Raw genomic sequence first — 56,192 nt, 5'->3', positions numbered from 1 at the left:
CGCCCGCCAGGCGACCAGCGGAAGCCGGTGATGATCTCGTCAAAGATCAGCACCGCACCCGCGGTGCGGGCCACGTCATGCAAGGCGCGCAGGGTAGCAGAGGGCAGCGGCACGGAGCCGTAGTTGGCCCCGGATGCCTCGATAATCACGGTTCCGATGCTCTCGTCCCGCAGGGCTTCCTTCATTGCCTGCGCGTCGGCGGCACAGACCTCGATCAAATCGTTCACCACACCGGGAACACCCAGCGATGCTGTGCGCTTGCTGCCGGCTTTGGCGCCCTTGAGTGCGTGATCGTGCCAGCCGTGATAGTGGCCGTCGATCCTGAGCACCTTGTCCTTGCCGGCCCAGGCGCGGCCCAGGCGCATTGCCAGCATCGTCGCCTCGCTGCCGGAAGCTGTGAAGCGGGTGCGCTCAGCGCAGGGCAACAGCCGGTTGACCCATTCCGCCCATTCGATCTCGGCCTCGTGGCAGTCGGCGCTGAATACCGCGCGCTCAGCCTGCTTTTTCAGCGCCTCGACAACCGCGGGGTGGCCGTGGCCCAGCATCTGGCTGGCCGAGCCCATCTTGAAGTCGATGTAGCGGCGTCCCTCCACATCCCATTTCTCGGCGCCTGCGGCGCGTTCGATGCAGATTGGGTGCGGGTCGCGGTAGCGCAGCTCGTGGCTTACGCCGCCGGGCAGCGCCGCACGGGCGCGAATGCTTAGTTCCATGTTGCACATGCGGGCCTGCCGATCTGTTCGCGGGTGAGCCGGATGTCGAATGCCGCGCGCAGCGCGCGGTCCGTTTCATCGCTGATATGCTGCGGAAAGTGTGCTGCCAGAATCTCACGGGCCTTATCCTGCGCCGTCGCGCCGACCGGCCGGGCGCCATCTTCCTGCCATTCGCGCGGGGATCGGCGGTCGCCGATGTGCGGGTAGAAGTAATCGGATTTCATCCGCTCAAAGGTGTGCTGCTCGCCCAGATAGTGGCCTTCGCCTCGGCACACCTGGGCAATGACATCGGCGGCGATGTTGTCCGGCGTGGCTTCGACCCCGCGGATCGTGCGCAGGATGTTGCCCAGCAGGTCATTGTCGCTGACGTAGGCCGCATGGCTGACGCCCAGCAGGCTCGCCTGCATGCCGGCCGCCTGGGTGACGATGTTGGACCCAGCATGGGCGACCATCGCCACGGCCAGCGATTTCTCGGCGCCATATTGCGCGTCCAGGCATTTGGAATCGGTGATCCCCGCAATGGAGGAAACCGGCAGGCCGAAGTGCCGCCCCATCTGCGCCGCGCCCGCCATCAGGATTGCCTGCTCGCCGCCGCCGCCGCACATCGACCCGGTGCGCAGATCGGCCACCAGCGGCTTGGGGGCAAAGATCGCCTTGGCCTCCGGGTCCGCCAGCCGGGCAAAAACCAGCCCGGCCAGCGTTTCGGCGACCGCCTGCACCAGGGATCCGGCGATTGTGGCCGGGCTGGTCGCCCCGGCCTGGCCTGCGCTGATCAGCTGCACCGGGAAGCCCGCCTTGATCGCGGCCTCCAGCACCTCGCAGGCCTCCTCGGCAAAGCGCATCGGCGGCACTACGTGGCAGACCATCACCGTCAGGAAGGGCCGCGCGCGGAACGCTGCCTCGCTGCCAGCGATGCGGTAGCAGAGATCCGCGATTGCAGGCACGTTTTCCGGGGCGCTGATCGAGATCGAGACATGCTTGGACGTACCCATCAGGCAGGCATAGGCGGTGTTCAGATCCATCGCCGCATTGTCCTCGACATCGCGGGCCACAACCGAGCGGCTGAAGTGGTGGATATTCTCCATCCTGTCGACAATCCGCGCTGCATCGTACAGGTCCGCCAGCGTCGAGTCGCGATAGGCGCCCGTATCGAGATCGAACACTCCCGGTGCCGCCCCGCCGGTCGACATATGCACCCGCGCGCCGGAGATCAGCAGATCGTGTTCAGGCTGCTGGCCGCACAGCATAAAATCCCGCTGTGCGCCCTCCACGGCCCATCGCACCAGCGCCCGCGGGAACAACAGCCTTTGGTCCGTGGTCAGCTGCCCGCCTGCGGTGCAGACCTTTTCGATCATGGATGGAATGGCCTGGCTCAGCCCCAGCGTTTCCAGAAGCGACAGCGCGGTCTCCTCGACCAGCGTAACCTCCTCAGGCGCAAGCGGTTTCAGCCGTCCGCCTTCGACCCCGGGCCACACCGGCCTGACGCTGCCAGCCTCGCTGTCCGCACTAAGCCGCTCCCTGCGCCCGCGCCTTCGGTTTCCGGATGCCGCCATCTCATGAGTCCAGCTAAGTTTTCCTGAACGATGATGCTGGAATTTCCTATTTACAAATGGTCATTGCTCAGTAACTGATGAGTTCAGTTCATCTATGGAAGCAGCATGCTGCCGTCTCTCTCCGCTTTACGTGCCTTCGAAGCCGCTGCCAGAACGGGCAGCTTCCGCGCTGCGGCTGAGAATCTGTCCGTGACCCCCACCGCCATCAGCCACCATATCCGCGGCCTGGAGGAGCAACTCGGCGTCGAGCTGTTCAAACGGTCCGGGCGCGAGGTGGTGCTGACGGAAGACGGGCAGCGGCTGGCGGAAACGGCGCTGCAGGCCTTTGGTATGCTGGAAGATGCCGTCCGCGCCCTGAAGCGCACCTCCCGCAAAACTGTGCGTCTTGCCGCCGGCCCGATTTTCACGGCCCGCTGGCTGATGCCGCGGATCAGCGATTTCTGGGAACAGCACCCGGGACTCGAACTGGAGGTGGTGCCAACTTATCAGCCGGGCGCGCAAAACCGAGAAAACCTGGATATCGTGATCCGCTGGGAACGCTTGTCCGGAATGCCCGAAGGGGCAGTCAAACTGCTTGAGCTGAGCCCGGTGGCGATTGCTTCAAAAGAATTCCTCAACCGGTTCGGTCCTGTGAAAACGCCTGCAGATCTACTGCAGCTACCGCTGCTGCATCAGAGGAACCACTGGGGCTGGCTGGACTGGTTTTCGGCAATGAATGTTCGGGTTCCGGGCACCTTGCGCGGCCCCGTGTTTGAGGATGCCAATGTTCTGTTGCGCGGCGCTGCAGAAGGCCAGGGCTTGATCGTCGGATGGCTGCCGTTGATTGACCAGGATCTGGCCGAAGGCAGAGTGGTGCGCCTTTTCGACGAAGATATCACCCCGACCCATGGGTATTTCATAGAAGTGCGCAATAGCAGCCACACGCGCCGCCAAACACGGCTCGCCATTGAATGGCTAACAGCCCAAAACACCCAAATTGACGTTGGTCGCTACTGAAAACAGTCCGGGCTCCTTTGTCTCGGCCTAATTCGCTTTTCTGGAACGAATTGGCGAACGCCCGAAGCCTGTCTCTCCCCAAAAACATAAACCAAAATAAGTCGTACGGCGGACTTCAATCGCTATCGGACGATGGCTGTTTGGTCCCGCTGTGCCGGCCTTGCCGAGGCCTCTGCTTACGCAAATGCAGCGAATGTCTCCTTCGACGGGTCACGGTACAGCATCTCATATTCAATGCAGCGGGCCGGCTAGGGGCGACCGGTGCATTCAGTCCGGAGACCCGGCCTGCAAGTTCCAATCCGCGCGATCTGCATAAAGTTGCCGTTACCTGTGCGCTTTCGTACGATTACACAATTGCGGAGAGGACAGGTAGGAAGCGGCGGCTGCCTGCTCTCGCAGCCAAAACTAACTCCTCAAAAATATAAAGGGCTTCAGGAGGCGCGCTTGGGGTCTTTCCTGCGTTTTGGGCCTATCACTCCCGCCGCTAGACGCAGCAGCCCGGCCAGATCGCCAAATAGCCCAATGGTTAGAAAACCATCCTCCGGGATCAGGCCTATCTCGGACAGGATGCTGCGGATGATCGTGACAGTTTCGCTCTTGGTGGCAGGGTCGTTCAGCGCGGTGGAAAGATCGGCGACCTGCTCCCGGTAACTCAGCTCAAAAATTATTTCCTCTTGCGGGAAGCTAGAACTCCAGACTCCTGTATAATTTCAGAGACTTGGTGTTCCTTCCGGTAAGCCATGACATGGACGCCGGAAACACCGGCAATGTCACGCATCTGCTGGATGAGCTCCACACAGATTTTCTTGCCTTCTTGCCCGGGTTTTTCGGCTTTCTCCATACGGTCTATAACCGCATCCGGAATATGGATCCCCGGTACATTCGAGCGCATCCACCGTGCCGCTCGCGCTGAAGCCAGCGGGCCGACACCGGCAAGGATGTAGACCTTCTTGTCCAATCCCAGGTCCCGCACCCGTGCCATGAACTTCTCGAACAGGGGCACGTCGTAAATGTAGTTGGTCTGGATGTATTCAGCCCCGGCTTCTACCTTCTTGGCCAGCCGCTCCGGGCGCCAGTCATAGGGCGGAATGCAGGGGTTCTCAGCCGCTCCAAGAAACAGCTGCGGCGGATTGGTGATGGTGCGCCCGGACAGGAACTTACGCTCGTCCCGCATGGTCCTGATGGTGCGCAGCAGCGACAGTGAATCAAAATCAAAAACTGGCTTTGCTCCCGGCTGGTCCCCCACTCCGACACCATCACCCGTCAGGCACAGAACATTACTGACCCCCATGGCTGCCGCACCCAGCACATCCCCCTGAATGGCGATACGGTTCCGGTCCCGGCAGGAGATCTGATAAACCGGGGAATAACCCGCCCGAGTCAGCAGCGCGCTGATCCCGATGGAGGACATATGGCAATTCGCACCCGAGGCATCCGTGGCATTGATGGCGTCGGCAACCTCCCCGAGCGGGCGTGCGGCATCATAGACGTCCGCAGGGTCAGCGCTGTCGGGCGGGTTCAGCTCTGCGGTAATTGCGAAGCGGCCGGAGCGCAGCACCCGTTCCAGCCGGCTGTGCGAAACGTGGCCCTCGGGAGGAGCTGAATAGGACTGAGGCAAAGTGTGGTCCATCATTTCATCCCTTTCTGAGCCTTGGCTGGCTCCTCCGCGAGCGGCGCAGCAGAGGGCTCGTTCCTGCGGGCATCAGGAAAGGCGTCCGCAATCGCCGTGCGGCGTTTTTCCCGGGCTTCACGCAGATGAGCGGCTTTCTCGCGGCTCACCCGCAACCAGGACGATGAGCCTTCAAGGTTGCGCTCCACCGGCGGCAGCACAGTTGAAATCTGCGCCCCTCCCTTCATCCGCGACGCACCGTCCCAGGCCAGCGCCCAAACGCATTTCATTTCCGGTTTGACTTCGCAAAATCCGCCTGGCCTCACGCCGCCGCAGGGGCCATTGCGCAGCTGTTTGGGGCAATTCATCGGGCAGGACATGCCGGTTGACGACAACACGCACTGCCCGCACATCTTGCAATCGAACAGTACGGTCTTGACGCATTTCTCCACAAAGGCGATGGGGCGCTCGACCCGGTCATACCCGATTTTTCTCAGGATCGGGTCCAGAGCAATCATGACCTGCTCCACGCGCTTGTAAATCCACTCAAAGCTGCGCGAATGACGAATAGCAAACAGGCGAATCCGGTACATCGGGCTTCCCTTTCTCCAGGCACTTAGAAGATCTTATTCATTTCCTGCGGCTGAATAGAACTTGAAATAGTCTCCGCGCCCGCAGTCTCCATGTTCTTTCCTGTCTCTGGACGGCCCGCACCCGGCGGACATTCGGGTTGCGTCCTGATCAGCGCCGTTGTTTCTGACGGATCCGACCAGTAGGCGCTTCGGCTTGGCGTTCTCGTCCTCCAGCGCCCTTAGCCGCGCGGCCTCCGACACCTCCATGCCGCCATACTTGGACTTCAGCTTGTAGAATGTTGCTGGGCTGAGCCCGTGCCTGCGGCACACCTCCGCCGTTAGTATGCCTGCCTCTTGCTCCTTGATCATCCCGATGATCTGCGCCTCGGTAAAACGGCTCTTCCGCATTCGTCTGCTCCTTAAGGGTTAGGCAGACTCTACATCATGGTGAGGGATTTCGCGGGGGGCAGGTCACAGGCAAAAGACGCTGAACGCCAGCCTGCTGTATCGGGGCGGCACCGGACCGCTCAACCTCCTGAGGGATAGCACTGGGCATCAGATCCGAAGGTGAAGGAGACTGGAACGCGCGCAAGCATGGCGGCCCCAAACGCCGCATCTGGCGCAAAATGGACATCAGGGCCTGTGAAAACGCTGGAGGTTCGGGCTGTGGAGGCCACCAGCCGCAGTGCCGGGGATGCGCTCATGCTGCCTGGACTTCCCGGCCGGATCCCGACCGGCCAGGAGATCGGCCCGGTCACCGCCGACGGGATAACGGCGCGCAAGAGTGCCAACCCCTGGAAATCCGCAAGCGCCGGAGCCCCTCTCGGCAGAATTCTTTCAGAAATCACCTGCCGGGCAATGATTGCCGAAACGAGGCCGTACGGGGCTCACGGCACCTGGGGCGTTCACCGTGGCGGCGACTGACCGGATACCATCGCCGGAGCCGCGCCGGGACCGGGATGAACTGCCTGAAACAATTGGGCCAGGCGTTGATGGCGCGGGATTTCGAACGCCCGGCCGCGGAAATCCAAATCCGCGCCGCCGCGCTCAATCGCTGCACCGCTCTGGGCATCCCTGTTACAGAAACCACAGGATAAACCCGTCCGGGGAAAGGGGGAGTTCGACACTCAACCGATTTGTGCAACAAGGCCCGTCAGAGGCAGATCGGCGCCGCTCACACATTGCAAGGAGCGCGAAATGCTAGCTGCCTAGAGCCGTTGCAAACTTGGCGCATTGCGACGCCGGTAATGCAGGAGCCACCCACTCCGTCCGCTCTGCGAGGAGGTGCATCTGAAACTGGACTGCCGTTGTTTCTGCCGTCTCGACCTGACCGACCCGGTGCTGGATCATTCGGCCTTTTCCAAGAACCTTCATGGCTGGAGCCTCAATCCGCCCCGCAGGAGCAAGATGTTGCTTCCCGGTTTTTGTTGATGATTGTATTGGGACGCCAACCCCTTGTAGCGAAAGGCTCTGATGCATGGGCAAGTTCAGCCTTGATGCGACTGATATCCGCATCCTCAGCGCAGTCCAGAAGCACGGCCAGCTGAGCAAAACCAAGCTGGCGGAGATCGTCAACTTGTCGCCGACGCCCTGCTGGGCCCGCCTTACCAGGTTGAAAGCGGCCGGCTTTATCCGCGGTTATCACGCGGACATCGCGCTTGACCGCGTGTGCGATTTCACCCAGGTCGTCGTGACCGTCTCTCTCACACATCACCGCAAGTCCGATTTCGATCGCTTTGAGGCGCATATCCAGAAGCTGGACGAGGTCACGGAATGCATCGCCACAGGCGGCGGCATGGACTACGTCCTGAAATTCTTCACCCCAAGCCTGGCAGCCTTTCAGGAGCTGATGGAAACCCTGCTGGCGGCCGAACTGGGGATTGACCGCTACATGACCTACATCGTGACGCGCAATGTCAAATCAGCCCAGCCGAATATTGCCGGGCTGGCTGCCAGAACCGGCAAATGACCCAGGCCGACTGAACGGGCTGCAAGGCGCCCGACAACAGTCCGTTTGGTCTGCCCGGGGCTTGTTTTCAGTCCGCTCTCAGCCTGCATGCAGGGCTAATCCTTCACCCAGTTCAAACAGTCCGCGGCTGATCGGGCCGGCGGCGCAAAGGGTGAAAGACATGATGCAATCAGACGGCTTCGGGTTCGGCACACAGATCCGCAAATCCCCGTATTTCGACGCCACTGTCCGCTGGGGCGCCAAGGGGTTCTCGGTGTACAACCACATGTACATCCCGCGTGACTTCGGGGATCCGGAGCAGAACTTCTGGAACCTCGTGAATGACGCGATCCTGTGCGACGTGGCGGTCGAGCGCCAGGTGGAAATCACCGGCCCGGATGCGGCGAAATTCGTGCAGATGCTGACCCCGCGCGACCTGTCGAAAATGGCCGTTGGCCAGTGCAAATACATCCTGATTACCAATGCCGACGGCGGCATCCTGAACGACCCGATCCTGCTGCGGCTGGCGGAAAACCACTTCTGGATCTCGCTGGCAGACAGCGACATCCTGCTGTGGGCGCAGGGCGTGGCGGTGCATTCGGGTATGGATGTCACCATCGGCGAGCCCGATGTTTCTCCGCTGCAGCTGCAGGGGCCGAAATCGGGCGAGATCATGAAAGCCATGTTCGGCGACAGCATCCTGGACCTGAAATACTACTGGCTGCGCGAAGTCGAGCTGGACGGCATCCCGCTGATCGTGTCGCGCACCGGCTGGTCCAGCGAGCTGGGCTATGAGCTGTACCTGCAGGACGGGTCGCGCGGCGATGAGCTGTGGGAAAAAATCATGGCGGCGGGCAAACCCTTTGGCCTGCAGCCGGGCCACACCTCCTCGATCCGGCGGATCGAAGGCGGCATGCTGTCCTATCACGCCGATGCCGATATCCACACCAATCCGTTCGAGGTGGGGCTCGGCCGCCTGATCGGCCTGGATATGGAAGCTGACTTCATCGGCAAGGAAGCTCTGCGCCGTATCAAGGAAGTAGGGATCAGCCGCAAGCAGGTCGGCCTGGTCATCGATTGCCCCCCGCTCAAAGGCCCCAACACCACTTTCTGGGCGATCACTAAAAATGGCGGCACCGTCGGCAAGGTGACTTCGGCCGTCTACTCGCCGCGGCTTGAGAAAAACATCGCGCTGGCGATGGTCTCGGTAGGGAGTTCGGAACTGGGCACCGAAGTCGAAGTGATGACCGCGAGCGGCCCTGCACAGGCCACGATTGTCGAAATCCCCTTCTACGATCCTAAGAAATCGCTTGCAGCAAGCTAATAGCCAGAACGAGGACTTACGGAAATGTCGGATATTTCGATCGATCTCCACTGGCACCGCATTGAGCCCGAGCTCAGGCCGGGCGCCTACACGGCCGAGCACACCGTTCAGCTCAACAACGGCTACGACGTGCAAGTGGACGCCGCTCCCGATTATGGCGGCGATCCCAGCTGCACCAACCCCGAGCAGGCGCTCGCCTCGGCGCTGTCGAGCTGCCACATGCTGACCTTTCTTGCTCTGGCCGCCAAGGCCGGCTGGCCGGTGGCCAGCTACCATGATCACGTGGTGGCGCATCTGGGCAAGAACCCGAAGGGCAAAATGTCGGTGAACCGCTTGGATATGCACCCGGTGGTGCGTTTCGACACCGGCTTTCAGGTCAATGATGCGGATCTGGCACAGATGCAGGACCGGGCGCACCGGTACTGTTTCATCGCCAATACGCTGGCTGACTTCGTCGAGATCAACATTCACTGACCCTCAAAACAGGAGAGAGGCCCGTGCAAGACACCGATAACCTGCTGCGTGACCTGGATGACGATGGCATCCTGCGTCTGACCCTGAACGATGCCAAGCGGCGCAATGCCCTGTCCGAGGCAATGCTGGCGGCGCTGGCCCAAGCCTTTGCCGAAGCGGGAGAAGACCCGCAGGTGCGCGTTGTCGTCCTGGCTGCAGACGGGCCTGCCTATTGCGCAGGGCATGATCTGAAGGAGATGACCGCCGGGCGCGCGGCTGCGGACGGCGGGCGCGCTTATTTTGCCAAGGTGATGGAAATGTGCTCCGCCACCATGCAGGCCATCGTGAACTGCCCCAAGCCGGTGATTGCCGAGGTCACCGGGATCGCCACCGCGGCGGGCTGCCAGCTGGTGGCAAGCTGCGATCTTGCCATCGCCGCGGACACCGCGCAATTCAGCACGCCGGGGGTCCATATCGGGTTGTTCTGCTCCACGCCGATGGTCGCCCTGTCGCGCAACGTTTCCAGCAAGCATGCGATGGAGATGCTGCTGACCGGCGACATGACTTCGGCCCGGCGGGCAGAAGAGATCGGCCTGATCAACCGCGCGGTCCCGCCTGCTGGGCTGCGGCAGGCTACGATGGATATGGCCCGCAAGATCGCGTCCAAGTCGGTGATGACCTTGGCCACCGGCAAACGCGCCTTCTATGCGCAGCGGGAGATGCCCCTTTCGGAGGCCTATGGCTATGCCTCCAGTGTGATGGTCGAAAACATGCTGGCCCGCGACGCCGAAGAGGGCATCGGCGCCTTTCTCGAAAAACGCAGCCCCCAATGGCAGGATGAATAAGACCATGACGGAAAACCCGTACAACACCGGTCTGGACCGCACCCCCGCAAACTATCAGCCGCTGACGCCGCTGACCTTCCTTGAACGCGCCGCCAGCGTCTTTCCGGACCGCACAGCGATCGTGCATGGGTCCCTGCGGCGCAGCTATGCGGAGTTTTATGCGCGGTCGCGACGGCTGGCCTCGGCTTTGGCCAAGAACGGCATCACCCGTGGCGACACCGTGTCGGCGCTGCTGCCCAATACGCCCGCCATGCTAGAATGCCATTACGGCGTGCCGATGTGCGGCGCGGTGCTGCATTCGATCAACACAAGGCTGGATGCGGCGGTGATCGCGCTCCAGCTCGACCACGCGATGTCGAAACTGGTGATCGTCGACCGGGAATTCATGTCGCTGATGCAGGAGGCGCTGGCGCTTGCCGCGGTGTCGCCGGTTCTGATCCAGTATGATGACCCAGAGTATGACGGTGCACCGGCAGATGCGGAGGCCGCCGACTACGAGGTGTTTCTGACCCGCGGCAACCCGGATTTCGCCTGGCTGATGCCGGATGACGAATGGGATGCGATCTCGATCAACTACACCTCCGGCACCACTGGCGACCCCAAGGGCGTGGTCTCGCACCACCGGGGCGCCTATCTGCTGGCGCAGGGCAATGCGCTGACCACCTCGATGCAGAAACACGCGGTCTATCTCTGGACCCTGCCGATGTTCCACTGCAACGGCTGGTGTTTCCCCTGGACCCTGTCCGCCATCGCAGGCACCCATGTGTGCTTGCGGCAGGTGCGGGCAGAACCCATCTGGAACGCCCTGGCGGATGAAGGCGTGACCCACCTGTGCGGCGCCCCCATTGTGATGTCGCTGCTGATCTCGGCGCCGGAAGAGGCCAAGCGCGATCTCGACCAGCAAGTGCAGTTTTTTACTGCCGCCGCGCCGCCGCCGGAAAGCCTGCTGGCGGACATGAAGGCCGCAGGCTTTGAGGTGACCCACCTATATGGGCTGACGGAAACCTACGGGCCCGCGGTGGTCAATGACTGGCACAGCTGCTGGTCCGACCTGCCGTCTGCCGAACAGGCCGCACTGAAGGCGCGCCAGGGCGTGCGCTACCTGCCGCTGGAACAGCTGGATGTGCTGGACCCGGAGACGATGCGGCCGGTGCCGCGCGACGGCCAGACCATGGGCGAGGTCATGTTCCGCGGGAACGTCGTGATGAAGGGCTATTTCCGCAACCCAAAGGCCACCGAGGAAGCCTTTGCCGGCGGCTGGTTCCACTCCGGCGACCTGGGAGTCATGCACCCCGACGGCTATATCCAGCTCAAGGACCGGTCCAAAGACATCATCATCTCGGGTGGTGAGAACATCTCCTCGATCGAGGTCGAAGAGGCGCTTTACCGCCACCCGGCGGTTGCGGTTGCTGCCGTTGTGGCAATGCCGCATGAAAAATGGGGCGAAACCCCCTGCGCCTTTGTCGAGCTTGCCAAGGGGAAAGAGGTGGATGCCGCAGGGCTGCGCAGCTGGTGCCGTGACCGTCTGGCGCCCTACAAGGTTCCGGGCAGGTTCGTGTTCACGGTGATACCGAGAACCTCGACCGGCAAGATCCAGAAATTTACCCTGCGCGAGCAAGCAAGGGAAATCGCGTCCTAACCAGGGGAGCAGCACACCAGCCGATGGAGTATACTGCATTGGCGTTCAACAAGCGGGGTGCTGCTCCTGGTATCCTCATGAGAACTGTCGGTGTCTTGCAAGTACAGCGGACGTCCACAATGACGGTCCGCGCCGCAGCGGGCCGATAGAAGCATAAGAGGCAGCTAGGGACCGACTGGACCGTTTTGCGGCTCTTGTTGGCAAAAACTGGCAACTCCGGGTTCTGTATCGGGCAGGGTAATGATCCGGTGCTGTAATGGCAGATCTTCCTGTTGGTGAGGAAATCGGCTCCTCCGTCGCGCTACGGAAGCCTGATAAATGGTGCCCCGGATCGCAAGAGCCGCGCTCTCGGCGCTGAAACCGGCGTGGCCTCAAGATGCGAAGCCGTGTGAGGGAATTGAGCAAATCCTTCCCTCAGCCGGTGCTTTTTGGTGCCACTTTGCTGGTCAGCGAGCTTTCGAGAGAGATCTCAAAAAAGTTCGTTTTTCGCCTTGTAAGCCCTGAGCTTATGCGGATATACGGGTCAGCGGAGACGTGGCCGAGTGGTCGAAGGCGCTCCCCTGCTAAGGGAGTAGGCGGGAAACCGTCTCGTGGGTTCGAATCCCATCGTCTCCGCCACTTGCCCCCGCGAAAGCGCTCTCCCGATCCGGCGGCAGCCGGATTTTTCCGTTGTTTTCGAGGGTTGTGCCGGAGGGGCTGAGTACTGGCCCCGGGGCCAGGAGCCTTGCGGTAGATGAACTTCTTGTCCATCGGGTTGCCTTTTGGGGTCAGGATTCTCTTCGCAGCGATTTCGCGGGCCAGTTCGGTGCCGGAGCCAATCTTGATGAACCTCTCAAAAGACCAGCGGACACGCGCCTCCGGTGATTATTGAGGCCGAAGAACACCCAGCCGTTCCAGCGCGTCCCGGTAATGGCGCGGGCAATGGCAGAGAGCGACTTGTAGGGACGGCCCTGCCATTCGAATCCGACAGCGGTGACCGTGACGACGTGCTCAACGCCCTGCCATTGTCGAATTAGCCGAGTAACGACGATGGGGGTGAGGTCGGCGCGGATGCGGCTCTTCTTGCGATCACCGCCGTCCAGTTGGCTGCGCTGGCTGGAAAGGGATGATGCCCGGATCGTCTGGCTGCGAGCCGAACGCATGGCGTGGACGCCGATTTGCTGGGAGATGGGGGTCAGCCGGACGGCCGCGACCAGACGATGGCAGTTCGGTCTCGCGGTGATCACCTGGCGGCTGAATGGGCTCGTGCCTCCCGCGCGGCGCTCGCAGCAGTTCGTCATTGAAAACGCCAACTGCTTGTCAAGAAAAATCGTCCTGTGAGGAAATTTTCCGGTGTACATCGCAAGGCCTTACACATTCCAGGAATGACGCTAGAAATTGGATTTACTCGGGAGAGGCACGTGCGGGACGACCTGTGGTGCTGGCTTCCGGGGGCCACCAAAGGGTCCAGCTGGGGCCCAGGCGGCTAAACCATGGAATTCGCGGGTCCTTCCCGGCACCAAACGTATACGGGCGGGCGAAGCGCGCAATATCGCCAGCGACAGGGCAGGTTTTTTGGGAAGCAACTCCCGCAGGCATCCACCCTCGATCCGCTGAAAACCACAACAAAACAAACCTTTGGAACCAGACACGCCCGTTGACCGCTGGACCCCTCGCGGAGTCTAGGCTGGCTGCTGGTGTCCGGAGTCCACCTGATTGAGGTGAGCCTATCCGCATGACCCTGAGCTTTGCCCCGGACGCGATCGAGACCTGGCCGCTGTCGAAGCTCCGGCCGTACGCGAAGAACGCGAAGGCGCATGGTCCGGACCAGGTCGCGAAGATCGCTGCCAGCATGGCGGAGTTCGGCTGGACCGTTCCTTGTCTGGTCACCGACGATGGCGAGTTGATCGCGGGCCATGGCCGTGTGTTGGCCGCCACGCAGCTGGGGCTGACCGAAGCCCCGGTGATCTTGCTGGGGCATCTGACCGAGGCGCAGCGGCGGGCCTACCGGATTGCTGACAACAAGCTGACCGAACTCGGGACTTGGGACGAGACGCTGCTGTCGGCCGAGCTGAACGATCTGCTGGCCGAGCACTACGACCTGTCACTCATCGGTTTTGATGACGCGGAGCTTGAGACGCTTCTGGCGGGTGAGGTAGACCCCGAGGCCGCGTCCCGAGTGGGCGAGGACGATGTTCCTGAAACGTGCAGGCAAACGGGAGGTGGAACGCGATGCGATGGAGTAGCCCCAAGGGTCGGTCCGCAGCAAGTGCGCCAAGGGCAGGAGCCTATCCCGAAGGCCGACGTCTCCGCGGCAGACGGTCAGAAGGCGTGCGGCTAGGCGGTCGTCGGCCTGTCGATCATGCGCGTTGCGAACGGCGGACTCGGATCGTTCGCTCCGCTCCTTCAGAAGTTCGATAAGCCGCCCAGTACCGTTGAGGCGCGCTGACTCTACTTCACCCAGCGCGACACGAGGGTTCTTCGCCTTGCTGCTGCTTTCGAGTTCCATCGTGACATCATCCACCCGCTTGACGGTGCGTTCGAGCAAGCCTTCGTAAACATGCCCGATCTGTTCGACATCCAAGGCGCGATAGGACAGTGTGCGCCCCTGGAAAGTCTGGATCGCCTCAAGAAGAAGCAACACGGTCCGATCGTCGATCGGCAGGGGCTCCGCAGGATCGGTGCGCCAGTTCGTTCTCTTCTTGCGGCCCTCGAGGAAAGGATAGCGGTCGGGATCAAACAAAGAGCCGCCCAAGGCAGGTAGCCCCAGAGTCGGGTGATCGATGCCGCCATAAACACCCCGGAAGAGCGCAAGTAGACGTGACCAAGCGGAACGGCGTCGCTCGAGGATCTCTTCCGAGTCCGTGCGCAGCTGTCTCCTCGGTTGGAGAACAGGCTAACCTCAAAGCAAGGGCATTTCAGGGTAGCACATCACCGGCACTGTCCACTGGTTTGAGAAACTGACACTTACCACCGCTCCTCGGGAAGTCCGGTTCTACAATTGGGACCCTTCTTAAAGGGCTGTGTCCGCGTGAGAGGCGAGTAGAGGAAATGACTGGCCTCGCCACAGGCTACTTTGCTGCCAGCACTTCCACTTCGACCTTGAACTCTTCGCGTGTGAACCCGGAAACGATCAGCAGGGTCGAACTTGGGACCCGCCCGGTTCCGGCGAGGAATTCATCCCGCGCGCGCATGTAGCCCGCCATATGTTCGCGGTTGGTCACATAAGCCGAGATATGGGCGATGTCGGAGGGCCCCATATTCCCCTCGCGCAGGATTTCCCGGATGTTTTCGAAGCAGATCAGGGCCTGTTCATAGCAGCTTTCGGGAATCGAATCATCCATCCGGATACCAAGCTGGCCAGAGGTCACAACGACCCGTTTCCCAGCCGGAATCTCGGTGCCATGTGCGTAGGCGGCGAAAGGAGGCCGAATGGCGCCTGGGTTTAAAGCTTTCATTTCATTCCCCTTTTTCTGATCGCTCAAAAGGCTTGCAAGAGGCCAAAGAGTTTGCAAGCCTAAAGACACTCTCTGGCACAGATCAACATCAGGGCCACGCAACACCAATTCTCTGAAGGAGGGGAATATGGCACCGCGTGTCCTTTTGGTGCGCCATGGCGACGAGCCGGCCGACGACCGTGTGGTTACTTGGCTGGCCGCAAACGGCTATGAAGCCGTGACCCGCAAACCCTTTTCCGGGGACCGTCTGGATGATGCGGGCGAGGTCGCTGCATCGGTGATCTACGGCGGTCTGTTTGATGTCTTTGAGACGGAAAAATACCCCTTTCTGCTGGAGGAGGACCGCTGGATCGGGCAGTGCCTGGAGCGGGGTATTCCGCTGCTCGGCATCTGCCAGGGATGCCAGCAGATCGCTTATCACCTCGGCGCCTGGGCCGGGGCGCCGGAGCGGGAATTCTTCGAGTTCGGTTATTACCCGATTGAGCCCTCGGAAGAGGCTGCCGGGTTCCTCGAGGTACCGCTGGTTGTCACCCAGGCGCATTACCACACCTTTGATTTGCCCGAAGGCGCGGTCCGGCTGGCCGGCAATGAACAGTACCTGAACCAGGCTTTCCGTTATGGCGAAAAGGTCTATGGCTTCCAATTCCACGCCGAAGTGACACCGCCCGGCTTCCGCCGCTGGCAGGACAGCAAGGCGCATGTTTACGGGCGGCCCGGGGTGCAGGACGTGCAGACGCAGAACCGGCTTATGGCAGCCCATGATGCGGCGCAGGCGCGCTGGTTCACCAGATTCCTCGACACATTCCTGGGAGAGGCGGCATGAGCATTCAAGGATATTGGGCAGAGCTGAAGGCGCCGGATTTCCAGTCCTTACCAGGGGATTGCGTGGCGGTGCTGCCGCTGGGGGCAACCGAACAGCATGGGCCGCATCTGCCACTGTCGGTCGATACGGACCTGACGCAGGAGGCGGTTGCGCGGATGCTCGCGGAACTCAGCCCGGAGCAAACGGTGCTGGTGCTGCCCGCGCTGACCATTACCAAAAGCAACGAGCACAACGGCTTCCCCGGGACTCTAAGCTTGTCGCCCGAAACGCTGCTGGCGGTACTGCGCGGCATCGGGGCATCGGTGGCGCGGGCAGGGGTTGAGCGCCTGGTGCTGTTCAACGGACATGGCGGCAATACCGCGCTGCTGCAGGTGGCGGCACGTGAATTGCGCATCAGCTATAATCTGATCGCGGCGGTTTGTTCGTGGTCCGGGTTTGCCGAAACGGAGGGGCTGTTCGAGCCCGGCGCCTATGCGGTGGACCTGCACGCAGGCGACAGCGAAACCTCGGCCATGCTGGCCGCCAGGCCGGATCTGGTGGACATGGGCAAGGCCAAGACCTTCCGCACCGCGATGGAGGACTGGGCGGGGAATTTCCGCTTCATCGGGCTGACCGGCGAACCCGCCGCGCCTGGCTGGACTGCAGACGATTTGAACCCCGCAGGGGTCTGCGGGGATGCCTCCGCGGCGACCGCGGCGAAAGGGGAAGCAATGCTGGCCTCCACGGGCCGCAACTTCGCGCTATTCCTTGCCGAATTTTCCCGCTTCGATCACAGAACCAGCCGATGAAGGATGCTCATTCACCCCTTGCCCGCCTGCCCGGCGTCCTGGTTCCGGCGGCGCTGGTCGTCTCGGCGGAGCGGTTTGGCGGCCAGTTGCGGGGCGATTGCTTGGCGGGCGACCTCGTCTTGCGGGACGGGCACGCCGTGGCGCTCGAACCGGCCACGGTACCGTCTGAGCGTCTAGTGCTGCCCAAGTTTACTGAGCCGCATGTGCATCTCGATAAATGCCACACAATTGACCGGATGAAAGGGATCGGCGGCGGCCTGGATGATGCAATCTCGGCACAGGCGCTGGACCGCGGGATGTGGACGCCCGAGGACATCCGCCAGCGTGCAAGACGCGGGCTGCAGGAACTGGTGGCGGCTGGGTGTTCGACCGTGCGTTCGCATGTCGACTGGGGAACCAGCCCGGACCCGGCAGCGGCTCCATTGGCGTGGGAGATCCTGCGGGAACTGACGGAAGAGGCCCCGGCGGGTGTGATCCTGCAACGGGCGGCGCTGACCGGTGCCGACAGGATGGCCGACATCAGCTACGCCCGTGACTGTGCCCGCCAAGTGGCCCGGGGCGGCGGCGTGCTGGGGGCTTTCGTATTGGGCCAGCCCGAGCGGCAAGACGGCATTCTCAACACCTTTCGCGCCGCGGAGGAAGCGGGGCTTGCGCTGGATTTTCATGTCGACGAGGGGTTGGCGCCCGGTCTCGACGGGTTGGAGATGATCGCCGATGCGGCGCTTGAAACCGGTTTTCAGGGGCCGGTTCTGTGCGGCCATGCTTGCAGCTTGATGAACCGCAATGATGCAGAGGTGCAGCGTATTTCGGACAAGCTGGCCCGTGCCGGGATATCCGTAGCGGTGCTGCCTGCCACTAACCTGTATCTGCAAGGGCGAAGCGCCGGCACACCTGACCGCCGCGGGCTGACCCGCATTCATGAATTGCAGGCCGCCGGAGTCAATGTGGTGCTGGGCGCTGACAACGTGCGCGACGCCTTTTGCCCGCTGGGCAGCCATGATCCGCTGGCGACCCTTTCGCTTGCGGCACTGGCCGCGCACCTCGACCCGCCATTTGGCCGCCATCTTCCGATGATCACCACCGGCGCCCGCAAGGCGCTTGGCCTTGCGCCCGTAACCGTCGACGGGGCTGCAATCGGGGATCTGCAGCTGTTCGACGCTCTCTCGGTCACGGACATCCTGGGTTGCCGTAGCACACCACGCCCCTTGGCCGAGGCCCTGCAAGGAGAACAACAATGACAGAGTCGCCGCTGGAACACGCGCGCACTGACTGGGCAGATTTTGCCGCCAGCCTGTCGCCGGTAGAGGTGATTGACGAGCCGGTGCTGGTCAAGAAACGCTCGCGCGACTTTTTCTGGTACAGCCCGGTTCTGAATGCGCAGCTGAAAAAACGCTTTGGCGATCTGGTCGCGGTGCCCGAGTCCGCTGCCGAACTGCGCCACTGCCTGCGGCGCGCCTATGCTGCGGATGTGCCGGTCACTCTGCGCGGCGGCGGCACCGGCAATTACGGGCAGGCGGTGCCGCTGAAGGGCGGGCTGATTATCGAGACCACGAAGATGAACCGCATCCTTGAGATCGGCGAGGGCTATGTGCGCGCCGAGGCCGGGGCGCTGATGGCCGATGTGAACGCCGCTCTGATCGAGCAGGGCTGGGAAATGGCGATGTTCCCGTCGACGCAGGACATTGCTACCATCGGCGGCTTCGTGGCTGGCGGCTCGGCCGGGATCGGCTCGATCGCCAACGGTGCTTTGCGGGAAAAGGGCAATATCATCCAGCTGAAGGCGCTGTCGCTGGAGGCGGAACCGCAGGAGCACGTCTTTGACGCCGGGGAGGCACTGCAAATCCACCATGCCTGGGGGCTGAACGGGGTGATCACCGAGGTGACCTTGCGCACAGTGCCGCACCGCAACTGGATCGGCTGCATGGCCACCTTCGACAGCTACCGCGACTGCTATGCCGCGGGCTATGCGCTGGCCGCTGCCCAGAACATCGGCCGCAAGCTGGCCAGCACGGTTGAGGCGCGCATCGTTGGATACTTCCCGCGCCTCAAGGGGCATCTGCGGGAGGGCAAGCACCTGCTGGTTTCGCTGGTCCCGGCAGAGGACATGGAGGCCTTCCGCGCGCTGATCGCTGCGCAGGGCGGCCATCTGGATCTGGCGATGAACGATGCGGAGCGGCAGGCGGCAAAGCTGCCGCACGTCTTTGAATTCGCTTACAACCACACGACGCTTCAGGTGCTGAAGGCTGACCGCTCGGCCACCTATCAGCAGATCGGGGTGCCGGACCCGTCGGACGCGGGTGCCGTGGCCGCCGCGGGCGCGGCCCTGGGTGATGACGTCTGGCAGCACCATGAGTTTGCACGGCTGGACGGCAGGATCGTCGCCTTTGACCTGCCGATCATCTGGTTCTCGGACGAGGCACGCCTGCGGGAGATCAACAGCATCTACGAGCAGCACGGCCACAGCGTTGCCGACGCGCATACCTATTTCGTCGAGGGCGGCGGGCTGAAGAATGCCGACTACCGGCATCTGGCCTGGAAAAAGCGTATGGACCCCAAGGGACTGCTGAACCCTGGCAAGTCACGGGCCTGGGAGGATGTGAAACATCTCTCCGCTGAGGAAATCGAAGCAAAGGCAATGGGCTGAGGAGACCCGAGATGACCACAATTCAGACCAAACCGCTGACGCCGCAATTCGGGGTCGAAGTCAGCGGGCTGAACCTGTCCGATGTGCGGGCGGACCACCTGTACCCGCAGCTGCGCGCGCTGTTCGAGGAGCATTCGGCGCTGCTGCTGCGCAATCAGGAGATCAGCAACACGCAGCATATGGCGCTGGCGCAGCTTTTCGGCCCGATCGAGGACCGCAAGGCGGATGAACGCAAGCCCGGCGAGAAATTCGAGGTTCCCGAGGTCTCCAATGTGCAGAAGGATGGCTCCACGTCGGGCGAGATGGATCTGCACACTCTGAACCTAAAGTCCAACTTCCTGTGGCATTCGGACAGCACCTTCCTGCCCACGCCGGCGCTGACCAACATCCTGATCGGCCGTATTGTCACTACCGAAGGCGGCGCTACGGAACTGGCCAGCACCCGGGCAGCCTGGGCGGCGATGCCGGAGGCGCTGAAGGCAAAGATCCGCGGCCGCGGCATCTGGCACCGGTACAGCCATTCCCGGCGAAAGATCTCTCCTGAGCTGGCGGAATTGCCGATGTTCAACAAATGGCCCGACCAGCATTGGAACGCAGTCTGGCCGAACCCGGTGAACGGGCGGGAGGCGCTGTATATCGCCAGCCATGCTTTCAAGATCGACGGCTATGACGAGGCCGAAAGCCAGGAGGTTCTGGACGAGCTGATGGCGTTCTGCACGCAGCCGGAGTTCACCTATTCGCACCATTGGGAGGTCGGCGACGTCCTGATCTGGGATCAGCGCGCGGTGCTGCACCGCGGCACGCCCTGGCCTTACGAACAGCCCCGCACCCTGTCCAGTATCTGCGTCTCGGTGACAGAGGACGACGGGATCGGCAGCATCCGCATGCCTGCATGAGCCACGCTTTGGCCGGGCGTGTGTCCGGCCTGCACACTACTGCGCCGCAAAACGCAAACGGCGGCCCGCCTCACGGCCCAACAGAGAGGGAAACGATGACCTATTTAACCAGTACCGGAAAACCGCTGCCGGACTCGCTGACGCAGCAGGCCCGCCAAATGGGCGCGGATCCAGTCAGCCGCCGGGAGTTCCTGGCAACGGCCTGCTCCTTTGGAGCAACTGCGGCAACCGCCTATGCGATGATGGGCCTGACAGCGCCCGCACAGGCCGCGGTTAACGCACAGATGGGCGGTACCGTCCGCATTCAGCAGCAGCTGATCACGATGCGGGATCCGCGCAAGTTCGACTTCAACTCCCTTGCGACCTTCACCCGCGGCTGGCTGGAATACCTGGTCCAGTACAATTCGGACGGTACATTCACCCCAGTCCTGCTGGAAAGCTGGGAGATCAGCGAGGATGCCACCGAATACGTGCTGCATGTGCGCGAGGGCGTGACCTGGAACAACGGCGATCCCTTCACCGCCGAGGATGTCGCCGCCAACATCGCACGCTTCTGCGACGGCACCGTCGAGGGCAACGCCATGGCCGGCAAGCTGCAGGTGATCATCGACCCGGAAACAAATCAGCTGATGCCAGGTGTGGTCGAAGTGACCGGCAGCCACACCGTGCGGCTGAAGCTGCCGCAACCGGATATTTCGCTGATCGCTGGCTTTGCCGACTACCCGGCCGCCATCGTGCATCCTTCGTTCGATGAGGCCACGATGCTGGACAACCCGATCGGCACCGGCCCCTACCTGCCGGAGTTTTACAGTGTCGGCGACAGCGCCGCACTGGTGCGGAACCCGGACCACACATGGTGGAACGCAGGCAATGGCGCCTACATGGACCGGGTCGAATTCATCGACTTTGGCGCCGACCCGGCGGCCTTCTTCGCCGGTGCCGACGCCGATGAATACGACGTCAACTACGACACCGAAGGCGACTATATGGCGTCCTACGACTCGCTGGACGGCTGGACCAAGCACGAGGCCACCACCGCGGCCACGGTTCTGGCCCGCTGCAACCAGACCACCGAGGTGGATGGCACGGCCATTTATGCCGATGCGCGGGTGCGCCGGGCGCTGGCAATGGCGGTGGACAACGCGGTGGTGCTGGAAATCGCCTATGGCGGCCAAGGCCGCGCCGCGGAGAACCACCACGTGTCGCCGGTGCATCCCGACTATGCCGATATCGGTGCGCCGGTGCGTGACCCCGAAGGTGCCATGAAATTGCTGGAAGAGGCTGGCATGGCGGATTTTGAGCATGAGCTGGTCTCACTCGATTCCGCGTTTTGGAAGGCAACTGGCGATGCTATCGCCGCACAGCTGCGCGATGCGGGCATCAAGGTCAAGCGCACGGTGTATCCGACCTCCACCTTCTGGAACAACTGGGCAAAGTACCCGCTCTCGGTGACCAACTGGAACCACCGGCCGCTGGGTATCCAGACGCTGGCGCTGGCCTACCGCAGCGGTCAGGGCTGGAACGAAACCGGTTTTACCAATGCCGAATTCGATGCGCTGGTCGACCAGGCGCTGGCCACGCCTGACCCGGCGGCGCGCAGTGGGATCATGGCCAAGCTTGAACAGATCATGGTGGATGAAGGGGTCATTATTCAGCCCTACTGGCGGTCGCTCTATAACCACTCCAAGAGCAATCTGAAGGGGGCTGCGATCCACATCTCCAACGAGCTTTACCCGCAGTACATGTACTGGGAAGCCTGACCTTTGAACCCTTTGCCCGCCGGCCGGATCCGGCGGGCAGACCAAAGCGGAGATCAGAGCCTTGCTGGAAACCACCATACTGGCCGCGCAGGCCGTCAGCGTTGCCTTCATGGCCGCTTGGCTGACAATTGGCGCGCTGGAAAACCTCCTGCATCCCTTTTTGAATGAAACCTACACCGCCGAGGTCATGGACATGACCCGCATGCGGGAGGAATACCCGGAAGCCTACCGCTTTGTCGCTTATCGCCGGGTCACCAGCAGCAGGCTGCGCCGGGGCCTGTTCCGGTGCATTGTCGTTTGGGAAATCGCGGCCACGGCCGCGCTCTGGGCCGGATCAGCTGCGCTTGCCATGTCCGCCGCCGGGCGGCTGCCACAGGACACGGCCATCGCCCTGGGACTGGCCGGAACCTTGATGTTTACCGCGACCTGGTGCGGGTTTTTGATTGCCGGCAATTGGTTCTGCTACTGGTTCGGGCACGAAGGCGGCCAGAACACGCATTTTCAGATGACGCTGTGGGGTATGCTCAACGCTGTGCTGCTGGTCGGCGGCGCCGTTGTCGTTATGTAACGTCCGCACTTGCCTGCTCTGCTTGAGCTGACCCGGAAACGTTAAGCGTTTGCCCCCGTATCCAGTCGCAGAACAGCTGCGCGTTCTCCTGATCTCCGGTGGTGTCGATCAGGTAGAAATAGTCGCGCTCGATCTCGAGGAACCCGTCCAGCCTTTGCAGCGAACCGTCCTCCAGATAGGGGTCGACCAGCGGGTTGCCCGCCAGTGCAACGCCATGCCCGGCAATAGCGGCCTGCAGCATGTTGATATAGGTATTCATCACCACGCCGCTGGATTCAGGCGGCGGCGCGACGTTGTTGTGCCGGAACCAGTTCGGCCAGCGGGCGCCTGGGCGGTAGATCCCTGAAAGGTGCAGAAGGTTCTCTTTCAGCAGGTCCTCAGGGCGGGCGAGCGCAGTCCGCGCCTGGTATTTCGGGCTGACAACGGGAAATACCCGCTCCTGCAGCAGGGGGGTGACCTTTTCCCAGGGCGGCGGTGTTTTTGAGTAGCGGATAGCCACGTCCACGTCTTCGGCCTCAAGATCAAGCTTGCGGTCCGTGACAACCAGGTTCAGTTCGATTTCCGGGTGAAGGTTGCTGAAACCGACCAGCCGCGGCATCAGCCAGTACGTGGCAAAGGCTGATGTCGTGGTAACAGTCAGCCGGGATTCGCTCGTCCGTGCCGAGACGTTTTGCAAGGCGGAAGCGATCTGATGCAGCGCCGGGGACACTTCGGCCTCCAGCGCCCGCCCGGCCTGGGTCAGCGTAACCTTGCGGTGATGCCGGTAGAACAGCGTAACCCCAAGCCTTTCTTCCAATTCGGCAATCTGGCGGCTGACCGAGACCCGCGTGACACCCAGCTCTTCGGCTGCTCTCGTAAAGTTTGCATTTCGGCAGGCGGCCTCGAAAGTGATCAGATGAGGCATTTTGCTAAGGGTTTTGCGAAGATTTACCATAACGCTGTGGTTAACATTTTGCACAGAACTTTGGAACTTCACAGAATGCGATTTCTGCCAAAACATAGAGCAGGATCAGATTGCGCAGCCCTGGAAACAGCTGTGTGCAAGGGAGGAAACAATGAAGTATCTGGCTCAACTCGCACTGACGACGGCTTTGGCCGCAACACTTGCGCTGCCCGCCATGGCGGCAGACCAGCCCGGCAAGGGCGTGTCTGTGTCCCCGATAAAGGGGTCGCCGGCAAATGCCTGGTTCCAGCACATGGTGGTCCAGCTTGGGCTGGAGGCCTTGGGGTACGAGGTTGAGGAAACGCTGGAGGCGGACTTCCCTGCTGTCCACCTGGCAGTCGCTTCCGGCGATGCGGACTACACCTTTAATCACTGGAAACCGCTGCATAACGATTTCTTCGACAAATCGGGTGGCGAGGCTGTGATGACCCGGGTCAATGCGGCCATCACCGGGGCCGGGCAGGGGTATTTCATCGACAAGAAAACTGCCGAGGCCCACGGTATTACCAATATTGGCCAGCTGGCCGCCCCGGAACTGGCCACCCTGTTCGACAGCGACGGTGACGGGCGGGCCAACATGTCCGGCTGCAACCCGGGCTGGGGCTGCGAGCTGACCATCGAAGACCATCTGGACGAGTACAAGCTGCGCGACGCGGTGCAGCATGACCAGGGCAGCTATTTCGCGATCATGGCTGACACCATCACCCGCTACAATGAAGGCGGTGCAATCCTGTATTACACTTGGACACCCAACTGGATAAGCGATGTGCTGGTGCCGGGTGAGGACGTGGTGCAGATCGGCGTGCCGTCGGAGGGGGAGTTCGACGCGGGATTTGCGGTGAACGACGTCTACATCGTCGCCAACAACACGTTTCTCGAAGAAAACCCGGCAGCAGCCAGGTTCTTTGAACTCGTCGAAATTCCAATTTCCGCGGTCAATGCAGCTCAGGTGAAGCTGCGCGACGGGGAAAACACGCTGGAAGATTTCCGGCGCCATGCCCAGGACTGGGTTTCTGCCAACCAGGCCCAGTTCGACGCTTGGGTCGCCGAGGCCGTCACAGCCAACTGATCTCCTCCCTGAAGTTGGCGGGCGCAGCCCCGGCTGCGCCCATTTTCCGGAAAGGACTGCGCCATGAGTGAAGCGCAAATCGAATGCCGTGACCTGTGGAAAATCTACGGGCGCAGATCGGACGAAGCCATGAAGGCTGTTCTGTCCGAGGGATTGAGCAAAGAGGAAGTGCGCGACAGGTTCGACTGTGTCCTCGGCGTGCGCAACGCCAGTTTCTCCGTCAAAAAGGGTGAGATCTTCTGCATCATGGGTCTGTCCGGCTCTGGCAAATCCACCCTGGTGCGCCACGTGAACCGGCTGATCGAGCCGACCGCGGGCGAGATCCACGTGGCCGGAAAGCGCGTCGATACCATGGGCGAAACCGAGCTGCGGCAGCTTCGGGCCGAAACCATCGGCATGGTGTTTCAGCATATGGCACTGTGGCCGCACCGCACCTTGGGCGAGAATGTGGGCTTTGGTCTGGAGGTGCGGGATATCGGTCCCGCTGATCGGCGCGCAGCGGCGGAGAAAGCGCTGGCGGCGATGGATCTGACCGGCTGGATCGACCATTACCCCGATCAGCTGTCGGGCGGCATGCAGCAGCGTGTCGGCCTTGCGCGTGCGCTTGCAGCGGATCCAGAAATCCTGCTGATGGATGAGCCCTTCTCGGCGTTGGACCCACTGATCCGGCGCCAGCTTCAGGACCAGTTTCTGAACCTGTCCGCGCATATGAAAAAGACCACCCTGTTTATCACCCACGACCTCGATGAGGCGATCCGGATGGGTGATCACATCGCCATCATGAATGACGGCGAAATCGTGCAGATCGGCACCCCGGAAGAGATCGTGACCAATCCGAAGGACGACTATGTGGCGGAATTCGTCAAGGGGATCAGCCGCATCGGCCTGGTGCGGGCGGAAACAATCATGGAGCCGCTGAACGGCAGCCAGGCGACGGCGAAACAGGTGCGCCCGGATGCTGAGCTGGGCGAAATCATGGATCACTTCATGGAGGATCAGTCACCCGTTACCGTGGTCAGCCCTGACCACGCGCCGGTTGGCCGGATCACCATCAAGGCTGCCTTGACAGCAATGCGCGGCTAAAGGGAGGCGGAAATGGATTTCTGGAACATATTCGACACCGAATGGGTGCCCATTGGCGGCTGGGTAGAAGCCGCCCTGCAATGGGTCGTGGACAACTTCCGCTTTGTTTTCCAAGCGGTAAAGGTGCCGTTCGACATTGTGCTGACAGGGCTTGAGGACGCGCTGACCGGAGCGCCGGACCTGCTGATGCTCGCCATCATCGCGCTGGTCGCCTGGCAGGCCGGCGGACGCAGGCTGGGTCTGATTGCGATGGCCTGCATGGCGGCTATCGGCCTGATGGGCGCCTGGGAAGAAAGCATGACGACGCTGTCGATCGTGCTGACCTGCGTGGTGTTCTGTTCGCTGATCGGGATCCCGCTGGGCGTGGTCGCAGCCAAGAACAACCGCTTCTGGATGGTCCTGCAGCCGGTTCTGGACCTGATGCAGACGATCCCGTCCTTCGTTTACCTGGTGCCCATCGTGATGCTGTTTTCGATCGGCAACGTCTCGGGCGTGATCGTGACCTTCATCTATGCGCTGCCACCGGTGGTGCGCCTGACCAACCTGGGCATCCGGCAGGTCCGGCCCGATATGGTCGAGGCAGCGCGGGCCTTCGGCGCCTCCAACCGTCAGACGCTCTATAAGATCGAGCTGCCGCTGGCGATGCCGACCATCATGGCCGGCGTTAACCAGACCATCATGATGGCGCTGTCGATGGTGGTTGTCTCCTCGATGATCTCGGTCACCGGGCTGGGCCAGATGGTGCTGCGCGGCATCGGCCGCCTGGACATGGGGCTCGCCACCGTCGGCGGTTTAGGCATCGTGTTCCTGGCCATCGTCATCGACCGGACCTCGCAGAGCTTCGGCATCTCCGCCCGCGAGCGTAATCACAAGAAATGGTATGAAACCGGCCCCGTCGGGGCGGTGCGTACACTGCTTCAAAAGGGCTAAGTCATGAGCAAGCAACCCAATATCCTGTTCATTCAGGTCGACCAGCTGACCGCCTCGGCGCTGCGGGCCTACGGTGACCAGATCTGCCATTCCCCGACGCTGGACGCGTTGGCCGACGGCGGTGTGGTGTTTGAAAACGCCTATTGCAACTTCCCGCTCTGCGCGCCGTCACGGTTTTCCATGGCGACCGGGCAGCTGTGTTCGGCGGTGGGGGCCTACGACAACGCGGCCGAGTTTTCGGCCGAGATCCCGACCTATGCCCACTACCTGCGCGCGGCCGGCTATCAGACCGCGCTGTCGGGCAAAATGCACTTTATCGGGCCGGACCAGTTCCATGGCTTCGAGAAACGCCTGACCGCCGATCTCTACCCGGCGGACTTTGCCTGGGTGCCGAACTGGGGCAACGAGGGCAAGCGCGACACCAATGACCCGCGCGCCGTGCGGATTGCCGGGATCTGCGAACGGTCGGTGCAGATTGACTATGACGAAGAGGTCACCTTCAAGGCGGTCCAGCACATCTTCGACATGGCCCGCTCAGACGATGAGCGTCCTTTCTTCCTGCAGGTGTCCTACACCCACCCGCATGAACCCTATCTGTGCCGCAAGGAATTCTGGGATCTCTACGAGGGCAAGGAGATTCCCATGCCGCGCGTCGGCGCCTTGCCCGAACAGCAGCACGATCCGCATTCCGTGCGGCTGCTCAAGGATTTCGGGATGCTGGGGATCGAATTCAGCGACGAGGACGTGCAGCGCGCCATCCACGCCTATTACGGGTCGATCAGCTATATCGACAGCATGGTCGCGCGGGTGCTGGATGCCTTGCGGGCAACCGGTGCCGACAAGAATACCGCGATCATCTTCACCTCGGACCACGGTGAAATGCTGGGCGAGCGCGGCATGTGGTTCAAGAAGCACTTCTTCGAAAAGGCCCTGCGCGTCCCACTGATCCTGTCCGCCCCGTGGATTACACCCCAGCGGGTCAGCGAGCTGACGTCCCTGGTGGATCTTGTGCCGACGTTCAATGCGATTTCCGGTGTCGAAAATGAAGTGGAGCCGCTGGAAGGCATGGCGCTGACGGCCTTGCTTGATCGGGGCAACCCGGCGCCTGAACGCACCGTTTATGCGGAATACCTGGCCGAGGCGACACCGGTGCCAATCTTCATGATCCGGCGCGGCAATTTCAAATTCCTCTCGTCCTCTCACGACGGCGAAATGCTGTTCGACTTGGAGGCTGATCCCGACGAGCGCATCAACCTTGTCCTGTCCCCAGAGCACAAGGAAACCGTCGCGGCCTTCCGGGACGATGTTGCAGCGAAATGGGATGAGGCTTCCCTGACCCGCGATATCGTTCAAAGCCAGCGGCGCAGAGCCCTGGTGCGCGCGGCCATGGGGCAAGGGCAGAAGCAGCGCTGGAACCACCACGAAAGCGAGACCGACCAGGTCCTGTGGTACCGTGGTGAGCAGGGCTACAACGAATGGGCGTTCAAGTACATCTGAACGAAATCTGGCGGAGCATCGGCAAGAACTGCTTCGCCAGTACATTCACTGCCCAGGTTGGCCTCGCAGATCCTTCCAGGCCGTACCTGCGGCGCAGGGTTGATAGATCCCGGACCGCAGTCAGCTAGCTTGGCGAAAGGTACAGGAAGCATGAAGTGAAAAAATGCGAGAGCCGCACCTCAGCGAAAAACGGCTGAAGGAATGTCTCCTATGAACCGCTTGGGTCAGCGTCGAAAAGCCGGCCCCGAAACCGGCAGCAACCCGTTTACGCGGCAGCCCGCGCGGCTATCGGGCATGGCGCAGCCGGCTGCTCAGCAACAGCCAGCGCAAGGATATGGTTGTCCTGGCCCGCATCCGGGAGCAGTTCGCTTTGTCCCTGGGCAGCTGTCCCGGGCCTGCATTCCTGGCGCGCCGCCGGTTGGGCTGTTAACAATCGAATGAAACCCTATCAGGCGATCCGGGCATTGAATGCGGCACTCGCCCTGCGGCAAACACCCAAAGGATGCACCTGCCACACGGGCCGAGGCAGCCAATACTGCTCTCACGGCTACCAGAAGCTCTTGCGCCAGCACGGTTGCAAGGCGTCGATAAGCGGCACGGGCAATTGTTATGAGTTCAAGCTGGCCGCGCCTTTGAGACCTTCTTCAAGACGATAAAGGCAGAGCTGATCTGGCCGCGCTCATGGCCGGCAAGGAGGGCCGCCGGACTGGCGGCCTTCGAACACATCAACGGATTCTACAACCCGCGTCGCAGACACAGCCCCGGGCTGGAAAAGCCCCTTGGCCTTCGAGGGTCAGGCCGCATAAATGAGAAACCGGAGCGGCACTGAAACCTGACAGGTCCATGATTGAATTGTAACGCCGTTGCGCTGCAGGGGGCTCGTGACCGGCGGGGATCGCGGCGGCGGCGGTCAGAAGCGCAGAGACAGGCAGGACATGCCGCCATCCAGCTTGGCGCAGTCGGTGTTGTCGATCTCCACGATCTCGAAACCGGCCTTGTCCAGCATTTCGGCGGTGCGCGGGAAGCCTGCGGCCATCAGCACCAGGTTGTTGAAGCGGATGGCATTGGCGGCGGCTTCCTCGCCTTCGGGCACATGCAGCACCCGGTAGCCCTCGAAACAGCCGGAGGCGTCCAGGCGTCTGGTTGACAGGATCGTCTCCGCGTCCATCAGCGAGCAGTCGGTCTTGAAGTGGAGAACGCCCTCGGGGGTGAAGACCTCGCGCAGGGTGTGACCCCATTCAGCGGCGATCTCAGCCAGTTCGGCCACGCCGGCAGCATCTGTGCGGTCGGAGCGGCCGACCAGGATCTCCTTGCCGGTCACCAGGATGTCGCCGCCTTCCACGTGGCCGGGGCCAGTGATTTCTCGCACGTCATCGTAGCAGGCCCGCAGGGTGGGGGCCATTTCCGCCACTTCGCCCAGCCGCGAGGGGGCGCCGGGGCGCATCAGGATGGCGCCCTGAGGCAAGCAGAGGGCAGTGTCCTCGACAAACTGGGCATCGGGGTAAGCTTCCAGCAGTTCCAGCTCAATCACCTCGGCGCCGGTGCTGCGCAGGGCGGCGACATAGGCTGCGTGGGCCTTTAGCATTCCGTCGAGGCTGGGGTTGCCAATGTCCTCGGCGCGCAGGCCTTGCGAGATGGTGGCGGCAGGGCGGCGGGTGATGGCGCGGGTGAATTCGAATGTGGGGTTTCGCATGGGGTTACTCCTGGACCGGAGCGGATCCGGTGATTTCGATTTCGACGATGGAAGGGGTGCCGCTGCGGCTGGCCTCGCCGACGGCTGCGGCAACCGCCTGCGGTTCCATCGGGACGCGGGTGTAGGGAATGCCGAAGGAGGCGGCGGCGGGGCCGAACTCCGGCGGGGTAGGGTCGCAGCCCACGACGGGGACGTCGACGGCTTCCATTGAGGTGGCGATCTCGCCGTAGCCGCGGTTGTTCCAGATCACGAAAGTGACAGGCAGGTTTTCGTCCACGGCGGCCATGATCTCCGGCAGCGAGAACTGGGCGCCGCCGTCGCCGGCGATGCAGACCACCGGGGTATCCGGGGCGGCGATGGCGGCACCAATGGCGGCGGGGATGCCGTAGCCGAGCGCGCCGTAGCCGGTGGCGGCGTTGAACCAGCCGCCGGGGCGGTCGTGGTCGTAGTAGAGGTTGCCGGCATAGATCGGCTGAGTGGAATCGCCCACCATCAGAGCATTTGGCACTGCGGCTCGCATGGCGTTCAGCACCTCGACCTGCGCGCGGTAGTCCGCTCCGATCTCTTCAAAGGCAGCGGCGCGTGTGTGCTCAGCGCGCGCCGCGCCCCGGCTTTGCTTCGGGGTTGCGGGCAAGGCAGCGAGCAGGGCGGAGATGGCGTCCTCCGCCCGGTTATGGATGGCGAGCTCTGTTTTGTGGCGGGCCAGTTGGTCTTTGCAGATGTCGACCCGGATCAGCCCGGCCATGGCAGCTATGCTGCCAGTGGCGTACATATCGTAGTCTGTCGGCCCCAGCTCCGTTCCCAGGGCCAGCACGCAATCGGCCTCCTCGATCAGTGCCCGGACGGCTTGCAGGCTGGGGCTGGCCGGAACGGTCAGCGGGTGGGCGTGCATCAACCCGCGGGCGTTGACGGTTTGCACTACCGGGGCGTCAAGGCGTTCCGCGAGCGTCTGGAGGTTCGCGTCGGCAGTCTTGGCACCGCCGCCGGCCAGGATCACCACTTTGCCCGCTTTGGACAGGCGGTCCGCGGCGTCGGAGATCTGGCCAGGGTCAAGCTGTGGCCGGGCGGCGGCGGGGGATGCCGGTCCGTCCTGAGACGCAGTGCCCGCCACGTCCAGCGGGATCTGGATGTGGGTTGGGCCGGGACGGCCGGCCGAGAAAGGGGTAAAAACGCGGTCCAACGCGGCTTCCAGCACCTCAGGCCGGGCGACGTGTTCGGAAGCCAGCGCCACGGTCTTGGCTAGCGCGTGCTGGTCGGGCAGCTCATGCAGGTGGCCGTGGCCCTTGCCGAGCGTATTGCTTGCGTTGACACCGGACACCACCAGCATCGGCACCGAATCCGCGCGGGCCTGGGCCATCGGGGTCAGCGTGTTGGTGAGGCCGGGGCCGGTGATGACAAAGGCCACACCCGGCTGGCCGGAGACCCTGGCATAGCCGTCGGCCATGAAGCCCGCGCCCTGCTCGTGACGGGGGGTGACATGGCGAATGCCGGAGGCGGCCAGGCCGCGGTAAAGCTCTACCGTGTGCACGCCGGGGATGCCGAACACGCAGGAAACGCCGCGCGCCTTCAGCCCTGCGACCAGGGCTTCGCCAACTGTCTTGCGGGTCATGCCGCGCCTCGTGCCTTGGAGTTCGCGTGCGCCACGATCCGGTCGAGGGCGGTCGCAAAGCTGGTGTCATCAATTGTCAGGGCAACGCGCACCCAGTCCTTGAGGCCTTCGCCGAAGGCGGAGCCGGGCATCACGGCAACGCCGCTGTTCAGCAGGTCCCAGGCATAGGCGTCGCCGTCCATGCCGGTTGCGGATACCTCGATCAGGGCAAACATGCCTGCCTCGGGGCGGTGGACGTGCAGCCGGGTCTCTCCATGCAGGCGCTGTTCCAGCAGGGCGGCACGGGCGGCAAAGCGGAACGCCATGCCTGCGGCCACCGAGGAGCCCTCGCGCACCGCCCTTTCGGTCATGTCGGCGATGAAGGGCTGGTTGCCGAACAGCATGGTCTCCGACACCGGCAGCAGGGCGGTGCAGAAGGCCTCCGGTCCGGCGCACCAGCCGCTGCGGAAGCCCGGTGCGGCGTGGGACTTGGAGATCGAGGAGACCGCGATCACCCGCTCTGCGAGGGCGGGATCGGATAGGGGCGAAACGAACTCCGCGCCCTCGAATACCAGCTGCTCATAGACCTCATCCGAGATGATCCATAGATCGTGCTGTACTGCCAATTCGCCGATTTCGCGCAGGTCCTGCGGGGCGAGAATGGCGCCGGTCGGATTGTGCGGGGTTGTCAGCAGGATGGCGCGGCTGCGCGGGGTGATGCGCGCTGCAATGTCACTGGCTTGCATCCGGAACCCGGCCTCCGGGCGCAGCGGCACCGGCACCATCTCCGCTCCGGAGGCGCGGATCACACCCTCGTAAGTCGCATACATGGGGTCGCCTACCAGCACTTCGGTACCGGGTTCGGCCACGCCTTGCAGCACTGCGTAAAGCGCGGTTTGGGTTCCGGGGAAACAGAGGATGTTTTCCGGTCCGAACTCCCGCCCGCGGCTGGCGCTGTAGGATTCAGCCAATGCGGCGCGCAGATGTGCCTCGCCGCGGCCGTCGGAATAGCCGGTGCGGCCTGCGTGCATTGCCTGCGCAGCGGCTTCCACCAGTTCCGGCGGGGTGGGCACGTCCGGTTCACCGATGGTCATCTCCACAAGGTCGGCACCGGCCGCGGCCATCTGCCGGGCCTTCAGGTGCACTTCCCATTTGCCGCCGCCCAGTCCGGCCAGCCGTTCAGTGATTGCTGTCAGCCTCATGTCTTTTCAGCCTCCTGCTCCAAATTCAAACCTGTTATTGCGGCAACCGACTGCCGTCCGATGTCTGCCAGTTCACCCGGCGCAAAGGCGTCCGGAAGGGCGCCGCCCTCCAGCCACAGGCCGTCGATCACCGCATTGCAGGCAATCGCCAGTTGGCGCAGCCGGGCGGATGCGGCCGGGTGGCCGGCTTCCTCCAGCGCGGCGGCGATCAACCCCTCCAGGTGGTCGCGGAAGTAGGCATAGGTGCGTTCGTGTGTGGCCTTCATCTGCGGGTCCTGCTGCACCTTGTTGAGGAAACTGGCCCAGAGCGCGATGGACCGTGGATCCACAACCGGCGGCGTCAGCGAGGCATTCACAAAGGCGGTGAGCCTGGCCAGTGCTGTACCGTCCACCCCCGCCGCGGGGGCAAATGTCTGATCGGTCATGGCGGTCATGTGGTGCTCGTAGGCGGCGATGATCAGCTCTTCCTTTGAGCTGAAGTAATGCCGGATCAGCCCCTGGGTGACGTCGGCGCGCTGGGCAATGCCCCGCACCGTGGCGCCGCGCACGCCGTTCTCCGCCACCAATTCCAGGGTGGCGAGGATCAGCGCTTCCTTCCGCGCCTCGGCGGATTCGCGTTTGAATTTGCGGCGCTCGTCGGTCACCTCAGCTCCTGCTTTTTTGCTTGGCGGAGAAATTATACACTTGCATAATTACTCGAGTCGCGGCTTACTGCAATCGGAAAATTCGGGAAGACGCAAAGATGGACACAGTCGCAGCAGCCGCATCAGCTCCGGAAACCGATACGCGCCGGGAGGCGATCCGGGTCGAGGATCTGCACAAGTCGTTCGGCAATCTGGAAGTGCTGAAGGGTGTTGATCTGACCGCGCATCAGGGGGATGTGGTGGCGCTCATCGGCGGCTCCGGGTCCGGCAAGTCCACCATGCTGCGCTGCATCAATTTTCTGGAGACGCCGAGCTCCGGCAAGATCGTGATCGGCGGCGAGGAAGTGGTGATGCGGGGTGATGGCAGCCCGGCAAACCAGAAGCAGATCGAACGCATCCGGACCAAGCTGGCGATGGTGTTCCAGCAGTTCAACCTGTGGACCCACCGCACGCTGCTGGAGAACGTGATCGAGGTGCCAGTGCATGTGCTGAAAGTGCCCAAGGCCGAGGCCGTCGCGCGGGCGCATGAGCTGCTGAACCGGGTGGGGCTGGGCGGCAAGGAGGACACTTATCCTGCCTATCTGTCCGGCGGCCAGCAGCAGCGGGCGGCGATTGCCCGGGCGCTGGCGGTGAACCCGTCGGCGATGCTGTTTGACGAGCCTACCTCGGCGCTGGACCCGGAACTGGTGGGCGAGGTGCTGACGGTGATCCGCGACCTGGCTGCCGAGGGGCGCACAATGCTGCTGGTGACCCATGAAATGAAGTTCGCACGCGAAGTCGCGAACCACGTTGTCTACCTGTACCAGGGCCGCATCGAAGAGCAGGGGCCGCCTGCCGAGGTCTTTGGCAACCCGCAATCAGACCGGCTGAAGCAATTCCTGAGCTCGGTCGCCTGATCCTCTACCACCAAAATAAAAACCAACTGGGAGATTAAGATGAAACTGAAAGCATTGCTTACCGCAGCCACCACGGCTGCCGCTCTGTCCGCTGGTGCCGCGGCTGCGGAACAGGTGAAAATCGGCATCGCTGCCGAACCCTATCCGCCGTTTGCCTCGCTCGACAGCTCCGGCAACTGGGTCGGCTGGGAGGTCGAGGTGATTGGCGCGGTCTGCGCCGCGGCTGAACTGGACTGCGTGATCACGCCGGTGGCCTGGGACGGTATCATTCCGTCGCTGACCGGCCAGCAGATCGACGCCATCATGGCCTCCATGTCGATCACCGAGGAGCGGATGAAGACCATTGATTTCTCCGATCCCTACTACAACACCCCGGCGGTGATTGTGGCGGACAAGTCGATGGACATTGCGCCGACACCGGAATCTCTGGCGGGCAAGATTGTCGGCATCCAGGCCTCGACCATCCACCAAGCCTATGCGCAGGAATACTTCAAGGATGCGGAGCTGAAGGTTTACCAGACCCAGGATGAAGCCAACCAGGACCTGTTTGCGGGCCGCATCGACGCGACCCAGGCGGATAGCATCGCAATGGCGGATTTCGTCGGGTCGGACACCGGCGGCTGCTGCGAGATCAAGGGCGCGGTGGCGGATGACCCGGCGATCCTGGGCCGCGGTGTCGGCGCTGGCGTGCGCAAGGGCGACGACGCGCTGCGCGAGGCGCTGAACAAGGGTATCGCGGCGATCCTGGCCGACGGCACCCACGAGAAAATCACTGCCAAATACTTCACCACCAGCATCTACTAAGGTGCTGCCGTGACCGGACTGTTCGAACTACTGGGCCTCGGCGCCAGCGCAGAGCTGCTGTCGCTGTCGGGCTGGGGAGGCAACCTGTTGCGCGGGCTTGCCAACTCCCTGCAGATCGCCTTTGGCGCTTTTGGGCTGGGGCTGGTGATCGGGCTGTTCGGGGCCTATGGCAAACTCTACGGCGGGAAGGTCACGCGTGATCTTCTCGCCATCTACACCACGGTGATCCGGGCGGTGCCGGAACTGGTGCTGATCCTGATCCTCTATTACGTGGGCAGCGATATCATCAACAAGATCTCCGAGGCGATGGGTGGCGGTCGGGTCGAGATCAACGGCGTTGCGGCCGGCATCTGGGTATTGGGCGTGGTGCAGGGGGCCTATGCCACCGAAGTGCTGCGCGGCGCCATTAAGGCGGTGCCAGTGGGGCAGATCGAGGCGGCGAAGTCCTACGGGATGCCGGCCTTCATGATCATGCGGCGGGTGACGATCCCGGCGATGATGAGCTTTGCGGTGCCGGGGTTAGCGAACCTTTGGCTGATCGCCACTAAGGACACCGCGCTGCTGGCAGTGGTCGGATTTAATGAGCTGACGCTGGAAACCCGCCAGGCGGCGAGCAGCACGCGGGCCTATTTCACCTTTTTCCTGGCGGCGGGCTTTCTGTACCTGATGGTGACGCTGTGCTCTGGCGCGGTCTTTGCCCGGGTGGAGAAATGGGCAAGGCGCGGCCAGCCCTCGCTGAAGGGAGGCACGCGATGATTGGCCTGAAGGACCTGATGCAGCCGCACCGCATCGTGATGATGCTGGTCTTTGCGGCGATGGTGATCTGGTGCGCCTTTGCGCTGCGCTGGGACTGGATCCCGAAATACGCGCCCTTGGCGCTGGAAGGGCTGTGGGCCACGATCTGGATCCTGGCGGTCTCGACCTTCCTTGGCTTCCTTTTGGCAGTGCCGCTGGGATTGGCGCAGGCGGTTGGCCCCTGGTATCTGTCCATTCCGGCCCGTACTTTCTGCACCATCATCCGCGGTACGCCGCTCTTGTTGCAAATCTGGCTGCTCTATTACGGGCTGGGCTCACTGTTTCCGCAGTTCCCATGGATCCGCTCCTCCGAGCTGTGGCCCTACCTGCGGCAGGCCTGGCCCTATGCGGTGCTGGCGCTGACCCTGTCTTATGCGGGCTATGAGGGCGAGGTGATGCGGGGCGCGTTCTCCGGCGTGGCCAAGGGGCAGCTGGAGGCGGCCAAGTCCTTTGGCATGCCGCGCTTCACCATGTTCCGCCGGATCTGGCTGCCACAGGCGGTGCGCAATGTGCTGCCGACCTTGGGCGGCGAAACCATCCTGCAGCTGAAAGCAACGCCGCTGGTGGCGACGATCACGGTGGTGGAGATCTATGCTGTATCCTCCCGTGTGCGGGCCGATACATTCATCGTTTATGAGCCGCTGCTGCTTCTGGCTGTTGTCTATATGGCCATCGCAGGGGTGATTGCTTTGGCCTTCCGGCGGCTTGAGAAAGGCTGAAATGCCGGGGGGTTAGGCCGTTCCGGGGGCGGCCGGAGAATGTCCCAAAAAATCAGGTTTATCTGACATACATCAAATTGCGGCGCTGCTGTTCCCAGTAGTGTCGGCGGCGAATGCAGCAAGAGAATCTTGTAACAGATGCCGCGCACCCTTTTCACATCTTCCGCCTTTCGCGCCGGGTTTGCCCGGCGGCTGGCAGGGCTGTGCGCGGTTATCATGCTGGTGCTGCAGGTGGCCTTTCCCGGTGCGGGGCAGGCAGCTGTCGGTGGCGAGATGATCGAGATCTGCGGCGAGTTTGGCGTGGTGGAGATTCAGGTTGCCGCCGAGGACAGCCAAGAACAGCAGGATTGCCCCAAGTGCAGCACCTGCGCCCTGTGCGCAGCTGAAAACGGGGCCGGGCCGGTGAGCCCGCAGCCATCCGGCATCAGCCGGACGGCAGTTTGTGCTGTGCTGCTGCCCGCGGGCACTGCAGTCCAGTCCAACCCGGCGCAATACTGGCATGAGGGCCGCGGCCCTCCGCTGGTGACCAAGATAGAATCCGAACGCGCACCCAGCGCGTCCGTGGCAGCCACTCAAAGCAAAGGAGAGGCGCCATGGTCCTGACACGCGCCTTCCGGGGCTGGCTGACAGCCCTTGTGATGACACTCACCGCTGTATGTGCGGTGACAGCCGAGGCAGACAGCCTCGACTCTTTCCTGACAGAACTGACACCTGCTGATCTGGTGCCCGGCGCCGAGGCATTTGGCCCGGTGCGCGCCGATGTGCCGGTGGCGCCAGTGCTGAAAGCGGGCGAAACGGTCGCCTACGCCTTTCTGACCTCCGATTTTGTCGGCACCACCGGATACAGCGGCAAGCCGATCCATGTGGTGGCCGCGATCGACACCGATGCGGTGCTGACAGGCGTAAAGCTGGTCAAGCACTCCGAACCTATCGTGCTGATCGGCATCCCCAATTCCAAGATGGTCAAGCTGACCGAAGGCTACGCCGGGCTCGACCTCAAGGCTGAGGCGGTGGCGGGCGGCGATGCCCATGACCTCGACATTATTTCTGGCGCGACGGTGACGATAATGGTGATCGATGACAGCCTGGTGCGGGCGGGCATCAAGGTGGCCCGGGCGCTGGGGCTGGGCGGGCTGTCACCGGTCCAGCCGGACGGGCCGAAGCGTGAGGTTGACATGACCCGCGAGGAGGTCGCGGACTGGACCATGCTGGCGGGCGACGGCTCTGTGCGGCGGATGACGCTGGACGTCGGCCAGATCAACGCGGCCTTTGAGGCCACCGGTGACCAGCGCGCGATCCGCCGCCGTGAGCGCGGCGCGCCGGACGACACCTTCATCGACATGCACATGGCTCTGGTTTCGGTGCCGTCGATCGGCAAGTCGCTGCTGGGCGAGGCGGAGTACCGGAACCTGAAGTCCTGGCTGAAGGAGGGCGAGCACGCCATCCTGGTGCTGGGGCGCGGAAGCTACAGCTTCAAGGGTTCGGGCTATGTCCGCGGCGGTATCTTTGACCGGATCCAGATGATCCAGGGCGATGCCTCGGTGCGGTTCTTTGACCGCCAGCACAAGCGGCTGGGAGAGCTGGCCACGGCGGACAGCCCCAGCTTTGGCGAGCTGGACTTGTTCAAGATCCTGGCAGATGCGGAGTTTGATCCTGCTGAGCCGTTCCGCCTGCAGCTCTTGGTGCAGCGGTCGGTGGGCGCGCTGGAGCGGGCGTTCCTGACTTTTGATTTGGGCTATAAGCTGCCGGAACAATATCTGCTGCCCGCCGCGCCTGCGCCCAAAGTTGTGGAGGACGACACCGGCGAAGCTGCTGCCAAAGCGGCGCTGTGGCAGCGGATCTGGAAGGACCGCACCGTCGAGATCGGTGTGCTGGGCGTGATGCTGCTGGTGCTGACAGGGGTGTTCTTCTTCCAGTTCCAGGCGACCGTGAATGCGCGCACCTTCTACTGGTTCCGCATCGGATACCTGACCGTCACCCTCGTGTTCCTGGGCTGGTACGCCAATGCGCAGCTGAGCGTGGTGAACCTGATGGCGCTGGCGGGGTCTTTGCGCAGCGGCTTTTCCTGGGATGCCTTTTTGCTGGATCCGCTGGTGTTTATCCAATGGTTTGCGGTTGCTGCAGCACTGCTGTTCTGGGGCCGGGGCGCCTATTGCGGCTGGCTGTGCCCGTTCGGCGCGCTGCAGGAGCTGACAAACAAGATCGCCCGCGCCTTCAAGGTGCCGCAGATCACCCTGCCGTGGGGGCTGCATGAGCGCCTGTGGCCTGCGAAATACATGATCTTCCTCGGCCTGTTCGGCATCTCGATGGTGTCGATTCCGCTGGCGGAAACCTACGCCGAGGTGGAACCGTTCAAGACCGCGATCATCCTGAAGTTCGTGCGCGACTGGCCGTTTGTGGTCTTTGCCGTGGCGCTCTTGCTGGCCGGGTTGTTCATAGAACGCTTCTACTGCCGCTACCTGTGCCCGCTGGGCGCGGCGCTGGCGATCCCGGCGCGGGTGCGGATGTTCGACTGGCTGAAGCGCTACCACGAATGCGGCCACCCCTGCCAGACCTGTGCCAACGAGTGCCCCGTTCAGGCCATCCACCCAACCGGTGAGATCAACCCGAACGAATGTGTTGACTGCCTGCATTGCCAGGTTCTGTACCAATCCGAAGCCAAATGCCCGGTTGTGATCAAACAGCTGAAACGCCGGGCCAAAACCGGCAGCCCGGGGCCGGATGTAACTCTGGGCCGGCCGCCGGCCAATCACCCCAACGCGAACAGGATCAAAGTTTCCTGAAGGAGGACATCATGTCTGAAGACCTGAAAAACAAACTGCCCGTCACCCGCCGCGGCCTTCTGGGGGCCACTGCCTCCGGCGCCGTTCTGGCGGCGACCGGTGCCGGTTCCGCACTGCTGGGCGCGAAGCCTGCGCAGGCAGCCGGTTTCGGCCTGGAGCCCGGTGAACTGGATGAATATTACGGCTTCTGGTCGTCGGGGCAGACTGGCGAACTGCGCATCATGGGCGTGCCGTCCATGCGCGAGCTCATGCGGGTGCCGGTGTTCAACCGCTGCTCGGCCACCGGCTGGGGGCAGACCAACGAGTCGCTGAAGATCCTGACCGAAGGCCTGCTGCCGGACACCAAGGAATTCCTGGCCGCCAACGGCAAGGTCACCTATGACAACGGCGACCTGCACCACCCGCATATGTCGTTCACCGACGGCACCTATGACGGCCGCTACCTGTTCATGAACGACAAGGCCAACACCCGCGTTGCCCGCGTCCGCTGCGACGTGATGAAGTGCGACAAGATAATCGAGATCCCCAATGCCAAGGACATCCACGGCCTGCGTCCGCAGAAGTTCCCGCGCACCGGCTATGTCTTTGCCAACGGCGAGCACGAAGCGCCGCTGATCAACGACGGCCAGATCCTGGATGATCCGTCGCAATACGTGAACATCTTCTCCGCCATCGATGGCGACACCATGGAAGTCGCCTGGCAGGTGATCGTCTCGGGCAACCTGGACAACACCGACTGCGACTATCAGGGCAAATACGCCTACTCGACCTCCTACAACTCGGAAATGGGAATGACCCTGGCCGAGATGACCGAGAACGAGCTGGACCACGTGGTTGTCTTCAACATCGCAGCCATCGAGGCAGCGATTGAGGCTGGCGAGTATCAGGAGCTGAACGGCGCCAAGGTGGTTGACGGGCGCAAGGGCGCGCCGGGCAAGCTGACCCGGTATATCCCGATCCCGAACTCGCCGCACGGCATCAACACCGCACCGGACAAGAAGCACGTCTGCGTCAACGGCAAGCTGTCGCCGACCGTCTCGGTGATCGACGTCGAGAAGCTGGACGCGCTGTTTGATGCGGATGCCGACCCGCGCTCGGCCATCGTGGCGGAACCGCAACTGGGCCTTGGTCCGCTCCACACCGCCTTTGACAACCGCGGCTATGCCTACACCACCCTGTTCCTGGACAGCCAGGTGGTGAAATGGGACATCGCCAAGGCAATCGAAGCCTACGCAGGCGCCGACGTGGACCCGATCATGGACAAGGTCGACGTCCAGTACCAGCCGGGCCACAACTCCACCTCCATGGGCGAAACCGCCGAGGCGGACGGCAAGTGGCTGATTTCGATGAACAAGTTCTCCAAGGACCGGTTCTTGAACGTGGGACCGCTGAAGCCCGAGAACGAGCAGCTGATCGACATTTCCGGCGACAAGATGAAGGTGGTGCACGACGGCCCGACCTTTGCCGAGCCGCATGACTCGATCATCGTTCACCGCTCCAAGGTGAACCCGGCGAGCACTTGGCAGCGCAACGACCCGATGTGGGAAGATGCGCGCAAGCAGGCCGAGGCGGATGGCGTCGATCTGGACGATTATCAGGACACCATCATCCGCGACGGTGACAAGGTTCGGGTCTACATGTCCAGCCAGGCGCCGAACTTCAGCCTTGAGAAGTTCACCGTCAAGCAGGGCGACGAGGTCACCGTCTATGTCACCAACCTGGATGATATCGACGACCTGACCCACGGCTTCTGCCTGTCGAACTTCGGCATCGCGATGGAGGTCGGGCCGCTGGCAACTGCCTCGGTTACTTTCATTGCCGAACGTCCGGGCGTGCATTGGTACTATTGCCAGTGGTTCTGCCACGCGCTTCACATGGAGATGCGCGGCCGGATGCTGGTTGAGCCGCGGAGCGCTTAAGCCATGAAACGGCTCCTGCCCATATCCCTGGTTGCGGCCCTTGCCGGCCTGGCGCCTGCGTGGGCGGCGGATTGGGATGTGCCCAACCGGGCAGGGGCCATCGCTGAGACACTGGCGCAGGCGGTGGATGGCGACACCCTCCGCCTCGCCGCCGGCGAATATGCCGAAACTCTGGTGCTGGACCGGCCTGTCACCCTGGACGGGCAGGGCCACGCCACATTGGACGGCCGGGGGCTGGGGTCGGTCATCACGGTGACCGGCCCCGGCGTGACCGTGCAAAACCTGACGGTTGTCGGCTCCGGCTCCTCGCATCAGGAGATCGACAGCGGCATCAAGCTGACCAAGACCGCGAAGGCACCGCGGATCCTGAACAATGTGCTGCTGGGCAACCTTTACGGCGTGGACATACACGGCGCCAAGGACAGCCTCGTGCAAGGCAACCGGATCGAGGGCCGCCTGGACCGGCACATGAATGCCCGCGGCAACGGGGTCTATGTCTGGAACGCACCGGGCGCGGTGGTGGATGGCAACGACATCCGCTTTGGCCGCGACGGGATCTTTGTGAACAGCTCCAAGAAGAACACGTTTACGAACAACACCTTCCGCGATCTGCGTTTTGCCGTGCATTACATGTACGCTGACAATTCCGAGGTGTCGGGCAATGTCTCGATCGGCAATCACCTGGGCTATGCCGTGATGTTCTCCAAACGGGTCAAGGTGACCGGGAATGTCTCGCTGAATGACCGCGATCACGGGGTGATGCTGAACTACGCCAACCAGGGCGAGGTGCGCGGCAATTATGTGAAGGGAGCCAAGGATAAGTGCACCTTCCTCTATAACGCGCACAAGAATGATTTCTCCGGCAACTGGTTCGAGGGCTGCGGGATCGGTATCCATTTCACCGCCGGCAGCGATGGGAACCGGATGGTTGGGAACGCCTTTGTCGGCAACCGGCATCAGGTGAAATTTGTCTCCACCAAATGGGTGGAGTGGAGCGAGGAGGGCCGTGGCAACTACTGGTCCGACTTCGCAGGCTTTGACGTGGACGGAAATGGCATCGCCGATGCGCCCTACCGTCCGAATGACAGCATGGACCATGTGCTGTGGACCCAGCCGGCGGCGAAACTCTTGATGGGTTCGCCCGCGGTGCAGCTGGTGCGCTGGTCGCAGTCGGCGTTCCCGGCGCTGCTGCCCGGCGGGGTGATCGACAGCCACCCGCTGATGCGGCCGGAGCGGCCCGGAGCCGCCAGAAAGGTTGAACAAGATGGATAACGCAAACAGCCCGCTGCAGATCCGCGCGCTGGACAAGTTCCGCGGCAGGACCCAGGTGCTGCATGGCATCGACCTGGACATCGCGCCGGGCGAGCGTCTAGCTCTCTTGGGTCACAACGGCGCGGGTAAGTCGACGCTGATCAAGGCAGTACTGGGCCTGATCCGGCATGAGGGCGGCAGCATCCGCATTTGCGGTGCAGCCCCCGGCAGTGCTGCGGCGCGGGCCGCCACCGCCTTTCTGCCAGAGGCCGTCAGCTTCCACCCGGCGTTGACCGGGCATGAGCAGCTGTCGCTGTTTGCCCGCCTGGCCGGCGAACGCGCGGACATTGACGGCCTCTTGCAACGGGTTGGTCTGGGCGAGGCGATGCACCGCCGCATTGGCGCCTATTCCAAGGGGATGCGGCAGCGGCTGGGCTTGGCGCAGGTGCTGTTGGGTCGCCCGAAGCTGGCGCTGCTGGACGAGCCGACCAGCGGGCTGGACCCGATCTCGCGGCAGGACCTTTACGCGATCATCAACGAACTGGCCGAACAGGGCGCAGCGGTGCTGATCGCCTCCCACGCCCTGACCGAGGTGGAGGCGCGCACCGACCGCATCGCCATCCTGCGCAAGGGCGTGAAAGTGGCGGACGACACGCTGGCGGGCCTGTCGGCCCAGGCCGGGCTGCCGGTCAAGCTGCGGGTGCAGGCCAGCGGGGCAGAGGCTGACCGGATCGCTGCCCAGACCGGCGGGCGGCGGATCAACGGCGCCTCGGTCGAGATCCTGTGTTCACCGCAGGACAAGATGGCCGAGCTGCGCAAAATCGCCGCCATGGGTGACGCGGTGGCCGATATCGACATGGTGCCGCCGCGGCTGGAAGACCTCTATCGCCATTATTCCGGGGAGGACCGCAAATGAGACGTGCCTTTGCCATTGCCCGTGCCGAGATGCTGATCCTGCGGCGCAACCGCTGGCTGTTCATGGCCACGCTGATCATGCTGGCCTTTGCGCTGGCGCTGTCCTTTGCCGGATCGGCGCCGACGGGAACGCTGGGGGTGGACATGCTGACGGTCTCGGTAGCTTCGATGACAACGCTGTCGGTCTACCTGGCGCCTTTGCTGGCGCTGATGATGGGGTTTGACGCGGTGGCGGGCGACCGCGACCGGGGCAGCCTTGCTTTGCTCTTGGCCTATCCTGCTGGGCGGGCAGAGATCCTCTTGGGCAAGCTGATGGCGCATCTGGCAGCCCTGGCGGTTGCCATGATCATTGGCTTTGGTGCGGCGGGTGCGGTTGCCGCCTGGTTCGGCGGCGCGGGGCCGGAGAGCCTGATGGCACTGGGGCGGCTGGTGCTGACCTCGATCCTGCTGGGGGCGGTGTTCCTCGTGCTGGGCTATGCGTTGTCGGCGCTTAGCAGCAGTGCAACTGCCGCGGCGGGTCTGTCTGCGGGTGTGTGGCTGGTGTTTGTGGTGCTCTATGACCTTGGCCTGCTTGGGGCCGTAGTGATGGACAGCGGCGGGATATTCACCCAGAAGATTTTCCCGTGGGTGATGGTCGCCAACCCGGCGGATGCCTTCCGGCTGTGGAATGTGGCGGCCTCGGAAAGCGTGGCGCTGTCCAGCGGCATGGCTGGCGCGGCGAGTGCGCTGCCCGCCTGGGCCGCGCCACTGTCGCTCTTGCTATGGCCCGCGCTGGGCTTCCTGCTGGCCTGCGCTGCATTCCGGAGGGTGGAGCCATGAAACGCCTGATCCTTGCTGCCGCATTGGTGCTGTCTGCCTGCCAGGAGGAGGAGGCCAAGGCGCCGCCTGCTCCGGTGGAGCTGACAGAGGCGGCGCTCAGCTACTTCTGCCAGATGAATGTCGCTGAACACGGCGGACCCAAGGGACAAATCCATCTGGACGGTTTTCCGGCACCCCTGTTCTTTGCCCAGGTGCGCGATCTGGCGGCCTATGTGAAAAGCCCGGAACGGGATGCGGATATCACTGCCATCTATGTGAGCGACATGGGCGCGGCACCAAGCTGGGAACATCCTGGCACCAAGAATTGGATCGATGCCAGGCAGGCGCATTTCGTGGTCGGTTCCAACGTCGCCGGCGGCATGGGGGCGCCGGAAGTCGTCCCCTTTGCTTCGCCTGAGGACGCCGCGCGGTTTGCTGAGCGCTATGGTGGCTCTGTCGCCGGGTTCGAGGGTATACCTGACGAGGCCGTGCTGGGGCCGGTTGATCTGGACCAAAGGCTGGAGACGCCGTCCTGAGCGGTTCGACGTATTGCCTCAGGCGGTCTCCGGCTGAAGCCGCATCTCAGCGGCGATAGCGTGGCCTTCCATCCCTTCCATCCGGCTGATGCGGGCGGTGCGCTGGGCCAGCTCATGCGAGGCGGCGGCGTTGCAGCGCTGCCAGGTGACGGTCTTTGTAAACTTGTGCACCGAAAGCCCGCCGGTATAACGCGCAGCACCGCTGGTGGGCAGCACGTGGTTGGGACCTGAGGTCTTGTCGCCGAAGGACACTGTGGTCTCCTTGCCCAGAAACAGCGAGCCATAGGCGGTGAGACGGTCCAGCCACCAGTCCAGGTCCTCTGCCTGCACCTGCAGATGTTCGGGGGCGTAGCGGTCAGCCACCAGAGCGGCCTCTTCCCGGCTGCCGCAGAGAACCACCTCAGCGCGTTCGTGCCAGGCGCGGTGGGCGGCGGAGAGGTTGGGTTCGGGAAGCTGATCAATCAGCGCCTGCGCGCGGGCCATCACACCCTTGGCCAGCGCTTCGCTGGTGGTGACCAGCCAGACCGGGCTGTCGGCGCCGTGTTCGGCCTGGCTGACCAGATCCCAGGCGACGGTTTCCGCATCGGCGGTGTGGTCGGCGATGACCAGAGAGTCGGTGGGGCCTGCAAACATGTCGATGCCGACTTCGCCGAACAGCATCCGCTTGGCCTCTGCCACAAAGGAATTGCCGGGCCCGACCAGGATGTCGGCCGGCTGGGCGCCGAACAGGCCCCGGGCCATGGCGGCTATGCCCTGCACTCCGCCCAAGTTCAGGATCAGGTCGGCGCCGCAAAGGTCCATGGCATAGATGATGGCGTCGGGAATGCCGCTGCCGGGCCGTGGCGGCGAGACTGCGGTGATGTGCGGCACGCCTGCCACCTTGGCAGTGGTGATGGTCATCAGTGCGCTGGCGATATGGCTGTAGCGGCCGCCCGGCACGTAGCAGCCGGCACTGGAGACCGGGATCTGCTTTTGGCCCGCGATCAGGCCGGGGATCACTTCCACTTCGCATTCACCCATCGTGGCCTTCTGCGCTTCGGCAAAACGGCGGATGTTGGCATGGGCGAACTGGATATCCTCCTTGAGCTGATCCGCAACCCGGTTGCAGGCGGCACGGCGCTGGGCGCCGGTGACTACGATGGGTCCGGTCCAGCCGTCGAGCTTTTCCGCGTAGCGGCGCACGGCGTCCTCTCCCTCGCGCTGAATGTTGGCGAGCATTACGGCGACGGTGTCGCGGATATCGCTGCTTTCAGCGGCGGGGCGCGCCGGTGCCTGTTTCAGATAGGTGATTGCCATGTTTCCAAATTCCTCGAACAGCCGCCGGATGTGCAGGAAGCGCACAGCGCGGATTGCGCCTAAGACAGCGGCTGGCGGGCCGGACGGTCAAGCCGTGACCCAAGGGTTTCGAAAAACACGGATGTTTGTTTCTAATTGCCCTAGCGGTCAGCCTGCGCCTGAAGGCAGAGTCCGGAATTCCTCGCCCAGCCAAGGAAAGCGCTGGATGATCGGATCGGTAAAGTGATGCCGCAGGGACTTCTGCAGGGCCTCGTGAATTAGCTGCGACGTGGCGGCGGGATAAACGCTGGTGGTGAACAGGGACACTGTTCGGGCAAAGCTTTTACCTGGGAAGCGCACCACTTTGACTTTTTCGTGGAAGCGCTGGGCGCGGTGGTAGCTGGCGGCGGTGGTGATGGTCCAGCCGCTGCCCTCGGACACCAGGCCGATGATCGACTGGTTGCATTCCAGCTCGAACCGGTTGGGCAGCGAGATCTTGAGCCGGGTCAGCTGGGTCTCGATCTGCTTGCCGATGGTGTGGTCGCGGGAATAGCGCAGGAAGGGCAGCGGCGCATCCGGTTTGGTCAGTTCCTCGACACTGCCGGTGTATCCCGCGGGCACCACCAGAATGAACGGATCGCGCATCAGGGGGTACTCGATCAGATCCGGCAGCAGCCCGGCCGGGCGGGTCGCAACGCCTGCATCCAGTTTCTGCTCCTGCAGCTTTCCGATGATCTCATGGCTGGGCCGGGTGTAGTGGCGGAAATTGCAGCGGGGCAGGGCGGTGGAGAGGAACTGGAACAGCTCCGGGCCAACCTCATTGTCGAAATCATCGAGCAGCGCCATCCGCAAGTCGGTGGCGTGCTGCCAGCTGCCGGACCGGATTTCCGCTTCGCCGCGCTTAAGCGTCATCAGACCCTCATAAACATAGCGGGCAAAGACCACCCCGGCGGGTGTCAGCCCCATCGGGCGGCGGGTATGGTCCACCAGATCAACGCCAAGCGCGCTTTCCAGGCTGCGCAGATGGTTGGACACGGTGCTGATCGACAGCCCGGTTTCCGCAGCGACCTTCTGTATCGACCCGGATTTTGAGATCAGCTGAAACACTTCCAGCCAACGCAGACTCAGCGTCTTTTGCATATGCGGTCCTCCCTTGCGGTTTGCATATGCTATCCGCGGAAATGCACCAATACATCCGAAAAAATCGAAACTAGGTTTTACTTTCGCTGCAAGTGTAATTTTATTCTACAGCGAAATGTCTTCCCGGATATGGTTTGCCGTGCAAAAATCAAAGCCTTGAGGCCCGCGCAGAACGGGTCCGGCGTGACAACTGGGAGAACCATTAATATGATCAAAAAGTACCTGCTTTCAACAGCCTGTGCGGCGGCTGCCGCGATTTCCGCGACGTCGGCGTCGGCGCTGGACGAAATCACCGTGGCCTATTTCCTGGAATGGCCGATGCCCTTCCAGTTTGCCAAGGCCAACGGCACCTATGAGGAAGAGATGGGTGTCAAGATCAACTGGGTGTCCTTCGATACCGGCACGGCGATGTCGGCGGCGATGGCTTCGGGCGACGTTCAGATTGCCGTGAGCCAGGGCGTGCCGCCGTTTGTGGTAGCAACTTCCGCCGGGCAGGATCTGCAGGCAGTGGACGTGGCGGTGAGCTATTCCGACAACGACAACTGCGTGGTGGCCGAAGCGCTGGAGATCGACAAAGACAGCGCCGGTGAGCTGAACGGCAAGAAAGTCGGCGTGCCGATCGGCACCGCAGCGCATTACGGCTTCCTGTCGCAGATGGCGCATTTCGGCGTTGACGTCGGCTCGATGGAAATCGTCGACATGGCGCCCGCGGACGGTGCGGCGGCCTTTGCCCAGGGCAACCTGGACATGGTCTGCGGCTGGGGCGGCGCGCTGCGGCGGATGCTGGAGCATGGCAACGTGCTGCTGACCGGTGCGGAGAAGGAAGAGCTGGGCATCCTGGTGTTCGACGTGACCAGCGCGCCGGCCGGTTTCGTCGAGTCCGAAGGGGCGCTGTTGAGTCAATTCCTGAAAGTGACCGCAGACGCCAACGCCATGTGGAACTCGGGCGACCGCAAGGACGAGATGCTGCCGGTCATTGCCAAGGACGCCGGCATGGACCTGGCCGATGCCGAGGCCACGATCGCTACCTTCAGCTTCCCGTCAGCAGAAGAGCAACTGTCGGAGAAATGGCTGGGCGGCGGCGCGCAGAACTTCATGAAGGGCGTGGCCGACATCTTTGTGAATGCGGGCAGCATCGAAGCGGCCCTGGATTCCTACGATGGGGCCGTCAATGGCGCCCCGCTGGCAGCAGCGCAGAACTGAGCCGCGCAATTTGACTATGTCGAACGGCCCGGACCTCGGGCCGTTTGCATCCAGGGTTGCAGGGCGAATGCCGCAAGGCCCTAACAGGAAGGGGAAAAGATGTCGGGACTAGACATCAAGAGTGTCTCCATGCGTTTTGACCTGCCCAACGGCAGTTCGGTCCAGGCGCTGAAAGACGTTTCATTGAATTTGCAGGCGGGGGAGTTGCTGTCGGTGCTGGGGCCATCGGGCTGCGGCAAGACCACGCTGCTGAACATCCTGGCGGGCTTCCTGGCCCCTACCGAGGGCGCTGTGGAGCTGAACGGCCATGTGGTCACCGGGCCGGACGCGGAGCGCGGGATGGTGTTCCAGAAGGGCGCGCTGTTCGAGTGGATGAACGTGCGCGACAATGTGGAATTCGGGCCCCGCATGAAGGGCATGGGCAAGGCGGAGCGGGAGAAGATTTCCGACCACTTGCTGGAAATTGTCGGCTTGCAGGACTTCAAGGAAAAGGCGGTTTATGAGCTGTCCGGCGGTATGCAGCAGCGTGTGGCTCTGGCCCGCTGCCTGGCGAATGAGCCGGATGTGATCCTGATGGATGAGCCGCTGGGCGCGCTGGACGCGCTGACGCGGGAAAAGATGCAAGGTTTGGTCCTGAAGCTATGGAAGGAGACCGGCAAAACCATCATCCTGATCACCCACTCGGTGGAGGAAGCCTTGCTGCTGGGTGAGCGGCTGATCGTGATGGCGCCGCGGCCAGGACGCATCCACCGCGAATACCAGCTGCCCTTTGCCGAGCGCGGGGTGAATGCCGACCTGCGCGACGTCAAGAAATCCGAAGGCTTTGCCGAGACCCGCGATGAGATCCTCTCGATGATCTGGGAGATGGAAGAGGAAATCATGGGCCGGACGGAGCAAGTGGCATGACAGTCCTGATTTTCTATATCGCGCTGTTTGCCGGGGCCTTTTTCCTGGTGCATCTGATCCGCCGCGGAATGCAGTCGCGGCATGACTTCACCAGCCTGAAGACCGTGACATTCGGCGACGAAAGCGCCGTGAGCCCGGACCGGGCGGCGTCGATCATTTCAGTTCTGGTGATCTTTGTGATCTGGGCGGCGTTCACTGGCTCCAAGCTGTTTCCCCTCCATGTGCCGGGGCCGTTTAGCGGGGAAACAAGTTTTACCTACACGCTGGAAAACGCCGAAGGCAGCACCGACGATGCGGAGGTCGTGGTCCGGGTGGCCGGGTTCGGCGAGGAAAGCCCCAAGTTCGAGGTGGACCCGGGCAACGGTTTTGCCAAAAACGATGGTTTGGCGGCACAGGCCGGGAGGTCAACCACCCTGATTTTCGATCGCAATGACGACGCCAAACGCAAGGAAGGCGCCAAGGTGGTGGCGATCAACGGGGAGCCGATCGGGCCGGGAACGGCCGTGGATACCGGCGATGGCACCGTGTCGCTGACCGGCAAGGGTGCGATCAGCTTTACCCCCAGTGCCGGGATGCAGATGAACCCGATCTGGCTGCCGGCCCCGGAAACTGTGGTGGCGCGGTTCTTTGAAATCGCATCCGAAGGGTATCAGAACTTCTCGCTGTGGCAGCATCTGGGCTGGTCGCTGGCGCGGGTGATCGCCGGGTTCGTGACCGGTGCGATTGTCGGCATTCCGCTGGGCTATGCGATGGGTCTTTCAGGCTGGTTCCGCGGCTGGTTCGACCCGATTGTCGAGTTCATGCGCCCGGTGCCGCCGCTGGCGCTGATCCCGCTGGTGATCATCTGGTTCGGCATCTGGGAGACCGGCAAGATCGTCCTGCTTTTCCTGGCTGCACTCTGGATCATGACGATTGCCGCGCGGGCCGGGGTGTCCGGGGTGAACATCTCCAAGATCCACGCGGCCTATTCACTGGGCGCCTCCAAGTGGCAGATCATGCGCCATGTGATCGTGCCGAACTCACTGCCGGAAATCTTCACCGGCGCGCGGGTGGCAATGGGGGTCTGCTGGGGTACGGTTGTGGCTGCCGAACTGGTTGCCGCGCAGAAGGGCGCGGGCATGATGATCATCGCCGCGTCCAAGTTCCAGCTGACCGATATCGTGATCATGGGCATCGTGCTGATCGGGATCATCGGCTATGGCATCGACATCCTGATGCGCAAGGCCGAGAACTGGCTGGTGCCGTGGAAAGGCCGCAGCTGATCCTAGCTGCAAGACAAATGAAAACGCCCGGGGAAATCTCCGGGCGTTTTGCTGTTTGGGGAGGCATCAGCCGCGGATGTGATCGAAGCCGGGGTCATAGGGCGATGGGGCGATAACTGTCGCCGCGACCAGATTGCCGCAGAGGTCGAGTTGCATGCTGCTGCCCTCTGCCGCCAGGTCCGGTTCAACAAATGCATAGGCCAGGTTCATCCCCACCCGGTGTCCCCAATCGCCGGAGGTCACGGTGCCCACAACCTTGTTCCCCTGCATCAGCGAGGCGCCGCCATGGGCCGGGGCGTTGGTGGCATCAACCTGCAATGTGACCAGCTTCTTGCGGTCGCCTTCGGATTGGCGTTTCAGCAAGGCTTCGCGCCCGATGAAATCGCCTTTCTCCAGCTTCACGAAACGGTCCAGCCCGGTCTCGAACGGATCGAATTCGGTAATCAGGTCGGCTTTCCAGTGCAGGAAGCCTTTCTCCATCCTCATCGACTCGACTGCGCGGGCGCCGAAAAGTTTGAGCCCGTGCTCCTCACCCGCCTTCCGCAGCGCCAGATAGGCGGCAAGGAGCGAGGCGTTGGGGACATGGATCTCATACGCCAGTTCGCCAGAGAAGCTGACGCCCATCACCGTGGCGGGCGCGAAGCCGATGAAGCATTCGCGCACCGACAGCCAGGGGAAGGCCGTTGCCGACCAGTCGCCCCGGGCGCAGGCTGCGAGCACGTTCCGTGCCCGGGGGCCGGCCAGGACCAGGATGGTCTGGTCATTGGTGAGGGAGCGGATCTGCACGTCTTCGCCGGGCCGGATGTGCTGGCTGAGCCAGTCCATGTCGTGGAATTCGCTGGCGGCGGCGGAGCCATACCAGACACGTTCGGGGCCTCTGTCAGAGGCGGGGAGGTTAGCAACGGTGGCCTCGCCAATGACCATGCCATGGTGGTTCAGCAGGTAGCCAAGCCCGACGCGGCCCGCGCGTTTGGTGACGGTGCCGCAAAACATGCGGTCGAGGAAGCTGTGCCGGTCGGCACCGGTGATCTCGAACCGGTTGAAGCCATTGACCTCGGCCAGGCCCACGTTTTCCTGGACGTTTTTTACTTCCGCCGCGACCACGTCGAATGCCTCGTCGAAGTTGAAGGTGAGAGAGGGGTGGAAATCCGGCGAGGGCTTGATGTACTCCACCCGCTCCCAGCCGTTCACCACGGTGAACTCGGCGCCCTCCGCGGCCAGCACCGGCGTCAGCGCAGTTGTCTTGGCCGGACGGCCCGCCGGGCGGTGCTCATGCGGGAAGTGGAAGCGGAATTCGTTCTGGTAGTCTTCAATGGCCTTCAGCGCGGTCAGTTCCACATTGGCGTGGGTAGTGAAGCGGCGCGGGTCGATGCACCAGGTGTCATAGCAAGCCTCCCCATGCACGATCATCTGCGCCAGCAGCCAGCCGTGGCCGCCGCCTTCGCCGAGCCCGGCGCGCAAGCCGATGGCGCAGAAGGCGTTGCGCTTGCCCGGGATTGGGCCGATCAGCGGCGCACCGTCGATGGTATAGGTGATCGGGCCATTTACAATCGAGCGGATGCCGGTTTCGCGGAGCGCGGGCATCCTCTCGAACGCGCCCTCCAGCACGTCCATCACCCGTTCCAGATCGTCGGGGCAAAGGGCGTTCACAAAGTTCGGGTCGATCCCGTCCATGCCCCAAGTCTTGCAGTCTTGCTCATAGAAGCCGATCAGCAGCCCGTTCTTTTCCTGGCGGCAGTAGTAGTCGGAGATCGGGCAGCGGATCAGCGGCATCCGGCGGCCTGCGTCGATGATGCCCTGGATGTCTTCGGTCAGGAAATACTGGTGCTCCATCGAGGCGACCGGGTGGTGCACACCCATCATCGCGCCCACCTCGTTCACCCGGTAGCCGCAGGCGTTGACGACGATGTCGCAGTCGATGTCGCCTTGTTCGGTGTGCACGGTCCAGGTGTCGTCCTTGTGCTGGGTGAGGGCGGTGACGGGCGTATTGCGGTAGACCTCGGCACCGGCCTTGCGCGCGTGATAGGCCAGCGCCTGGCACAGCTGGGCCGGGTCGATATCACCGTCCAGCGGGTCCCAAAGGCCGCCGATCAAGTTGTCGGTGGAAATCAGCGGATGGCGGCGGGCGCATTCTTCTGCGTCGATCACCTCGAAATGCACGTTCATACCGCGGGCCATCGAGGCGAAATGACGGTAGCCCTGCATCTGTGCCTCGGTATTGGCGAGCCTGATGCCGCCGTCGCCGTGGTGGTAGTTGATCGGGTATTCCGGGTTTTCGGCCAGCGATTTGTAGAGGTTGATCGAGTGCGTCTTCAGCCCCACCATCGTTTGGTTCATGCCGAAGTTCGTCACCTGTGCTGCGGAATGCCAGGTGGTGCCGCTGGTCAGCTCGTTGCGTTCGACCAGGACGACATCGCTCCAGCCTTCCTGAGTGAGGTGGTAGAGGGTGGAGCAGCCGGCGATGCCGCCGCCGATCACCACAACCTTGGTGCGCGATTTCATGGGAATGAGTCTCCGGATTGATCTGAGGCGACTAAGCGCCCGGGGGCAGGCGGCGGCAATGCGGCCGGCTGTATTTTGCAAAAATTCGGAAACCCTCTTGCGGAATTTGAGAATACCACGGCCGCGATTGCCAGCCGGAGGCCGCGGCAGGAACAGTGGAACCGGGATTTGCCGCAGGAGGCCGCGAGATGGAAGAACAGCGGACCAAGAGAGGCGGGCGCCGGGAGCGGCTGGTGCAGAGAGCGGCCAAGCCGGTTTTTGATCCGTGCCCGCCCGGCCAGATTGGCGGCGCTTACAAGCCGCTGACCCAGACGGAGCTGGAGCGGATCTACAGCACGGCGCTGGATCTTCTTACCAAGCTGGGCATGGGAGAGGTTCCGCCACGGCTGCACGCTGATCTCTTGGCCGTTGGGGCCAAGGATGATGGCGCCGGGCGGGTGCTGTTCCCGCCGGTTCTGGTGGAACGGGCAATCGACCAGGCGGCCAAGACATTCGTGCTGCACGGGCGGGACGAGAGCCGCTCAATCACCGTGGGCGGCAATGCGGTGCATTTCGGCACCGGCGGCGCGGCGGTGCAGACGCTGGACTTGGAGAGCGGGCTCTACCGGCCCTCGACCCTGAAGGACCTGCACGGCTTCACCCGGCTGCAGGACAGGCTCGCCAATGTCAGCTGGTTCACCCGCTGCTGCGTGGCGACCGATGTGCCGGATAACTATGACCTCGACGTGAACACCGTCTATGCGCTTCTGAAGAACACGACCAAGCCGGTGGCAACCTCTTTCACGCTGGCTGAGCATGTGGATCCGATTGTGGGGTTGCTGGATATCGCCGCGGGCGGCCCTGGTGAGTTTTCCAAACGCCCCTTCCTCAAGGCGCATATCAGCCCGGTGATTTCGCCGATGCGCTATGGAGAGGATGCGGTGGACGTCGTCTATGAGTGCATCAAACACAATATCCCGGTATCCTGCATTACCGCTGCACAGGCCGGGGCGACCGCGCCCGCGACGCTGGCCGGCTTTTTGGCGCAATCTCTGGCCGAGACCCTGGCAAGCCTGGTGATGGTGCATGCGATCCAGCCGGGTTTTCCGATGGTGTTCTCCAACTGGCCCTTGGTGATCGACCTGCGTACCGGGGCATTTTCCGGCGGCAGCGGCGAGACGGCGGTGCTGAACGCGGCCTCGGCGCAGCTGTCAAACTGGCTGGGGCTGCCCTCAGGCGTGGCCTGCTCAATGACCGATGCCAAGGCAATTGATGCGCAGTACGGGATGGAAAAGGGACTGACCTCGCTGGCGGCGGCGCTGGCGGGGGGCAACCTGATCTATGAAAGCTCCGGCATGACCGCGTCCCTTCTGGGCGCAAGTTTCGAGGGGTTTGTGCTGGATGACGAGATGCATTCACACACCTATAGAGCCTTACGCGGGATAGAGGTGAGCGAGGAAAACCTCGGGTTCGAGGCAATCTGCGAAGCGGTGCTGGGAGAGGGGCACTTCCTAGGCGGCCAGCATACCTATGCGGCGATGGAGCGGGATTACTTCTACCCGTCACTGGCCGACCGGGATGAGCCGCGCACCTGGGCAGAGAAAGGCGCCCCGGATGCCTGGGCACAGGCGCGGGCAAAGGCGCAGGAGATTTTGCAGACACACCGGCCCGAATACCTGAGCGCAGCGCAAGACAAGGAGATCCGTTCGCGGTTCAGGATCCTTTGAAACGCCGGAACCTCAGGTAATCAGGGTAAACCATTTTTCCAGCCACGGGGCGGTCCCGTGGAACGGCTTGATGGCATGTTCCGTGATCAGCGTGCGCATCCGGCTGTCCACCAGATCCAGGATCGAGCGGGAGCAATCCGGCGTCGAAACGATAGCGAGGGTGCGGGAAAAGCTCTTGCCGGGGAATGCCACCATCTTGAGCTTGGGCTGGAACCGCTTGGCGCGGGAGAACAGCAGCGGCGTGGTGATGGTCCAGCCGGCGCCCGCGGCAACCATGGCCATCAGCGTCTGATTGCTGGCGCATTCAAAGCGGTGCGGCAGCGACAGCCCCATGCGGCGCAGCTGGGACTCGATCTGCCGGGCTATGATCTGGCTGCTGGTGAACCGCAGAAAGGGCAGCTTGCTTTTCCCTTCGATCACCTCCTGCAGCAAGTGCTCACCGGCTTTGGGCAGCACCACGACAAAGGGATCACGCAGCAGCGGCTTGTCCTGCAGGTCGCGCAAACGTTCGGCGGGGGTGGAGGTGACGCCCAGATCCAGCTGCCGGTCGCGCAGCATGGCCAGGATCGCGTGGCTGGAGTCGGTGTGATACATGAAATCGCAGCGGGGCATGCTGGCGGAAAGGAAAACCGCAAGCTCCGGCATGATGTCGCTGTCGAAATCCTCGATCGTACCAAGCCGCAGATAGCTGGCCTCGGAAATATTACCAGCCGAGGCTTCCGCCTTGGCCTTGCGGATCGCATGCAGGGCATCGCCGATATTGCGCAGGAAGACCTGCCCCTTGGGCGTCAGCACCATGGGGCGGCGGCTGTGGTTGAACAGCTCCACCCCCAGATGCTCTTCGAGATTGCGCAGGTGGTGCGAGATGGTGCTGACCGACAGGCCGGTCTCGTCAGACACGTCCTGCAGCGACCCTTTTCGGGCGGTGATCTGAAACAGTTCCAGCCCCTTGAGACTCAGGTCCTTGCGGGCGGTTTGCTTCGGCATGGCGTATTCCTTGCATGCTCAATGGGTTGGATCACGAGTCTTCGTAAAAAATCAGAATATTGATAGCAATAAATTGGAACGGCTTGTTCTGCGTTCCCGCAGTGCAGCGGCGTGGAAGCGCCTGCGCTCTTGACGGCCTGCGGTCCGGAGCAGTTTCGCAGCCCGATCCCGTCAGGGGAGAGCCGAAGCTATGGCTGCCCGGAAAAAGCATACTCGGCCGTTGACGGCCCGCCCGGCCGGACCCGCACTGCCGGGTTAACGGTGTGGCTGACAACACATGAATATGTCGCGAATGGCCGCTAACTGTGCTGAAACTGGCGTCATGTTGAGAAAGTTCATGGGCAATCTGGTCTTATCTTTTTTCCAAACTGTCACTGTCGGAGCGCTGCAAGCCTCCGCAAGGTTTCACCGTTCAAAACAACAATAATAACAAATACCAGTCCAAAGGGAGAATTGTACAAATGACTGTAAAGGCTACTGTTTCACGGCGTTCGGTATTGCGGGGTGCGGGGGCTGCGGCTTTGGCGGCGCCGCTTTATGCGAAAAGCGCGCTGGCGTCGTCGGGGGAGATCAACATCCTG

Annotated in this window: 48 protein-coding genes, 1 tRNA gene and 5 pseudogenes (1 of these 54 running past the window's edge); 38 read left to right on the top strand and 16 right to left on the bottom strand. The window is 62.7% G+C overall.

Going from position 1 to position 56,192, the window contains the following annotated elements:
• Both ACFMBG_RS18285 and ACFMBG_RS18280 read right to left on the bottom strand, forming a co-directional pair.
• Positions 1-710, bottom strand: the 5' portion of a protein-coding gene (locus ACFMBG_RS18285; RefSeq protein WP_421056130.1) for an aspartate aminotransferase family protein. 571 nt of this gene lie to the left of the window's left edge; only the first 710 of its 1,281 coding nucleotides appear in the window; its start codon is at positions 708-710; its stop codon lies beyond the left edge, outside the window.
• Positions 701-2,263, bottom strand: a complete 1,563-nt coding sequence (locus ACFMBG_RS18280) for a trimethylamine methyltransferase family protein (RefSeq protein ID WP_421056129.1) — start codon at positions 2,261-2,263, stop codon at positions 701-703. Before ACFMBG_RS18280 ends, ACFMBG_RS18285 begins: the two co-directional genes overlap by 10 nt.
• A gap of 105 nt (positions 2,264-2,368) precedes the next feature.
• Here ACFMBG_RS18280 and ACFMBG_RS18275 point away from each other — a divergent pair, with 105 nt between their 5' ends.
• Positions 2,369-3,259: a LysR substrate-binding domain-containing protein gene (locus tag ACFMBG_RS18275; protein WP_421056128.1), complete on the top strand. Its 891-nt coding sequence runs from the start codon at positions 2,369-2,371 to the stop codon at positions 3,257-3,259.
• Between the two features lie 664 nt (positions 3,260-3,923).
• Here ACFMBG_RS18275 and ACFMBG_RS18270 read toward each other — a convergent pair.
• The 3 genes and pseudogenes from ACFMBG_RS18270 to ACFMBG_RS18260 all read right to left on the bottom strand — a co-directional run.
• The gene (locus ACFMBG_RS18270) at positions 3,924-4,889 is read right to left on the bottom strand and encodes a methylenetetrahydrofolate reductase (protein WP_421056127.1); all 966 of its coding nucleotides are present in this window, start codon (positions 4,887-4,889) and stop codon (positions 3,924-3,926) included.
• Complete coding sequence (locus ACFMBG_RS18265) at positions 4,889-5,461, bottom strand: methylenetetrahydrofolate reductase C-terminal domain-containing protein (protein WP_421056126.1); 573 nt, start codon at positions 5,459-5,461, stop codon at positions 4,889-4,891. Before ACFMBG_RS18265 ends, ACFMBG_RS18270 begins: the two co-directional genes overlap by 1 nt.
• A 156-nt stretch (positions 5,462-5,617) precedes the next feature.
• Positions 5,618-5,848 (bottom strand): annotated as a pseudogene (locus tag ACFMBG_RS18260) (transposase); the annotation flags it as partial.
• Between the two features lie 67 nt (positions 5,849-5,915).
• On the opposite strand from ACFMBG_RS18260, the pseudogene ACFMBG_RS18255 reads away from it, so the two are divergent.
• The 8 genes and pseudogenes from ACFMBG_RS18255 to ACFMBG_RS18220 form a co-directional block, all read left to right on the top strand.
• Positions 5,916-6,537, top strand: a pseudogene (locus ACFMBG_RS18255) (transposase); the annotation flags it as partial.
• A 181-nt stretch (positions 6,538-6,718) separates the two neighbouring features.
• Positions 6,719-6,871: pseudogene (locus ACFMBG_RS18250) on the top strand (hypothetical protein); the annotation flags it as partial.
• Between the two features lie 46 nt (positions 6,872-6,917).
• Positions 6,918-7,409 carry an Lrp/AsnC family transcriptional regulator gene (locus ACFMBG_RS18245; RefSeq protein ID WP_421056125.1) on the top strand — a complete coding sequence of 164 codons (492 nt, stop codon included), beginning with the start codon at positions 6,918-6,920 and terminating at the stop codon, positions 7,407-7,409.
• Between the two features lie 160 nt (positions 7,410-7,569).
• Positions 7,570-8,712, top strand: a complete 1,143-nt coding sequence (locus tag ACFMBG_RS18240) for a glycine cleavage T C-terminal barrel domain-containing protein (protein WP_421056124.1) — start codon at positions 7,570-7,572, stop codon at positions 8,710-8,712.
• Positions 8,713-8,736: 24 nt separating this feature from the next.
• Positions 8,737-9,186, top strand: a complete 450-nt coding sequence (locus tag ACFMBG_RS18235) for an OsmC family protein (protein WP_421056123.1) — start codon at positions 8,737-8,739, stop codon at positions 9,184-9,186.
• Between the two features lie 23 nt (positions 9,187-9,209).
• Positions 9,210-10,010 carry an enoyl-CoA hydratase gene (locus ACFMBG_RS18230; RefSeq protein WP_421056122.1) on the top strand — a complete coding sequence of 267 codons (801 nt, stop codon included), beginning with the start codon at positions 9,210-9,212 and terminating at the stop codon, positions 10,008-10,010.
• A gap of 4 nt (positions 10,011-10,014) precedes the next feature.
• A complete protein-coding gene (locus ACFMBG_RS18225) occupies positions 10,015-11,649 on the top strand; it encodes an acyl-CoA synthetase (RefSeq protein WP_421056121.1) in 1,635 nt (544 codons plus the stop codon).
• Positions 11,650-12,177: 528 nt separating this feature from the next.
• Positions 12,178-12,267: transfer RNA gene (locus tag ACFMBG_RS18220), tRNA-Ser, on the top strand.
• Positions 12,268-12,416: 149 nt separating this feature from the next.
• Here the strand turns inward: ACFMBG_RS18220 and ACFMBG_RS24180 are convergent.
• Complete coding sequence (locus ACFMBG_RS24180) at positions 12,417-12,989, bottom strand: DUF2924 domain-containing protein (RefSeq protein ID WP_476703269.1); 573 nt, start codon at positions 12,987-12,989, stop codon at positions 12,417-12,419.
• A 374-nt stretch (positions 12,990-13,363) separates the two neighbouring features.
• Between ACFMBG_RS24180 and ACFMBG_RS18205 the strand changes: the two are divergent.
• Together ACFMBG_RS18205 and ACFMBG_RS18200 are read left to right on the top strand one after the other, a co-directional pair.
• Positions 13,364-13,831 (top strand): annotated as a pseudogene (locus tag ACFMBG_RS18205) (ParB/Srx family N-terminal domain-containing protein); the annotation flags it as partial.
• 357 nt (positions 13,832-14,188) lie between these two features.
• On the top strand, positions 14,189-14,392 hold the full coding sequence (locus ACFMBG_RS18200) for a hypothetical protein (protein WP_421056119.1): 204 nt from the start codon (positions 14,189-14,191) through the stop codon (positions 14,390-14,392).
• Between the two features lie 307 nt (positions 14,393-14,699).
• On the opposite strand, the gene ACFMBG_RS18195 is transcribed toward ACFMBG_RS18200, so the two are convergent.
• A complete protein-coding gene (locus ACFMBG_RS18195) occupies positions 14,700-15,086 on the bottom strand; it encodes a RidA family protein (protein ID WP_421056146.1) in 387 nt (128 codons plus the stop codon).
• 127 nt (positions 15,087-15,213) lie between these two features.
• Here ACFMBG_RS18195 and ACFMBG_RS18190 point away from each other — a divergent pair, with 127 nt between their 5' ends.
• The 7 genes from ACFMBG_RS18190 to ACFMBG_RS18160 all read left to right on the top strand — a co-directional run bounded on the left by ACFMBG_RS18190 (position 15,214) and on the right by ACFMBG_RS18160 (position 22,565).
• Positions 15,214-15,909 (top strand): glutamine amidotransferase-related protein, encoded by a 696-nt coding sequence (locus ACFMBG_RS18190; RefSeq protein ID WP_421056118.1) that lies wholly within the window; start codon positions 15,214-15,216, stop codon positions 15,907-15,909.
• The gene (locus tag ACFMBG_RS18185; protein WP_421056117.1) at positions 15,906-16,697 is read left to right on the top strand and encodes a creatininase family protein; all 792 of its coding nucleotides are present in this window, start codon (positions 15,906-15,908) and stop codon (positions 16,695-16,697) included. The genes ACFMBG_RS18190 and ACFMBG_RS18185 overlap by 4 nt, the downstream gene beginning before the upstream one ends.
• A complete protein-coding gene (locus ACFMBG_RS18180; RefSeq protein WP_421056116.1) occupies positions 16,694-17,935 on the top strand; it encodes an amidohydrolase family protein in 1,242 nt (413 codons plus the stop codon). The genes ACFMBG_RS18185 and ACFMBG_RS18180 overlap by 4 nt, the downstream gene beginning before the upstream one ends.
• On the top strand, positions 17,932-19,341 hold the full coding sequence (locus ACFMBG_RS18175) for an FAD-binding oxidoreductase (protein WP_421056115.1): 1,410 nt from the start codon (positions 17,932-17,934) through the stop codon (positions 19,339-19,341). Before ACFMBG_RS18180 ends, ACFMBG_RS18175 begins: the two co-directional genes overlap by 4 nt.
• Before the next feature lie 11 nt (positions 19,342-19,352).
• Complete coding sequence (locus ACFMBG_RS18170) at positions 19,353-20,237, top strand: TauD/TfdA dioxygenase family protein (RefSeq protein ID WP_421056114.1); 885 nt, start codon at positions 19,353-19,355, stop codon at positions 20,235-20,237.
• Positions 20,238-20,332: 95 nt separating this feature from the next.
• A complete protein-coding gene (locus ACFMBG_RS18165; protein WP_421056113.1) occupies positions 20,333-21,997 on the top strand; it encodes an ABC transporter substrate-binding protein in 1,665 nt (554 codons plus the stop codon).
• Positions 21,998-22,058: 61 nt separating this feature from the next.
• On the top strand, positions 22,059-22,565 hold the full coding sequence (locus tag ACFMBG_RS18160; protein WP_421056112.1) for a DUF2165 domain-containing protein: 507 nt from the start codon (positions 22,059-22,061) through the stop codon (positions 22,563-22,565).
• Here the strand turns inward: ACFMBG_RS18160 and ACFMBG_RS18155 are convergent.
• Entirely contained in the window at positions 22,558-23,565 is a 1,008-nt protein-coding gene (locus tag ACFMBG_RS18155; RefSeq protein WP_421056111.1) for a LysR substrate-binding domain-containing protein, read from the bottom strand. The genes ACFMBG_RS18160 and ACFMBG_RS18155 overlap by 8 nt on opposite strands.
• 55 nt (positions 23,566-23,620) lie before the next feature.
• Here ACFMBG_RS18155 and proX point away from each other — a divergent pair, with 55 nt between their 5' ends.
• From proX to ACFMBG_RS18130, 5 genes and pseudogenes are all read left to right on the top strand, one after another.
• Positions 23,621-24,577, top strand: coding sequence for a glycine betaine/L-proline ABC transporter substrate-binding protein ProX (proX, locus tag ACFMBG_RS18150; RefSeq protein WP_421056110.1), 957 nt, complete (start codon positions 23,621-23,623; stop codon positions 24,575-24,577).
• Positions 24,578-24,640: 63 nt separating this feature from the next.
• A complete protein-coding gene (locus ACFMBG_RS18145; protein WP_421056109.1) occupies positions 24,641-25,660 on the top strand; it encodes a quaternary amine ABC transporter ATP-binding protein in 1,020 nt (339 codons plus the stop codon).
• A 12-nt stretch (positions 25,661-25,672) separates the two neighbouring features.
• Positions 25,673-26,590 carry an ABC transporter permease gene (locus tag ACFMBG_RS18140; RefSeq protein ID WP_421056108.1) on the top strand — a complete coding sequence of 306 codons (918 nt, stop codon included), beginning with the start codon at positions 25,673-25,675 and terminating at the stop codon, positions 26,588-26,590.
• A gap of 3 nt (positions 26,591-26,593) precedes the next feature.
• Positions 26,594-28,087, top strand: coding sequence for a choline-sulfatase (gene betC / locus ACFMBG_RS18135; protein WP_421056107.1), 1,494 nt, complete (start codon positions 26,594-26,596; stop codon positions 28,085-28,087).
• A gap of 380 nt (positions 28,088-28,467) precedes the next feature.
• Positions 28,468-28,893: pseudogene (locus ACFMBG_RS18130) on the top strand (DDE-type integrase/transposase/recombinase); the annotation flags it as partial.
• A 104-nt stretch (positions 28,894-28,997) separates the two neighbouring features.
• On the opposite strand, the gene ACFMBG_RS18125 reads toward ACFMBG_RS18130, so the two are convergent.
• Genes ACFMBG_RS18125 through ACFMBG_RS18110 form a run of 4 tightly spaced genes read right to left on the bottom strand, consistent with a single transcriptional unit; the run spans position 28,998 to position 33,214 of the window.
• Complete coding sequence (locus tag ACFMBG_RS18125) at positions 28,998-29,780, bottom strand: dimethylarginine dimethylaminohydrolase family protein (RefSeq protein ID WP_421056106.1); 783 nt, start codon at positions 29,778-29,780, stop codon at positions 28,998-29,000.
• Positions 29,781-29,784: 4 nt separating this feature from the next.
• On the bottom strand, positions 29,785-31,389 hold the full coding sequence (locus ACFMBG_RS18120) for a 5-guanidino-2-oxopentanoate decarboxylase (RefSeq protein WP_421056105.1): 1,605 nt from the start codon (positions 31,387-31,389) through the stop codon (positions 29,785-29,787).
• Positions 31,386-32,570 (bottom strand): pyridoxal phosphate-dependent aminotransferase, encoded by a 1,185-nt coding sequence (locus ACFMBG_RS18115; protein WP_421056104.1) that lies wholly within the window; start codon positions 32,568-32,570, stop codon positions 31,386-31,388. Before ACFMBG_RS18115 ends, ACFMBG_RS18120 begins: the two co-directional genes overlap by 4 nt.
• Positions 32,567-33,214 (bottom strand): TetR/AcrR family transcriptional regulator, encoded by a 648-nt coding sequence (locus ACFMBG_RS18110; RefSeq protein ID WP_421056103.1) that lies wholly within the window; start codon positions 33,212-33,214, stop codon positions 32,567-32,569. Before ACFMBG_RS18110 ends, ACFMBG_RS18115 begins: the two co-directional genes overlap by 4 nt.
• A 98-nt stretch (positions 33,215-33,312) precedes the next feature.
• On the opposite strand from ACFMBG_RS18110, the gene ACFMBG_RS18105 reads away from it, so the two are divergent.
• The 11 genes from ACFMBG_RS18105 to ACFMBG_RS18055 all read left to right on the top strand — a co-directional run bounded on the left by ACFMBG_RS18105 (position 33,313) and on the right by ACFMBG_RS18055 (position 44,630).
• Positions 33,313-34,110, top strand: a complete 798-nt coding sequence (locus tag ACFMBG_RS18105) for an ABC transporter ATP-binding protein (RefSeq protein ID WP_421056102.1) — start codon at positions 33,313-33,315, stop codon at positions 34,108-34,110.
• A gap of 39 nt (positions 34,111-34,149) precedes the next feature.
• Positions 34,150-34,914 carry a transporter substrate-binding domain-containing protein gene (locus ACFMBG_RS18100; protein ID WP_421056101.1) on the top strand — a complete coding sequence of 255 codons (765 nt, stop codon included), beginning with the start codon at positions 34,150-34,152 and terminating at the stop codon, positions 34,912-34,914.
• A 9-nt stretch (positions 34,915-34,923) separates the two neighbouring features.
• Positions 34,924-35,670, top strand: a complete 747-nt coding sequence (locus ACFMBG_RS18095) for an ABC transporter permease (RefSeq protein WP_421056100.1) — start codon at positions 34,924-34,926, stop codon at positions 35,668-35,670.
• The gene (locus ACFMBG_RS18090) at positions 35,667-36,428 is read left to right on the top strand and encodes an ABC transporter permease (protein WP_421056099.1); all 762 of its coding nucleotides are present in this window, start codon (positions 35,667-35,669) and stop codon (positions 36,426-36,428) included. The genes ACFMBG_RS18095 and ACFMBG_RS18090 overlap by 4 nt, the downstream gene beginning before the upstream one ends.
• Positions 36,429-36,566: 138 nt before the next feature.
• Positions 36,567-37,031, top strand: a complete 465-nt coding sequence (locus ACFMBG_RS18085) for a hypothetical protein (RefSeq protein WP_421056098.1) — start codon at positions 36,567-36,569, stop codon at positions 37,029-37,031.
• The gene (locus ACFMBG_RS18080) at positions 37,022-39,211 is read left to right on the top strand and encodes a 4Fe-4S binding protein (RefSeq protein WP_421056097.1); all 2,190 of its coding nucleotides are present in this window, start codon (positions 37,022-37,024) and stop codon (positions 39,209-39,211) included. Before ACFMBG_RS18085 ends, ACFMBG_RS18080 begins: the two co-directional genes overlap by 10 nt.
• A gap of 11 nt (positions 39,212-39,222) precedes the next feature.
• Positions 39,223-41,130, top strand: coding sequence for a TAT-dependent nitrous-oxide reductase (gene nosZ, locus ACFMBG_RS18075; protein ID WP_421056096.1), 1,908 nt, complete (start codon positions 39,223-39,225; stop codon positions 41,128-41,130).
• Positions 41,131-41,133: 3 nt separating this feature from the next.
• The gene (locus ACFMBG_RS18070) at positions 41,134-42,402 is read left to right on the top strand and encodes a nitrous oxide reductase family maturation protein NosD (protein WP_421056095.1); all 1,269 of its coding nucleotides are present in this window, start codon (positions 41,134-41,136) and stop codon (positions 42,400-42,402) included.
• The gene (locus ACFMBG_RS18065) at positions 42,395-43,297 is read left to right on the top strand and encodes an ABC transporter ATP-binding protein (RefSeq protein WP_421056094.1); all 903 of its coding nucleotides are present in this window, start codon (positions 42,395-42,397) and stop codon (positions 43,295-43,297) included. Before ACFMBG_RS18070 ends, ACFMBG_RS18065 begins: the two co-directional genes overlap by 8 nt.
• On the top strand, positions 43,294-44,115 hold the full coding sequence (locus ACFMBG_RS18060; protein ID WP_421056093.1) for an ABC transporter permease: 822 nt from the start codon (positions 43,294-43,296) through the stop codon (positions 44,113-44,115). Before ACFMBG_RS18065 ends, ACFMBG_RS18060 begins: the two co-directional genes overlap by 4 nt.
• Positions 44,112-44,630: a nitrous oxide reductase accessory protein NosL gene (locus ACFMBG_RS18055; RefSeq protein WP_421056092.1), complete on the top strand. Its 519-nt coding sequence runs from the start codon at positions 44,112-44,114 to the stop codon at positions 44,628-44,630. Before ACFMBG_RS18060 ends, ACFMBG_RS18055 begins: the two co-directional genes overlap by 4 nt.
• 18 nt (positions 44,631-44,648) lie before the next feature.
• On the opposite strand, the gene hisD is transcribed toward ACFMBG_RS18055, so the two are convergent.
• A complete protein-coding gene (gene hisD / locus ACFMBG_RS18050; protein WP_421056091.1) occupies positions 44,649-45,926 on the bottom strand; it encodes a histidinol dehydrogenase in 1,278 nt (425 codons plus the stop codon).
• Between the two features lie 147 nt (positions 45,927-46,073).
• Positions 46,074-47,045 carry a LysR family transcriptional regulator gene (locus tag ACFMBG_RS18045; RefSeq protein WP_421056090.1) on the bottom strand — a complete coding sequence of 324 codons (972 nt, stop codon included), beginning with the start codon at positions 47,043-47,045 and terminating at the stop codon, positions 46,074-46,076.
• A gap of 207 nt (positions 47,046-47,252) precedes the next feature.
• On the opposite strand from ACFMBG_RS18045, the gene ACFMBG_RS18040 reads away from it, so the two are divergent.
• The 3 genes from ACFMBG_RS18040 to ACFMBG_RS18030 all read left to right on the top strand — a co-directional run bounded on the left by ACFMBG_RS18040 (position 47,253) and on the right by ACFMBG_RS18030 (position 50,416).
• Entirely contained in the window at positions 47,253-48,248 is a 996-nt protein-coding gene (locus ACFMBG_RS18040; RefSeq protein ID WP_421056089.1) for a taurine ABC transporter substrate-binding protein, read from the top strand.
• A 99-nt stretch (positions 48,249-48,347) separates the two neighbouring features.
• Entirely contained in the window at positions 48,348-49,154 is an 807-nt protein-coding gene (locus ACFMBG_RS18035; RefSeq protein ID WP_174145832.1) for a taurine ABC transporter ATP-binding protein, read from the top strand.
• On the top strand, positions 49,151-50,416 hold the full coding sequence (locus ACFMBG_RS18030; RefSeq protein ID WP_421056088.1) for an ABC transporter permease: 1,266 nt from the start codon (positions 49,151-49,153) through the stop codon (positions 50,414-50,416). The genes ACFMBG_RS18035 and ACFMBG_RS18030 overlap by 4 nt, the downstream gene beginning before the upstream one ends.
• Positions 50,417-50,482: 66 nt before the next feature.
• On the opposite strand, the gene ACFMBG_RS18025 is transcribed toward ACFMBG_RS18030, so the two are convergent.
• Positions 50,483-52,918, bottom strand: coding sequence for a GcvT family protein (locus tag ACFMBG_RS18025; RefSeq protein WP_421056087.1), 2,436 nt, complete (start codon positions 52,916-52,918; stop codon positions 50,483-50,485).
• A gap of 188 nt (positions 52,919-53,106) precedes the next feature.
• Between ACFMBG_RS18025 and ACFMBG_RS18020 the strand changes: the two genes are divergently transcribed.
• Positions 53,107-54,624, top strand: a complete 1,518-nt coding sequence (locus ACFMBG_RS18020) for a trimethylamine methyltransferase family protein (protein WP_421056086.1) — start codon at positions 53,107-53,109, stop codon at positions 54,622-54,624.
• 12 nt (positions 54,625-54,636) lie between these two features.
• On the opposite strand, the gene ACFMBG_RS18015 is transcribed toward ACFMBG_RS18020, so the two are convergent.
• Positions 54,637-55,611 carry a LysR family transcriptional regulator gene (locus tag ACFMBG_RS18015; protein ID WP_421056085.1) on the bottom strand — a complete coding sequence of 325 codons (975 nt, stop codon included), beginning with the start codon at positions 55,609-55,611 and terminating at the stop codon, positions 54,637-54,639.
• Between the last annotated feature and the right edge of the window lie 581 nt (positions 55,612-56,192).

Source organism: Leisingera coralii, assembly GCF_049056525.1.
Classification (GTDB): Bacteria; Pseudomonadota; Alphaproteobacteria; order Rhodobacterales; family Rhodobacteraceae; genus Leisingera; species Leisingera coralii.
The sequence above is the reverse complement of the archived record's forward strand: the minus strand, read 5'-3'. Positions and strand labels throughout refer to the sequence as shown.

What these genes read in the sequence shown, in the direction of transcription:
- ACFMBG_RS18170 (WP_421056114.1), top strand. Translation starts at nt 19,353, where the DNA reads ATGACCACAATTCAGACCAAACCGCTGACGCCGCAATTCGGGGTCGAA.
- ACFMBG_RS18275 (WP_421056128.1), top strand. Translation starts at nt 2,369, where the DNA reads ATGCTGCCGTCTCTCTCCGCTTTACGTGCCTTCGAAGCCGCTGCCAGA.
- ACFMBG_RS18055 (WP_421056092.1), top strand. Translation starts at nt 44,112, where the DNA reads ATGAAACGCCTGATCCTTGCTGCCGCATTGGTGCTGTCTGCCTGCCAG.
- ACFMBG_RS18030 (WP_421056088.1), top strand. Translation starts at nt 49,151, where the DNA reads ATGACAGTCCTGATTTTCTATATCGCGCTGTTTGCCGGGGCCTTTTTC.
- nosZ (WP_421056096.1), top strand. Translation starts at nt 39,223, where the DNA reads ATGTCTGAAGACCTGAAAAACAAACTGCCCGTCACCCGCCGCGGCCTT.
- ACFMBG_RS18225 (WP_421056121.1), top strand. Translation starts at nt 10,015, where the DNA reads ATGACGGAAAACCCGTACAACACCGGTCTGGACCGCACCCCCGCAAAC.
- ACFMBG_RS18040 (WP_421056089.1), top strand. Translation starts at nt 47,253, where the DNA reads ATGATCAAAAAGTACCTGCTTTCAACAGCCTGTGCGGCGGCTGCCGCG.
- ACFMBG_RS18105 (WP_421056102.1), top strand. Translation starts at nt 33,313, where the DNA reads ATGGACACAGTCGCAGCAGCCGCATCAGCTCCGGAAACCGATACGCGC.
- ACFMBG_RS18015 (WP_421056085.1), bottom strand. Translation starts at nt 55,611, where the DNA reads ATGCCGAAGCAAACCGCCCGCAAGGACCTGAGTCTCAAGGGGCTGGAA.
- ACFMBG_RS18195 (WP_421056146.1), bottom strand. Translation starts at nt 15,086, where the DNA reads ATGAAAGCTTTAAACCCAGGCGCCATTCGGCCTCCTTTCGCCGCCTAC.
- ACFMBG_RS24180 (WP_476703269.1), bottom strand. Translation starts at nt 12,989, where the DNA reads ATGTACACCGGAAAATTTCCTCACAGGACGATTTTTCTTGACAAGCAG.
- ACFMBG_RS18190 (WP_421056118.1), top strand. Translation starts at nt 15,214, where the DNA reads ATGGCACCGCGTGTCCTTTTGGTGCGCCATGGCGACGAGCCGGCCGAC.
- ACFMBG_RS18175 (WP_421056115.1), top strand. Translation starts at nt 17,932, where the DNA reads ATGACAGAGTCGCCGCTGGAACACGCGCGCACTGACTGGGCAGATTTT.
- ACFMBG_RS18080 (WP_421056097.1), top strand. Translation starts at nt 37,022, where the DNA reads ATGGTCCTGACACGCGCCTTCCGGGGCTGGCTGACAGCCCTTGTGATG.
- ACFMBG_RS18265 (WP_421056126.1), bottom strand. Translation starts at nt 5,461, where the DNA reads ATGTACCGGATTCGCCTGTTTGCTATTCGTCATTCGCGCAGCTTTGAG.
- ACFMBG_RS18270 (WP_421056127.1), bottom strand. Translation starts at nt 4,889, where the DNA reads ATGGACCACACTTTGCCTCAGTCCTATTCAGCTCCTCCCGAGGGCCAC.
- ACFMBG_RS18155 (WP_421056111.1), bottom strand. Translation starts at nt 23,565, where the DNA reads ATGTTTTGGCAGAAATCGCATTCTGTGAAGTTCCAAAGTTCTGTGCAA.
- ACFMBG_RS18145 (WP_421056109.1), top strand. Translation starts at nt 24,641, where the DNA reads ATGAGTGAAGCGCAAATCGAATGCCGTGACCTGTGGAAAATCTACGGG.
- betC (WP_421056107.1), top strand. Translation starts at nt 26,594, where the DNA reads ATGAGCAAGCAACCCAATATCCTGTTCATTCAGGTCGACCAGCTGACC.
- ACFMBG_RS18090 (WP_421056099.1), top strand. Translation starts at nt 35,667, where the DNA reads ATGATTGGCCTGAAGGACCTGATGCAGCCGCACCGCATCGTGATGATG.
- ACFMBG_RS18280 (WP_421056129.1), bottom strand. Translation starts at nt 2,263, where the DNA reads ATGGCGGCATCCGGAAACCGAAGGCGCGGGCGCAGGGAGCGGCTTAGT.
- hisD (WP_421056091.1), bottom strand. Translation starts at nt 45,926, where the DNA reads ATGGCAATCACCTATCTGAAACAGGCACCGGCGCGCCCCGCCGCTGAA.
- ACFMBG_RS18070 (WP_421056095.1), top strand. Translation starts at nt 41,134, where the DNA reads ATGAAACGGCTCCTGCCCATATCCCTGGTTGCGGCCCTTGCCGGCCTG.
- ACFMBG_RS18140 (WP_421056108.1), top strand. Translation starts at nt 25,673, where the DNA reads ATGGATTTCTGGAACATATTCGACACCGAATGGGTGCCCATTGGCGGC.
- ACFMBG_RS18120 (WP_421056105.1), bottom strand. Translation starts at nt 31,389, where the DNA reads ATGACCCGCAAGACAGTTGGCGAAGCCCTGGTCGCAGGGCTGAAGGCG.
- ACFMBG_RS18045 (WP_421056090.1), bottom strand. Translation starts at nt 47,045, where the DNA reads ATGCAAAAGACGCTGAGTCTGCGTTGGCTGGAAGTGTTTCAGCTGATC.
- ACFMBG_RS18025 (WP_421056087.1), bottom strand. Translation starts at nt 52,918, where the DNA reads ATGAAATCGCGCACCAAGGTTGTGGTGATCGGCGGCGGCATCGCCGGC.
- ACFMBG_RS18245 (WP_421056125.1), top strand. Translation starts at nt 6,918, where the DNA reads ATGGGCAAGTTCAGCCTTGATGCGACTGATATCCGCATCCTCAGCGCA.
- ACFMBG_RS18240 (WP_421056124.1), top strand. Translation starts at nt 7,570, where the DNA reads ATGATGCAATCAGACGGCTTCGGGTTCGGCACACAGATCCGCAAATCC.
- ACFMBG_RS18100 (WP_421056101.1), top strand. Translation starts at nt 34,150, where the DNA reads ATGAAACTGAAAGCATTGCTTACCGCAGCCACCACGGCTGCCGCTCTG.
- proX (WP_421056110.1), top strand. Translation starts at nt 23,621, where the DNA reads ATGAAGTATCTGGCTCAACTCGCACTGACGACGGCTTTGGCCGCAACA.
- ACFMBG_RS18060 (WP_421056093.1), top strand. Translation starts at nt 43,294, where the DNA reads ATGAGACGTGCCTTTGCCATTGCCCGTGCCGAGATGCTGATCCTGCGG.
- ACFMBG_RS18235 (WP_421056123.1), top strand. Translation starts at nt 8,737, where the DNA reads ATGTCGGATATTTCGATCGATCTCCACTGGCACCGCATTGAGCCCGAG.
- ACFMBG_RS18115 (WP_421056104.1), bottom strand. Translation starts at nt 32,570, where the DNA reads ATGAGGCTGACAGCAATCACTGAACGGCTGGCCGGACTGGGCGGCGGC.
- ACFMBG_RS18180 (WP_421056116.1), top strand. Translation starts at nt 16,694, where the DNA reads ATGAAGGATGCTCATTCACCCCTTGCCCGCCTGCCCGGCGTCCTGGTT.
- ACFMBG_RS18020 (WP_421056086.1), top strand. Translation starts at nt 53,107, where the DNA reads ATGGAAGAACAGCGGACCAAGAGAGGCGGGCGCCGGGAGCGGCTGGTG.
- ACFMBG_RS18185 (WP_421056117.1), top strand. Translation starts at nt 15,906, where the DNA reads ATGAGCATTCAAGGATATTGGGCAGAGCTGAAGGCGCCGGATTTCCAG.
- ACFMBG_RS18065 (WP_421056094.1), top strand. Translation starts at nt 42,395, where the DNA reads ATGGATAACGCAAACAGCCCGCTGCAGATCCGCGCGCTGGACAAGTTC.
- ACFMBG_RS18085 (WP_421056098.1), top strand. Translation starts at nt 36,567, where the DNA reads ATGCCGCGCACCCTTTTCACATCTTCCGCCTTTCGCGCCGGGTTTGCC.
- ACFMBG_RS18165 (WP_421056113.1), top strand. Translation starts at nt 20,333, where the DNA reads ATGACCTATTTAACCAGTACCGGAAAACCGCTGCCGGACTCGCTGACG.
- ACFMBG_RS18035 (WP_174145832.1), top strand. Translation starts at nt 48,348, where the DNA reads ATGTCGGGACTAGACATCAAGAGTGTCTCCATGCGTTTTGACCTGCCC.
- ACFMBG_RS18200 (WP_421056119.1), top strand. Translation starts at nt 14,189, where the DNA reads ATGCCCGATCTGTTCGACATCCAAGGCGCGATAGGACAGTGTGCGCCC.
- ACFMBG_RS18125 (WP_421056106.1), bottom strand. Translation starts at nt 29,780, where the DNA reads ATGCGAAACCCCACATTCGAATTCACCCGCGCCATCACCCGCCGCCCT.